47 protein-coding genes and 2 pseudogenes are annotated in these 46,639 nt (G+C 65.4%); 24 read left to right on the top strand and 25 right to left on the bottom strand.

Annotated elements, in window-relative coordinates:
• Window positions 1-113: 113 nt before the first annotated feature.
• The 13 genes from GPT34_RS14860 to phnG all read right to left on the bottom strand — a co-directional run bounded on the left by GPT34_RS14860 (window position 114) and on the right by phnG (window position 11,081).
• On the bottom strand, window positions 114-1,370 hold the full coding sequence (locus tag GPT34_RS14860; protein WP_291014037.1) for an MFS transporter: 1,257 nt from the start codon (window positions 1,368-1,370) through the stop codon (window positions 114-116).
• Window position 1,371: 1 nt separating this feature from the next.
• Window positions 1,372-1,956 (bottom strand): HD domain-containing protein, encoded by a 585-nt coding sequence (locus GPT34_RS14855; protein WP_291014034.1) that lies wholly within the window; start codon window positions 1,954-1,956, stop codon window positions 1,372-1,374.
• A 7-nt stretch (window positions 1,957-1,963) separates the two neighbouring features.
• Entirely contained in the window at window positions 1,964-2,734 is a 771-nt protein-coding gene (phnE, locus tag GPT34_RS14850) for a phosphonate ABC transporter, permease protein PhnE (RefSeq protein WP_291014043.1), read from the bottom strand.
• Between the two features lie 93 nt (window positions 2,735-2,827).
• Window positions 2,828-3,772: a phosphonate ABC transporter substrate-binding protein gene (gene phnD, locus GPT34_RS14845; protein ID WP_291014031.1), complete on the bottom strand. Its 945-nt coding sequence runs from the start codon at window positions 3,770-3,772 to the stop codon at window positions 2,828-2,830.
• A 46-nt stretch (window positions 3,773-3,818) separates the two neighbouring features.
• A complete protein-coding gene (phnC, locus tag GPT34_RS14840) occupies window positions 3,819-4,676 on the bottom strand; it encodes a phosphonate ABC transporter ATP-binding protein (RefSeq protein WP_291014028.1) in 858 nt (285 codons plus the stop codon).
• Between the two features lie 122 nt (window positions 4,677-4,798).
• Complete coding sequence (locus GPT34_RS14835) at window positions 4,799-5,953, bottom strand: alpha-D-ribose 1-methylphosphonate 5-triphosphate diphosphatase (RefSeq protein WP_291014025.1); 1,155 nt, start codon at window positions 5,951-5,953, stop codon at window positions 4,799-4,801.
• Between the two features lie 61 nt (window positions 5,954-6,014).
• Window positions 6,015-6,731, bottom strand: a complete 717-nt coding sequence (gene phnL, locus GPT34_RS14830) for a phosphonate C-P lyase system protein PhnL (protein WP_291014023.1) — start codon at window positions 6,729-6,731, stop codon at window positions 6,015-6,017.
• Window positions 6,728-7,510, bottom strand: coding sequence for a phosphonate C-P lyase system protein PhnK (phnK, locus tag GPT34_RS14825; protein WP_291014021.1), 783 nt, complete (start codon window positions 7,508-7,510; stop codon window positions 6,728-6,730). The genes phnL and phnK overlap by 4 nt, the downstream gene beginning before the upstream one ends.
• Window positions 7,507-7,959 (bottom strand): GNAT family N-acetyltransferase, encoded by a 453-nt coding sequence (locus GPT34_RS14820; protein WP_291014018.1) that lies wholly within the window; start codon window positions 7,957-7,959, stop codon window positions 7,507-7,509. The genes phnK and GPT34_RS14820 overlap by 4 nt, the downstream gene beginning before the upstream one ends.
• Window positions 7,956-8,855: an alpha-D-ribose 1-methylphosphonate 5-phosphate C-P-lyase PhnJ gene (locus GPT34_RS14815; RefSeq protein ID WP_291014015.1), complete on the bottom strand. Its 900-nt coding sequence runs from the start codon at window positions 8,853-8,855 to the stop codon at window positions 7,956-7,958. The genes GPT34_RS14820 and GPT34_RS14815 overlap by 4 nt, the downstream gene beginning before the upstream one ends.
• A complete protein-coding gene (locus GPT34_RS14810) occupies window positions 8,852-9,952 on the bottom strand; it encodes a carbon-phosphorus lyase complex subunit PhnI (RefSeq protein WP_291014013.1) in 1,101 nt (366 codons plus the stop codon). Before GPT34_RS14810 ends, GPT34_RS14815 begins: the two co-directional genes overlap by 4 nt.
• A 2-nt stretch (window positions 9,953-9,954) precedes the next feature.
• Window positions 9,955-10,584 carry a phosphonate C-P lyase system protein PhnH gene (phnH, locus tag GPT34_RS14805; protein ID WP_291014011.1) on the bottom strand — a complete coding sequence of 210 codons (630 nt, stop codon included), beginning with the start codon at window positions 10,582-10,584 and terminating at the stop codon, window positions 9,955-9,957.
• Window positions 10,581-11,081 (bottom strand): phosphonate C-P lyase system protein PhnG, encoded by a 501-nt coding sequence (phnG, locus tag GPT34_RS14800; RefSeq protein ID WP_291014009.1) that lies wholly within the window; start codon window positions 11,079-11,081, stop codon window positions 10,581-10,583. Before phnG ends, phnH begins: the two co-directional genes overlap by 4 nt.
• A 74-nt stretch (window positions 11,082-11,155) precedes the next feature.
• Here phnG and phnF point away from each other — a divergent pair, with 74 nt between their 5' ends.
• From phnF to GPT34_RS14780, 4 genes are read left to right on the top strand one after another with little or no spacing between them, the layout of a single operon-like run.
• Complete coding sequence (phnF, locus tag GPT34_RS14795; RefSeq protein WP_291014007.1) at window positions 11,156-11,914, top strand: phosphonate metabolism transcriptional regulator PhnF; 759 nt, start codon at window positions 11,156-11,158, stop codon at window positions 11,912-11,914.
• Window positions 11,904-12,617 (top strand): DUF1045 domain-containing protein, encoded by a 714-nt coding sequence (locus GPT34_RS14790; protein WP_291014005.1) that lies wholly within the window; start codon window positions 11,904-11,906, stop codon window positions 12,615-12,617. The genes phnF and GPT34_RS14790 overlap by 11 nt, the downstream gene beginning before the upstream one ends.
• Window positions 12,614-13,183, top strand: coding sequence for a phosphonate metabolism protein/1,5-bisphosphokinase (PRPP-forming) PhnN (phnN, locus tag GPT34_RS14785; RefSeq protein ID WP_291014002.1), 570 nt, complete (start codon window positions 12,614-12,616; stop codon window positions 13,181-13,183). Before GPT34_RS14790 ends, phnN begins: the two co-directional genes overlap by 4 nt.
• A complete protein-coding gene (locus tag GPT34_RS14780; RefSeq protein WP_291013999.1) occupies window positions 13,180-13,935 on the top strand; it encodes an endonuclease/exonuclease/phosphatase family protein in 756 nt (251 codons plus the stop codon). The genes phnN and GPT34_RS14780 overlap by 4 nt, the downstream gene beginning before the upstream one ends.
• Before the next feature lie 23 nt (window positions 13,936-13,958).
• Here the strand turns inward: GPT34_RS14780 and GPT34_RS14775 are convergent.
• Window positions 13,959-14,232, bottom strand: a pseudogene (locus tag GPT34_RS14775) (NAD(P)H-dependent oxidoreductase); the annotation flags it as partial.
• A 711-nt stretch (window positions 14,233-14,943) separates the two neighbouring features.
• Entirely contained in the window at window positions 14,944-15,423 is a 480-nt protein-coding gene (locus tag GPT34_RS17755) for a phosphatase PAP2 family protein (protein ID WP_363356995.1), read from the bottom strand.
• Between the two features lie 540 nt (window positions 15,424-15,963).
• Here GPT34_RS17755 and GPT34_RS14770 point away from each other — a divergent pair.
• From GPT34_RS14770 to GPT34_RS14745, 6 genes and pseudogenes are all read left to right on the top strand, one after another.
• Complete coding sequence (locus tag GPT34_RS14770) at window positions 15,964-16,146, top strand: LuxR C-terminal-related transcriptional regulator (RefSeq protein ID WP_291013997.1); 183 nt, start codon at window positions 15,964-15,966, stop codon at window positions 16,144-16,146.
• A 198-nt stretch (window positions 16,147-16,344) separates the two neighbouring features.
• Entirely contained in the window at window positions 16,345-17,172 is an 828-nt protein-coding gene (locus tag GPT34_RS14765) for a GNAT family N-acyltransferase (protein WP_291013995.1), read from the top strand.
• Between the two features lie 221 nt (window positions 17,173-17,393).
• Window positions 17,394-18,440, top strand: a complete 1,047-nt coding sequence (locus GPT34_RS14760) for a M14 family zinc carboxypeptidase (RefSeq protein ID WP_291013991.1) — start codon at window positions 17,394-17,396, stop codon at window positions 18,438-18,440.
• Complete coding sequence (locus tag GPT34_RS14755; RefSeq protein ID WP_291013989.1) at window positions 18,437-19,222, top strand: alpha/beta hydrolase; 786 nt, start codon at window positions 18,437-18,439, stop codon at window positions 19,220-19,222. Before GPT34_RS14760 ends, GPT34_RS14755 begins: the two co-directional genes overlap by 4 nt.
• A complete protein-coding gene (locus GPT34_RS14750) occupies window positions 19,219-19,866 on the top strand; it encodes a hemolysin III family protein (protein WP_291013987.1) in 648 nt (215 codons plus the stop codon). Before GPT34_RS14755 ends, GPT34_RS14750 begins: the two co-directional genes overlap by 4 nt.
• 131 nt (window positions 19,867-19,997) lie before the next feature.
• Window positions 19,998-20,553 (top strand): annotated as a pseudogene (locus GPT34_RS14745) (IS66 family transposase); the annotation flags it as partial.
• A 433-nt stretch (window positions 20,554-20,986) separates the two neighbouring features.
• On the opposite strand, the gene glmS reads toward GPT34_RS14745, so the two are convergent.
• Window positions 20,987-22,843, bottom strand: a complete 1,857-nt coding sequence (gene glmS / locus GPT34_RS14740; RefSeq protein ID WP_291013985.1) for a glutamine--fructose-6-phosphate transaminase (isomerizing) — start codon at window positions 22,841-22,843, stop codon at window positions 20,987-20,989.
• A 135-nt stretch (window positions 22,844-22,978) separates the two neighbouring features.
• On the opposite strand from glmS, the gene GPT34_RS14735 reads away from it, so the two are divergent.
• Both GPT34_RS14735 and GPT34_RS14730 read left to right on the top strand, forming a co-directional pair.
• Entirely contained in the window at window positions 22,979-23,503 is a 525-nt protein-coding gene (locus GPT34_RS14735) for an Lrp/AsnC family transcriptional regulator (RefSeq protein ID WP_291013983.1), read from the top strand.
• 123 nt (window positions 23,504-23,626) lie between these two features.
• Window positions 23,627-24,388 carry a DUF2726 domain-containing protein gene (locus GPT34_RS14730; RefSeq protein ID WP_291013980.1) on the top strand — a complete coding sequence of 254 codons (762 nt, stop codon included), beginning with the start codon at window positions 23,627-23,629 and terminating at the stop codon, window positions 24,386-24,388.
• 33 nt (window positions 24,389-24,421) lie between these two features.
• Here GPT34_RS14730 and glmU read toward each other — a convergent pair whose 3' ends face one another.
• Window positions 24,422-25,825 carry a bifunctional UDP-N-acetylglucosamine diphosphorylase/glucosamine-1-phosphate N-acetyltransferase GlmU gene (glmU, locus tag GPT34_RS14725; RefSeq protein WP_291013977.1) on the bottom strand — a complete coding sequence of 468 codons (1,404 nt, stop codon included), beginning with the start codon at window positions 25,823-25,825 and terminating at the stop codon, window positions 24,422-24,424.
• A 40-nt stretch (window positions 25,826-25,865) separates the two neighbouring features.
• Between glmU and GPT34_RS14720 the strand changes: the two genes are divergently transcribed.
• A complete protein-coding gene (locus tag GPT34_RS14720) occupies window positions 25,866-26,768 on the top strand; it encodes a DUF6279 family lipoprotein (RefSeq protein ID WP_291013974.1) in 903 nt (300 codons plus the stop codon).
• 18 nt (window positions 26,769-26,786) lie between these two features.
• Here the strand turns inward: GPT34_RS14720 and GPT34_RS14715 are convergent, their stop codons facing one another.
• The 3 genes from GPT34_RS14715 to GPT34_RS14705 all read right to left on the bottom strand — a co-directional run bounded on the left by GPT34_RS14715 (window position 26,787) and on the right by GPT34_RS14705 (window position 29,844).
• Window positions 26,787-27,995 carry an AAA family ATPase gene (locus GPT34_RS14715; protein WP_291013971.1) on the bottom strand — a complete coding sequence of 403 codons (1,209 nt, stop codon included), beginning with the start codon at window positions 27,993-27,995 and terminating at the stop codon, window positions 26,787-26,789.
• A gap of 156 nt (window positions 27,996-28,151) precedes the next feature.
• Window positions 28,152-29,141 carry an MBL fold metallo-hydrolase gene (locus GPT34_RS14710; RefSeq protein ID WP_291013969.1) on the bottom strand — a complete coding sequence of 330 codons (990 nt, stop codon included), beginning with the start codon at window positions 29,139-29,141 and terminating at the stop codon, window positions 28,152-28,154.
• Between the two features lie 103 nt (window positions 29,142-29,244).
• Window positions 29,245-29,844, bottom strand: a complete 600-nt coding sequence (locus tag GPT34_RS14705) for a TetR/AcrR family transcriptional regulator (RefSeq protein ID WP_291013965.1) — start codon at window positions 29,842-29,844, stop codon at window positions 29,245-29,247.
• A 157-nt stretch (window positions 29,845-30,001) separates the two neighbouring features.
• Between GPT34_RS14705 and GPT34_RS14700 the strand changes: the two genes are divergently transcribed.
• The 3 genes from GPT34_RS14700 (at window position 30,002) to GPT34_RS14690 (ending at window position 32,571) form a co-directional block, all read left to right on the top strand.
• Complete coding sequence (locus GPT34_RS14700) at window positions 30,002-30,379, top strand: TfoX/Sxy family protein (protein ID WP_291013963.1); 378 nt, start codon at window positions 30,002-30,004, stop codon at window positions 30,377-30,379.
• A 97-nt stretch (window positions 30,380-30,476) separates the two neighbouring features.
• Window positions 30,477-31,502 (top strand): LysR substrate-binding domain-containing protein, encoded by a 1,026-nt coding sequence (locus GPT34_RS14695; protein WP_291014040.1) that lies wholly within the window; start codon window positions 30,477-30,479, stop codon window positions 31,500-31,502.
• 151 nt (window positions 31,503-31,653) lie between these two features.
• Window positions 31,654-32,571, top strand: a complete 918-nt coding sequence (locus tag GPT34_RS14690; RefSeq protein WP_291013961.1) for a DMT family transporter — start codon at window positions 31,654-31,656, stop codon at window positions 32,569-32,571.
• A 10-nt stretch (window positions 32,572-32,581) separates the two neighbouring features.
• On the opposite strand, the gene GPT34_RS14685 is transcribed toward GPT34_RS14690, so the two are convergent.
• A complete protein-coding gene (locus GPT34_RS14685) occupies window positions 32,582-33,769 on the bottom strand; it encodes a serine hydrolase (protein ID WP_291013957.1) in 1,188 nt (395 codons plus the stop codon).
• Window positions 33,766-34,389 (bottom strand): 5-formyltetrahydrofolate cyclo-ligase, encoded by a 624-nt coding sequence (locus GPT34_RS14680; protein ID WP_291013954.1) that lies wholly within the window; start codon window positions 34,387-34,389, stop codon window positions 33,766-33,768. Before GPT34_RS14680 ends, GPT34_RS14685 begins: the two co-directional genes overlap by 4 nt.
• A 63-nt stretch (window positions 34,390-34,452) precedes the next feature.
• Here GPT34_RS14680 and GPT34_RS14675 point away from each other — a divergent pair, with 63 nt between their 5' ends.
• Window positions 34,453-36,402, top strand: coding sequence for a lytic transglycosylase domain-containing protein (locus GPT34_RS14675; protein ID WP_291013952.1), 1,950 nt, complete (start codon window positions 34,453-34,455; stop codon window positions 36,400-36,402).
• A gap of 19 nt (window positions 36,403-36,421) precedes the next feature.
• Window positions 36,422-37,378, top strand: a complete 957-nt coding sequence (locus tag GPT34_RS14670; RefSeq protein WP_291013949.1) for a complex I NDUFA9 subunit family protein — start codon at window positions 36,422-36,424, stop codon at window positions 37,376-37,378.
• 72 nt (window positions 37,379-37,450) lie between these two features.
• Here GPT34_RS14670 and GPT34_RS14665 read toward each other — a convergent pair whose 3' ends face one another.
• Both GPT34_RS14665 and GPT34_RS14660 read right to left on the bottom strand, forming a co-directional pair.
• Entirely contained in the window at window positions 37,451-38,710 is a 1,260-nt protein-coding gene (locus GPT34_RS14665; RefSeq protein ID WP_291013946.1) for an outer membrane protein transport protein, read from the bottom strand.
• Window positions 38,711-38,750: 40 nt separating this feature from the next.
• Window positions 38,751-39,329 carry a DUF302 domain-containing protein gene (locus tag GPT34_RS14660; protein WP_291013943.1) on the bottom strand — a complete coding sequence of 193 codons (579 nt, stop codon included), beginning with the start codon at window positions 39,327-39,329 and terminating at the stop codon, window positions 38,751-38,753.
• A gap of 207 nt (window positions 39,330-39,536) precedes the next feature.
• On the opposite strand from GPT34_RS14660, the gene GPT34_RS14655 reads away from it, so the two are divergent.
• The 6 genes from GPT34_RS14655 to otsA all read left to right on the top strand — a co-directional run bounded on the left by GPT34_RS14655 (window position 39,537) and on the right by otsA (window position 46,142).
• Window positions 39,537-39,854 (top strand): metal-sensitive transcriptional regulator, encoded by a 318-nt coding sequence (locus tag GPT34_RS14655; protein ID WP_291013940.1) that lies wholly within the window; start codon window positions 39,537-39,539, stop codon window positions 39,852-39,854.
• 219 nt (window positions 39,855-40,073) lie between these two features.
• Window positions 40,074-40,781: a glutathione S-transferase family protein gene (locus GPT34_RS14650; protein WP_291013937.1), complete on the top strand. Its 708-nt coding sequence runs from the start codon at window positions 40,074-40,076 to the stop codon at window positions 40,779-40,781.
• A gap of 55 nt (window positions 40,782-40,836) precedes the next feature.
• The gene (locus GPT34_RS14645; RefSeq protein WP_291013934.1) at window positions 40,837-42,129 is read left to right on the top strand and encodes a multifunctional CCA addition/repair protein; all 1,293 of its coding nucleotides are present in this window, start codon (window positions 40,837-40,839) and stop codon (window positions 42,127-42,129) included.
• A gap of 47 nt (window positions 42,130-42,176) precedes the next feature.
• Window positions 42,177-42,911, top strand: a complete 735-nt coding sequence (gene otsB, locus GPT34_RS14640; RefSeq protein ID WP_291013931.1) for a trehalose-phosphatase — start codon at window positions 42,177-42,179, stop codon at window positions 42,909-42,911.
• 4 nt (window positions 42,912-42,915) lie between these two features.
• Window positions 42,916-44,763, top strand: a complete 1,848-nt coding sequence (locus tag GPT34_RS14635; protein WP_291013928.1) for a glycoside hydrolase family 15 protein — start codon at window positions 42,916-42,918, stop codon at window positions 44,761-44,763.
• Window positions 44,763-46,142, top strand: a complete 1,380-nt coding sequence (gene otsA, locus GPT34_RS14630) for an alpha,alpha-trehalose-phosphate synthase (UDP-forming) (protein WP_291013926.1) — start codon at window positions 44,763-44,765, stop codon at window positions 46,140-46,142. The genes GPT34_RS14635 and otsA overlap by 1 nt, the downstream gene beginning before the upstream one ends.
• A gap of 29 nt (window positions 46,143-46,171) precedes the next feature.
• On the opposite strand, the gene GPT34_RS14625 is transcribed toward otsA, so the two are convergent.
• A partial coding sequence (locus GPT34_RS14625) for a glucokinase (protein WP_291013924.1) occupies window positions 46,172-46,639 on the bottom strand: 468 nt, incomplete at its 5' end.

Below are 46,639 nucleotides of genomic sequence, written 5' to 3'. Positions count from 1 at the left end.
TTGTGCGGGTGTGATCTCCATGCCCGAGATTATCCAAAGCAATCACCATGATTGCTATTAGTGTTAACACGCCCTAGGGCCAGGGCTTGATGGATCGAGCCCCAAGTCCCCAATCAAGCCCCCTGCCCGTCCCGCCCCATGCGCAGCGCCATCCATTGCAGCAGCGCCAGCGCCACCACACCGAGACCGGCGGTAAGCCACAGGGCGCCGCTGCCCCATCGGGTGATGGCGAGTCCGAACAGCAGGGGCGCCACCGCTTGCGACAGGCGGGCGGGCGCCATGAGCCAGCCCTGGCGTTCGCCGTAGCCAGCCGCGCCAAACACCACCAGCGGCAGCGTGCCTTTGGCGATGGTGAGGATGCCGTTGCCCGCGCCGTGCAGCCCGGCAAACAGCCAGGCGGCGGCGGGTCCGAAGATCAACAACGCGCCCACGCCCAGCGGGTGCCCTGCAGCGGCCAGCCGGGTGGAGAGCAGGGGGTGCACCCGGCGCAAGAAGCCGAATTCGAGCAGCCGCCCTGCGACCTGTGCTGGCCCGACCAGCATGGCCACGCCCAGCGCCGCTGCGGTGCCCAGGCCCATGCCTTGCAGCAGCGCGGGCAGGTGCGCGGCCATGGCGGTGCTGGTGAACCAGGTGATGGCAAATACCGCCGCGATGGCCGCGCCCATGCCCCGGCCGGGTGGGCCGGTGCGGCGGTCTGATAAGCGGGCTAAGAGTGGTTCGTCGGTATCGGCCATGGCAGCAGTGGCGGCACCAGTCTCGGCATCGGTCACCACAGGCAGCGGCTGCGGTGCGGGCGGGTCTTCCACGCGGTCGCGGGGCAACAGGCTGTGCAGCGGCAGCCCGAGCACGATGTGCAAACCGGCCCACACAAAACAGGCGCCGCGCCAGCCCAGGGTGTCGATCCACCAGGCGGTGAGCGGCCAGCCCACGGTGCTGGCAAACCCGGCAATGAGGGTGATGCCGGTGATGGCGTTGCGCGCGCTCAGCGGATAGAGCCGCACCAGGGCGGAGAAGGCGGCGTCATACAAACCGCTGCCCATGGCGACGCCGATCACGCACCACGCGGCCCAAACCTGCCATTCGGCCTGCGCCAGGCCCAGCGCGGCCAGCCCGGCGGCAAACAGCAGGTTGGTCAGCAGCAGCACCACGCGGCCACCGTGCTGGTCGATCACGCGGCCGGCCCGGGGGCCGACCAGGGCAGAGACCACCAGCGCCAGGGTGAAAGCGCCGAACACATGCGTGACCGGCATGCCCAGCTCTGCGGCCAGCGGCGCGGCGAGCAGGGCGGGCAGGTAGTACGACGATGCCCAGGCGAGCGTCTGGGTGGTGCCCAGCCTCAGCACCACGCCGGTTTGCCCGGGGTGGCTCACCTTATGCGGCCTGGAGCATCAGCTGTTCCAGACGGGGCAGATAGTGCGCCAGCGGCGGCACCGCGCAGTGGGGCACCTTGGCCAGGTCGTCGTAGCGGCGCAGACGCACCGCCTCGCGCGCATGCGACTGGTGCAGGAAGGCGCGGGCTTCCACCTCAGTGAAGGTGCCGCCTTGCAGCGCCAAGCTGTGCACCGAGGCGGGTGACAGCGATTCGAAGTAACCCTCCTCGGCCTGGCAGAGGTAGCGCTTGGCTTCCACATGCAGGCGGATGGGTTCGAGCACATCGTCGGGCAGCACGCCGCGCAAGAACGGCAGCAGCTTGTACTGGTGCAAATCGTCGTGATCCTTGTCGTGGTCCATGCAGGGCTCGGTGTCGGGCTCCATGCTACCGGGACTTTCGCTGGCCAGCAGATGGCCCAGGTCGTGCAGCAGGCAGGCCACCACCAGCGCGTCCGACTCGCCCGCCACCTCGGCCAGGTGTGCGCATTGCAGCGCGTGTTCGAGCTGGCTGACGGCTTCGCGCCCGTATTGCTGCGCGCCGCGTTTCACCAGCAGCTGCTGGATGTCGTTCAGGTTGAGCGCCATGGGAACCTCAGACCATTTGTTTGCGGATGCGGGCGGAGATCAGGTCGATCACGCTCACGGTGACGATGATGATGATCATCACCGCAGCGGTTTCAGCGTAACGGAAGCCGCGGATGATTTCCCACAGCACCACGCCGATGCCACCCGCGCCGACCATGCCGACCACCGAGGCCGAGCGCACATTGGCCTCAAACCGGTAGAGCGTGTACGAGATCCACAGCGGCATCACCTGCGGAATGACGCCGTACACGATCTCGTGCAGCGCGGAGGCGCCGGTGGAACGGATGCCCTCCACCGGCTGCGGGTCGATGGACTCGACCGCTTCTGAGAACAGCTTGGCCAGCGTGCCGGTGGTGTGCACCCACAGCGCGAGCACGCCCGCAAACGGCCCTAGGCCCACCGCCACCACGAACAACATCGCGAACACCATCTCGTTGATGGCTCGAAACGCGTCCAGCACCCGCCGCACCGGCTGGTGGATCCACCAGGGCGTGATGTTCGCCGAGGCCAGCAAGCCCAGTGGCACAGCCGAAACCACCGCCAGCGCGGTGCCCCACACGGCGATCTGCAGCGTGATCACCATTTCTTCCACATACATCTTCCAGTCGGCGAAGTTGGGCGGGAAGAACTCGCTGGCGTACTGCGCCATGTTGCCTGAGTCGCGCACCAGTTCCATGGGCCGCATGTCGGCGCCGTTCCACGAACCGGCCAGCACGAGCAACAGGGCGGCCCAGCCCAGGTACCAGACGAGGCTACGTTTCTGCGCGGCCACCACCATGGCGGGTTGGGCGGGCAATGAGGAAGAAGGGTTCATGCGGGTCTCCGGTCGCAAAAAAGCCCGCGTGAAAGCGGGCCTTGGGGCGGGTTGTACTTACTGCAGGGCGGCCAGCTGTTTGTCGATGTCGGCCAGTCGGGAGGCCTTGTCGTTGGCAGCCAGGGTCTCGTCGGCTTCAATCTTGTTGCGCTTGCTGAACAGGTCGAGTTCACGGATGGGCGTGAGCTGAGCGTTGGTCGACGGCTTGAAGCCCGACAACTTGGAGATCTTCATGACGATCTCTTTCTCGCGGGCATCCGTCTTGGCGTAGTTGTAGAAGAAGTTCTTCAGTTTTTCTTTGGTCGCGGCCGGCAGGTCTTTGTGCATCACCATGGGATCGAGCGGGATCAGCGGCGAGGTCCACACCACGCGGATGTCCTTGGCCTTCTCGGGCTGGCGCTCCTTGAACTTTTCCAGGTTCTCGCTGTTGTTGGTGGCCACGTCGACCTGCTTGTTCACCACGGCCAGCGCGTTGGTTTCGTGGTTGGCGCTGCGCACGACCCTGAAGTGGGTCTTGGGGTCGATTTTGTTCTTGGCGAAGACGTAGAAACCGGGCACCAGGAAGCCCGAAGTGGAGTTGGGGTCGCCGTTGCCGAAGGCCAGCGACTTGCCGTTCTTGAGCACGTCGTCCAGCGATTTGATGGGGCTGTCCTTGTGCACGATCAGATGCGAGTAGTAGCCCTGGGTGCCGTCGGCGTTGACCATCTGGGCGAACACTTCGGCATCGGCGCGGTCCACCGCTTCCATGGCCGACTTGTTGCCCAGCCAGGCCACTTGCACTTTGTTGAAGCGCATGCCTTCGATGATGCCGGCGTAGTCGGGTGCGAAGAAGGCGGTGACCTTCAGGCCGGTCTGCTTGGCCATGTCGTCGATCAGCGGTTGCCAGTCGGCCTTGAGGTTTTGGGTCGCTTCGGTCGAGATGATGCCGAAGTTGATGTTTTGCGCCCAGGAGGCGGTGAGGGTCAGGCCGAGCGCGACGGCGGTGAGGGTCTTCTTGATCATGTGAGTTTCCTAGGGTGTAACGCGAGGGGTGGGTGAAAGGCGGAGTTCAGGCGGCCTGGGCCATGGGCGTGGGCCAGGGCAACACGTTGGGCGCAGCGGAGGGCGTTTCGTGCAGCGACGAGCTGCCGTTGAGGATTTCGTCGGCCTGCATGCCGTACAGGCCGCGCAGCAGCGTGGGTGTGAGTTCGCGCGAAGGACCGTCGTAGACCACGCGGCCCTGATGCAGCGCGATCACGCGCGGGCAGTAGCGCATGGCCATGTCCACCTGGTGCAGCGACACCACCACAGTGCTGCCGTCTTCGCGGTTGATGCGCGTCAAGATTTCCATGACCTTGCGCGAGGCTTCAGGGTCGAGCGAAGCGATCGGCTCATCGGCCAGCACCACCTTGGCGCCTTGCACCAGCGTGCGCGCAATGGCGGCGCGCTGCTGCTGACCACCCGACAGCGTGGAGGCGCGCTGTGCGTGGCATTCGGCAATGCCCACACGGCCCAGCGCTTGTATGGCGAGCGCGCGTTCCTGCGCGGTGAACCAGCGCGTCCAGGCGCGCCACCGGGGCATGCTGTGCAAACGGCCCACCAACACGTTGACCATCACCGGCAGGCGGTCGACCAGGTTGAACTGCTGGAACACAAAACCGATTTGCGAGCGGATCTGGCGCACGTTGCTCTGGATGCGGCCGTCGCGCTGCACGCACTGGCCGGAGACCTCGATCACCGAGCCGGGCGTGCCGTCGGCCGCCATGAGGCCGGCCACGTGTCGCAGCAGGGTGGACTTACCGGAGCCGGAGGCGCCGATCAGCGCGACCATCTCGCCGGTTCGGATGTCGAGGTTCACGTTGTCGAGCGCCAGCTTGCCGCCGGCGAAACGCTTGCTGAGGTTCTGGATGCGAAGGGCTGATGACATGGAGGTGCTCCTGTGTCCAAGTTATCTAGACAAGTGGCAGTGTCGGCCAGGTGTGTGACGGTTGCGTGAAGGCTGCGGGAAGTTTTGGTGGCGTCTGCCGACCGGCTTTGCAAGCCATGGCTTCAGAGCACGCGCTCGCCTTCGCGCCAGACCCCGCGCACCACCGCCTGGTGCTGGCCGCTGGGCAGGCTCACCAGCTTCACGCGCACCAGGTCGGCGCGCAGGCCGGGCGCGATCTCGCCACGGTCGTGCATGCCGCAGGCGCGCGCCGGGTTGCGGGTGACCGTGGCCACTGCGGCGGGCAAGTCCAGAATGCCGTCGTCTACCAGCCGCACCACGGCGCTGAGCAGACTGCCCGGCACGTAGTCCGACGACAAGATGTCCAGCAGACCCAGACGGGCCAGCTCGCTGGCGGCCACGTTGCCCGAGTGCGAGCCACCGCGCACCACGTTGGGCCCGCCCATCACCGTGAGCAGGCCGCGATCGTGCGCCGCGCGGGCGGCCAGCTCGGTGGTCGGAAACTCCGACACGCTGGCGCCCTCGGCGTGCGCCTGTTCCACATGGGCTTCGGTGGTGTCGTCGTGGCTGGCCAGCGCAATGCCGTGCTGGCGGCAGTAGTCCACAAAGTATTGGCGGTGTGGCTCGGCGTAGCGGGCCTGCAGCTCGGCGGCGTGCTCCACCTGGCGCAGAAACTTCTCCAGGCTCCAGCCCTTTTTGCCGGTGTAGTAGATGCGGGCGACGTCGATGTTTTCCCACTGGCGCTGGCCGGGCGTGTGGTCCATCAGCGAAATCAGCGACAAGCGCTCGTGCCCGTGGAAAGGTTCGAACAGATCGATGGTGTTGGGCGCGGGCAGCTCGCAGCGAACGTGCAGATGGTGGTCGGCGCGCAGCAGGTTTTGCTGGGAGCAGGTGTCGATGGCTTCCAGCACACCGTGCCAGGTGCTGCCACGTAGGCTGTCGGGGTCGGCGTCGCCCACGCCCAGCGCGTCGAACACGGTGGTGATGCCGGCGGCGGCCACCTCGGCGTCGTGCGCCAGCAGCGCGGGCATCTCGGCCCACTGCACCTTGGGCCGCGGCATCAGGTGGCGCTCGAAATTGTCGGTGTGGATCTCGACCAGGCCCGGCAGCAGGTAGTCGCCTTCCAGGTCCAGGCCGACCGATCCCTGGCGGTGGCCAGGATCGATGGAGGCGATGGTGCCGTTGGCCGCCGCGAGGCTGCCCTCAACCACTTCGTTGGCCAGCACGAAGCGGGCGTTGCGGAACACGGTGGGGGTCATTTGAATGTCCTTCGTGCAATGCACTGCGGGGCTGAGCCCCTTTGGAACGGCCGGGCGGTGCTCATGAAGCACTCCGAAACTGGGCGATGTCGATGCGGCGGGTGGCCACTGCAGCCCCCACCTCGGGGTCGTGGAAGATGCCCATCAGCGCCGCGCCACGCGCCACCGCTTCGTGGATCAGTTCGATCACGGCGCGGGTGTTGGCCTTGTCCAGCGATGCGGTGGGCTCGTCCAGCAGCAGCAGCGGGCGCGGCTTGATCAGGCTGCGCGCGATGTTGATGCGCTGCTGCTCGCCCCCCGAGAAGGTGGCCGGTGGCAGCGGCCACAGCCGTTCAGGGATGCGCAGGCGCGTGAGCCAGGCGCCGGCTTCTTGCCGCGCGGCGTCCACCTGTTCGGGCGATGGCGTGCCGTCGCCCAGCAGCGGCTCGGCCACCACGTCCAGCGCCGGCACGCGCGGGATCACGCGCAGGAACTGGCTCACATAGCCCACGCTGTCGCGCCGCATGGCCACCAGCTCGCGCGGTGTGGCCTGGGTGATGTTGAGCGTGTCGCCGTCGTTGTGGCTCAGGATGATGCGGCCGCTGCTGGCGCGGTAGTTGGCGTACACCAGCTTGAGCAGCGTGCTCTTGCCCATGCCCGAGGGGCCGTCGAGCACCAGGCATTCGCCCGCGTTCAGGTCCAGGTCGACCTGGTCGAGCACGCGCAGCTGCGCGGCGTGCTGGTGGTGCAGCGTAAAGCGTTTGGAGACGCCTTGCAGCGTGAGGACGGGTGTGTTCATGGCTGGAGCACCGAAGAAACGAGCAACTGGGTGTAGGGGTGCTGCGGGTCGTCGAGCACCTGGTCGGTCAGGCCCGACTCGACGATGCGGCCGCGCTGCATCACCACCATGCGGTGCGCCAGCAGCCGGGCCACGGCGAGGTCGTGCGTGACGATCACCACCGCCAGCTGCATCTGCCGCGTGAGCTGGCGCAGCAGGTCCAGCAGGCGGGCCTGCACCGACACGTCCAGACCCGAGGTGGGCTCGTCCATGTACACCAGGCGCGGCTGCGTGACCAGGTTGCGCGCGATCTGCAGGCGCTGGCGCATGCCGCCCGAAAACTGGCGCGGCGGGTCGTCGATGCGGATCGGGTCGATCTCCACCCGCTGCAGCCATTCTTCGGCCTGGGTGCGCAGCGCGCCGTAGTGGCGCTGGCCCAGGCCCATCAGGCGTTCGCACACGTTGGCACCGGCGGACACATCCATGCGCAGGCCGTCGGACGCCTGCTGGTGCACAAAGCCCCAGTCGGTGCGCGCCAGCAGGCGCTGCTGGGCCTGGCTCATGGTGTGCACGTCGTCGAGCGTTCCGTCGTGGCCTTGGAAGAATATCTGCCCGGCATCGGGCCGCAGGCGCGCGGCCAGCGTGTTGAGCAAGGTGGTCTTGCCCGAGCCCGATTCGCCCACGATGGCCAGCACCTCGCCGGGCCAGAGTTCGAACGAAGCCTCGTGCAGGGCGACCTGCTGGCCGTAGCGTTTGCTGACGCCTTGCACGCGCAGCAGGGGAGTGGATGAAGCGGTCATGGATTGATCACAAAACTGATGCCGTGGCGCTCGAAGCCCAGCGATTCGTAGAATGCGTGCGCGCGCGTGCGCTGTTGGTTGGAAGACAGCGTCAGCTTGTAGCAACCCGCTTCGCGCGCGAGCGTCCGGGCGTGTTCCATCATCTGGCGGCCGATGCCCTGGCTGCGGTGCTGCGCGTGAACCACCACGTCTTCCACCACCGCGGCGGGCGTGCCCATGTGGGCCAGGTTGTGCATGACCAGCAGCGCGTAGCTGCCGATCACCTCGCCCTGCGCACCGCAAGCCACCCACAGGCGGTAGCTCGAGTAACGCGCGAACTGCGCAAAGATCGCGCGGGCCTGGTCGAGGTCGATCACGCCACTACCGTTCATGCCCGGTTGCGCGTACAGCGCCAGCACCTGCGGCAGGTCGTCGGCCGTGGCTTCGCGCAGGGTCAGCGCTGCGCTCATAAAGAAGCTCCAGCGCTGTCTGCCTGCGCCGCCTGCCGCTCCTGGCAGTGGTCGGAGTCGGAACACACATGCATGCGACCGCCCTGGTCGTTGGTGATGATCTCGTCCAGAAAGCTGTCGGTCGCGCCGCACAGGGCGCAGGCCGCGTCCCACTTCTGCACCTCGAACGGGTGGTCCTCAAAGCCCAGGCTCTCCACCTTCGTGTAGGGCGGTACGGCGTAGATGCGCTTTTCGCGCCCGGCGCCGAACAACTGCAGGGCCGGGTTCATGTGCATCTTCGGGTTGTCGAACTTCGGGATCGGCGAGGGCGCCATCAGGTAGCGGTCGTTCACCATGACGGGGTAGTCGTAGGTGGTGGCGATGTGGCCGTGGCGCGATATGTCTTCGTACAGCTTCACATGCATCAGCCCGTACTCGGCCAGCGCGTGCAGGGTGCGCGTTTCAGTTTCGCGCGGCTCCAGCCGTTGCATGGGCTCGGGTACCGGCACCTGGTAGACGATCACCTGGCCTTCGCGCAGCGGCGTCTCCGGGATGCGGTGGCGCGTCTGGATGATGTCGGCCTCGGTGGTTCGGGTGGTCACCTCGACACCGGTGGTGCGCTGGAAGAAGCGGCGAATGTTGACCGCGTTGACGGTGTCGTCCGAGCCCTGGTCGATCACCTTGAGCGTGTCGTCCGGGCCGATGATTGAGGCCGTGACCTGGATGCCGCCGGTGCCCCAGCCGTAGGGCAGCGGCATCTCGCGCGAGCCGAACGGCACCTGGTAACCGGGAATGGCCACCGCCTTGAGGATGGCGCGGCGGATCATGCGCTTGGTGCGCTCGTCCAGGTACGCGAAGTTCACGCCCGGTTCGGTGGCGGCGGCTTGCAGCAGATTGGCGTGCAGGGGTGCGTTCATTCGGGGGCCTGTTCGGTGTCGTTGTGGCGGGCGGCCTCGGCGCGCATGCGGCGCACCAGCTCCAGTTCGGACTGGAAGTCCACGTAGTGCGGCAGCTTCAGGTGCTGCACGAAACCCGAGGCCTCCAGGCTGTCGCTGTGCGAGAGCACAAACTCCTGCTCTTGCGCCGGTGCTTCAACCGCTTCGCCCAGCTCGGGTGCGCGCAGCGCGCGGTCGACCAGGCTCATCGCCATGGCCTTGCGCTCGCTGTGACCAAAGGCTAGGCCGTAGCCGCGCGTGAACTGGGGCGGCTCGGTCTTGCTGCCCGCGAACTGGTTGACCATTTCGCATTCGGTGATCTCGATGTCGCCGATGGAGATCGCAAAGTCCAGCTCTTCGGGCGTGAGTTCCACCGCCACCTGGCCCAGGCGAATCTCGCCCACAAATGGGTGGGTGTGCGAATAGCCGCGCTGGGTCGAATACGCCATGGCGAGCAGGAAGCCTTCGTCGCCACGCGCCAGGTTCTGCAGCCGCGTGGCGCGGTCGGCCGGAAAACGCAGCGGCTCGCGCGTCAGGTCCACCGGGTCGGGGTCGCCCTCGGGCACCGGGTGGGCCTCGATCAGGCCTTCCTGGTTGAGCAGGTCCACCACGCGCGGCGCGGCGGCGGGCACGGCGCTGCTGCCCGACGTGTCACCCCCCGGTGCCGCAGCGTTGGCCAGCAGCGTGAAGTCGAGCAGGCGCTGGGTGTAGTCGTAGGTGGGCCCCAGGATCTGCCCGCCGGGCAAATCTTTGAAGGTGGCCGAGATGCGGCGGTCCGGGCGCATCTGCGCGGTGTCCAGCGCGCGCGTGTTGCCCAGGCGCGGCAGCGTGGCGCGGTAGGCACGCAACAAGAAGATGGCTTCGACCAGATCGCCCGCCGCCTGCTTGATGGCGAGCGCGGCGAGTTCGGGGTCGTACACCGAGCCCTCGGTCATCACCCGGTCCACCGCCAGCTTCATTTGCTGGCGGATCTGGTCCACGCTCAGCTCGGGCTCTTGCAGATCACCCCGGCGCTGCTCCGCCAGCAGGCGGTAGCTTTGCAGGATGGCGGACTCGCCGCCCTTGACAGCCACGTACATGATCAGGCCTCTTGGAGGTTGGAAACCACGCGGGCGCGCGTGGTGCGGGGCAGACCCGCGATGTGGGTGGGCGTGGCGAGGAACAGGTCCACACCGCGCGGGAAGCGGCGGTGGTTGGCGTCCCACTGCGCCACAAAGTCGTCGGGCAAGCCCTGCACACACAGAGGCTGTTCGGTGGCCACGCCGGGGCCAGTGAGCGCGAGGGCATTCGCGTCGCTGGTGTCCAGGGAATTCACCTCGACCACACAGGTGGCCGACTGGTCCGGGTATTCGTCGGTGCCCGCGTCCAGCGATGCCAGCGCGGGCATGGCGTCGCCTTCGGCCACCCACAAAAAGCGCGCGGCGGCGGGCGATGGGGCCCAGTGGCAGCCGGTGTGGAAACGCAGCCAGGCGGCGGCGTCGGTGCCCGCCAGCGTGGGCGACAGCCAGACCGCGCAATCGCTGTCGACCAGCGCCTGCAGCAGCATCGCCGCGGCGCCGTGGCCGTGGCGCGGCAGCGCCGACACGTCGGGCATCTCGATCACCCGGCCGGGATGCGACAGCGCCGACAGCGCGGTGCGGAACACCGCCTGGCTGCCGAGCGCGGCGTCGTGGAAGCCGGGGCGCACCTGTTGCAGTTCGTCGGTCTTCATGCGTCCTCTCCTTCGTCGGCGCCACCGGCTTCGCGCGCCACGGTGAAAAAGTCCACCCGGGTCGCCTGGGCGCGGGCGGCGCGTTGGGCCTGCTGCAGGGCCAGGTGCTGGCGCACCGGCTGCAACACCGCAGCATCGAAGGCGTCGTGCTGCGCGGGGTCTTGCAGCAGCGCATCGGCCATGGCAGCCAGCTGGGCTTGCCGGTGGTTGCGGCCCATCACATAGGCCACGCCCACCGCGCTGCCCTCGCTGCTCAAGCGCAGCGCGCAGCGAGTGACCGTGATCTCGCCCAGGTTGAAGCGCTCACCGGTGCCACCGGCACGGCCCTGAACCATGTACAGCCCAGTCTCGGGTTTGCGCAGCCATTGCAGCGCAGCCGGGGCTTGCTGGGCCAAGGCTTGCTCCAGCAACGGCAGCGGCGCCCGGGACAGCAGGGCCATCCACTCGGGGCGATGTGTGGGCCGGTTCGGTCCGGTGTTGTCAAACGCGTGAAACATCTGGGTGGTACTCTGAAATTTGTGTAGACAACTTGTTGATCACTGCCAGCTTAGGTTTGACCTGTGTCCCTTTCATGACAAGAACCACTGCCACTTCCGCTCTTCTGCTGCCCGACCCCGCCCACAGCTTCTGGGCTCGCATCGCCCATGAAATGGCCGACGCCATTGGCAGCGGCACCTACGCGCCGGGCGAACGTCTGCCCTCCGAACATGTGCTGGCCGATCAGTTCGGCGTGAACCGCCACACCATCCGGCGCTCGCTGGCCAGCCTGGGCCAGATCGGCCTGGTGCGCGCCACGAAGGGCAGCGGCACCTATGTGGAGGACTTCGCCGTCGAGCTGATGCTGGGTCGCCGTACGCGTCATCGCCAGAACTTGGCGCAGGCCGGTCTGACCGGTGGTTTGCAGGTGCTCGATGCGCGCACCGAGCGCGCAGCTGCCGATGTGGCCAAGGCGCTGGAGATCCGCTCGGGCACCTCCGTGCTGCACCTGCAGATGATTGGCGACGGTGGCGGCCAGCCGCTGCATGTGAGCGACCGCTTTTTCCCGCTCCCGCGTTTTTCGGGGCTCGACGAACAGGTGCGCCAGAGTGGATCCATCACGCAGGCCTTTGCTTCGCTGGGCGTGCCCGACTACACCCGGCGCCAGAGCCGCATTTCGGCGCGTCTGGCCATCCCCGAGATCGCGGCCCACCTGAAACAATCCGCCGTCCACCCGGCGCTGTACGTCAGCAGCGTCAACGTCGACACCGAGGGCGTACCGATCGAATACGCCTGTACCTGGTTCGCGGGCGACCGCGTGTCCCTCACCGTGGACCACGACCATGTCGCATGACACCCTGGCCCCGCACCGCGTGGCCATTTACGCCGCGCCCGCGCCCGGCACCGACTGGTGGGAGCGTGGCAGCGAGTGGCTGGGGCGCTGCGCGAGTCGGCGCTGCACTTTGCCGATGCCTGTGGTCGATGGCGTCGACCCCTCGGTGCTGACCGCCCTAACCGCCGACCCGCGCCGCTATGGCTGGCACGCCACGCTCAAGGCGCCGCTGCGCCTGGCGCCGCATGCCAACCTCTGGGCGTTCCGGGACGCGCTGGCCGCCATCTGCCGTGAGCACCGCGCCATCGACCTGGGCGACATGCAGGTCGCCCGCTTGGGGTCGTTCCTGGCGCTGCGTCCCGAGAAAGCCCCCGCCGCGCTGGGTGCGCTGGCCGACGATTGCGTGCGGCGGCTGCAGCCACTGGCCGCCCCCTTGAACGAGCACGAGCTCGCACGCCGCCGCCGCGCGCCGCTCACACCCGAAGAAGACGCGCTGATGCTGGCCTGGGGCTACCCTTGGGTGCTGCAGAAGTTTCGTTTTCATTTCTCGCTGACTGGCCCGCTGGCGGGCGTGCCAGACGATGTGGTGGGTCGGCTCCTGGAAGCTGCCACGCGGAAGTTTGGCGCCCTGCCGCCGCTGCGGCTGGACCGGCTCTCCGTCTTCATTGAACCGTCCCCAGGCGCCGATTTTGTGCTGCTCGAACAAATGGAGCTGGGCGCATGACGCAACGTTTAATCTATGTGGTGGGCCCCTCGGGCGCGGGCAAAGACAGTGTGTTGCAGGCCCTTCGCGAACGCTGGCAGGGCGCCCCAGTGGCCCACTGGGCGCGGCGCACTATCACGCGTAGCGTCGACGCGGGCGGTGAACAGCATGAGAGCGTGAGCGAGTCGGTGTTCGAAAATCTGCTGCAGTCGGGTCGTCTGGCGATGAGCTGGCAGGCCAACGGTTTGCACTACGGCATCCGGGACACCGAGCTGGCCCCTTTGTCGCTTGGGCATTGCGTGTTGGTGAACGGGTCACGGACCTATGTCGGTACGGTCTTGCGGCTGTGGCCCGAAGCCACGCTGGTCCACATCACGGCGTCGGCCGATTTGCTGCTGCAGCGGCTGAAGGCGCGGCAGCGCGAAAGCGTGCAGGCGATTTCCGACCGCCTCGCACGGCGGGTGGACGAGGACCTGCCCGCCAGGGCGATCCGCATCGCCAACGATGGCCCGTTGGAATCGGCGGTCGAGATGTTGCACACGGCGCTGCGCTTGCGGCTGAGCATCGACCCCGTGTGCCTGCGATGAGGCTGGTGTCGCTCAACACCTGGAAGTGCGAAGGCGACTACCCGCAACGGGTCCGCGCCATGGCCGAGGGCCTGGTGGCGCTGTCGCCCGACGTGGTGGCCCTGCAGGAAGACCTGCGCACACGAGACGGACTGACCCACACCGCTCGCTCGCTGGCCACAGTCTTGTCGATGCAGATGGTCTGGCTGCCCGCGCGGGCCAAGCCGCGCCTGCTGAACGGGCAGTGTACCGACACCACCTCAGGTCTGGCGGTGCTCAGCCGCCAGCCTGTGCTGGAGCAAGGCTCGGTGGTGTTGCCCGCCGACGCGCGGGATGGCGAACGCGTGGCGCAGTGGGTGCGGCTGGCCGGCGCCCACGCCGACTGGTGGTTGGTCAACCTGCACCTCACCCATCTGCCCGACCGCGCCGATCTGCGCCGCGCCCAACTGGAGACCGTGTTGCAAGCGCTGCAGCGGGTGGCGGGCGAGCAGCCGGTGGTGTTGTGCGGCGACTTCAACGCCGCGCCCGACGATCCCGAGATCGCCAGCGTCATGCATCCGCAGGGGCTGCTGATCGACGCCTTTGCCGCTCAGGCCAAGGTCACGCACCGCAGCGATTCGGGTTCCGAGCACAACCTCGACCACATCTTGTTGCGCACCGTGCGCGGCCAGCCGCCGTTCAGCGTGGCCCATGCGCGGGTTGTGCTCGACCGGCCCGATGCCCACGGCGTGTGGCCCAGCGACCACTGGGCGGTCAGCGCCAATCTAGTCTGACCAAACGGCGCAGACGGTTCAGCTCACTGAACCTCGGTGACGAACTGCTCGCGCGGGCGGCGCACCTTCTTCAGGTTCACCAGCGTCGGCGCGGTAACCCAGCGGCACGATGGCCACAGTGCGAAGGCCGCGCTCGCGCATCCTCAGGATCTCGTCGAGCTTGGCCGGGTCGAAACCCTCCATCGGAGTGGCGTCGACTTCTTCGAATGCGGCGGCGATCAGCGCAGCGTCCAGGTCAATGTAGGCCTGCCGCGCGGCGTGTTCGAAGTTCACCTGTGGATCTCGGCGCGGGGTAGATCTTGAGCCGTGTCCGCGTCGACCGAATTCTGACCCGCGTTCCTGGCTCGGCAAGGGTTTCAGACCCTGACGCTGATTCGCCCCACACAACTGTACTCAGACGTGGCTGCCACTTGAGCCACGGTCTTCGATGTCCCATCGCCTCTCGCTGCTCGCGAAAGAGAGGACTGGCGACCTTTGCTGGACTGGGTGGAGGCTTCGTAACCCCTTGAAAAGAGTTGTGCAGCAAGTGCGCTCAGCCGATTCCTGACCGAGGCAGCGGACCACACAAATCAAACCAGCCTGAAGACTGCGACCCGCCCCTAAAGCTCTTCGGTAAGTTTGCGCGAGCTGCCCATGCCGAGCACGGGTCCAGATGGTCAAGTGGTCGTTCGAGATCCACCCCATTGAACGACCGGTTTCGGTGCCGCGACAAGACGCAGGTGTCAAATTCGGAGTACCGCAACCAGCCTCGAAGCGACCTTCAAGAATCTAGTTGCGGCTTCGCAGCGTTTGCCGTCGGGGAAGATCGCTTAGTGATCAACCTGTGGTTGGCACTCAGCGGTCGTTAGTGCGAACCTTGTTCTGGGCAACGAGCGGCAGGTTTTGGAGCGCGGCAGACTCTACTGCTTTGCCAAGGGTTGTGTCATCAATCCGCCGCCGAGCTCAGCGTCTGCCCCAACGAACGCACGCTCGGCGAGCATATGGATTTACCCGAAGTTGAGATGGACATCAACCCCACGAGAAGGCTTGCGATGCCGCACTTCCCACTGATGCCCCGAGAATAAGTCCCCCCAACACATCCGAGGGGAAATGAGCTCCCGCGTGCACCCGTGCCCATGCAGTGATCACGGCGATGGAGGGCAACAAGACGAATTCGGGCCAGACGACCATCCACGGAGACAGTGCTCCGGCCAGACACGCCATCACGGTGGCGTGGGTGCTGGGCATTCCGCCCCGATCCGAATGATGGAGGTGGTTTGCACAAAGACCGATGGCGAACGGGCGCCGTGAAGAAAGCCCTTTCGCACACCGTTTGACGAGTATTTGCATCAGGGTCGCCACCCCCAGCGCACACAGAACGGGGCCGATGGCATCAGCTCTGAAGAATATGGATGATCCGAGCACAACGACCAGGGGCAGCCAGCTCCAGTGTGCGATGGCGATTGCACAGCTTAGTCGCAAGGGGCGGTCGGTTCGGCCAGCACCCATCCAGCAAAACCACGCAATATCGCGAGATCGGCCCGATGGAAATGCAGGTGTGGCGCTGAGTTCTGTGTGGATCGACATGGCTCAACAATGCCTGCTGAACATGTCACTGGTATTTCTTTGCCGCGGCGACACCGCGTAGACTGGCGCAGTAATCACGGTGTCATATTGGCCGTGCATGCTCCACGCATACCGCTGGTCCTGACGGGTAAAAAGTATCGGGACACCACATTCCAAATGAACACCGCTGGCCGATTTCGAGTGTTCATGTCAGGCCGGGAACCAGCGGTCAGCCGCCGGCCAGCTCCGACGCTTGAAGCGACTTGTCCTGCAGGTGACGGCCCTTGCTGCTGCAATGGCGGTCCAACCGCCATTCGCCCGGTATTTCAAGCGTCAACTCGAATTGGGAATAGCTCTCTGAGCACAGCTGACTCAACGGAAACGCCTGGGCGGACTCCAGTGCGTTGACCAGCGCCGCGAGTGAACCGCCCCGGCGGTTCAGACATGGTGCCGGTGATGCTGCTGTCCAAGCGCGAGATCTAGGTGCTGCACTGGGTGAAGAACGGCAAGACAAGCATGGAGGTCGGCCAGATCCTGGGCATAAGCCCGCCCACGGTGAAGAACCACCTGCAAAAGGTGATGCGCAAGCTCAATGTGAACAACCGCGCCCAGGCGGTTGGTAAGTCCGCCACGTTGCGGTTGATGGCGCACAGCGATCTGAACTGAGTGGATTGCTGCCGACGCACATAGTCATTCTTCGAATAGGTCGTCATCGTCGTCAGCTTCACGGTGCTGGCGGTCTGGTCTGCATTCAGGAGACGCGACTGAAATGGCACTGCCGCCATCCGCGTACCAGTACGCGATGTCACAACACTGCCGCGATGCCGTCACGACGCTGTCAATTGACAGGAACAGCATCCGGGCATGGACCGAAACAATCTTTTCGCCACGCCCACTGCCGAAAGAAACGGACATTTCGCAGCACCTGCGGGGGCTCCTGCGCCGGTGGCACGGCCTACTGCGCTCGACGTCGTTTGGGCCCGGCATGCCGACGAGGTGGCGCAGGCACAGCGACTGCGCTTCCAGGTGTTTGCCCAGGAGATGGGCGCGCGCCTGTCGCCACCGGAGGGGACGCCCGCAGGTCTCGATGTCGACCGCTTCGACGCCGCATGTGAACATCTGATCGTTCGCACGGTAGGAACTGCGGACGCTGCCTCTCAGGTGGTCGGCACCTACAGGGTGCTGACGCCGGCCGCTTCGCGTCTGACTGGCGGTCTCTACAGCGAGTCTGAGTTCGATCTTCAGCGCCTTGATTCTCTGCGCCCACGGATGGCCGAACTCGGTCGATCATGCACCGCGCCTGCCTGGCGACAGGGTGGCGTGATTCTGCTGCTGTGGGCTTCACTGGCTGAGTTCATGCAGCGCAGTCGACTCGACCTGATGATCGGCTGCGCCAGTGTGCCGATGCTTGACGGCGGCCATTTCGCTGCAAGTCTTTGGAACCAGTTGCGCCAGAAGCACCTGGCCGTACCTGAGCGCACGGTACAGCCACGGCTGGCCCTGCCGGTCGATGACCTGGACGGCGGGCTCGATATTGAGCCGCCGCCGCTGATCAAGGGCTATCTCAAGTGCGGTGCGAAGGTTCTCGGCGCGCCGGCCTGGGACCCCGATTTCGGAGTCGCCGACCTGCCGATGATGATGGATCTGAGCGATCTGCCTGCTGCCTATCGCAGGCGCTTCATGGGCGGCTGATCGTGCGCCGCCAAGCCGCCAGACGATCCAGCGCGCGTGACCGTGAAAGTGCCATCCATTCGATCACGCCATACGCTGCTGCAGCTGCGATGAAGAGCAAGGCAGTCAAGGTGATTGGCTTAGACGTCATGATCGCTCCCAATGGTGACCGTTGTCGACTGCCGGAAGTTTGCGATGGAGATATGACGTGTTGATGGCAGATCGCGGCTGCGCCGCAAGCGATGAACGATGACCCAGGCCCTGGGTCGGCTGGCCTGCCCGAGCTCGACGAACTGCTGCAACTCGTCGACGAAGGCGGCAAGTACCTGTGCTGCCGCACGCTGTGCCAGGTGACCACTGGTGAACGCAGCTTCGACGTCCATGCGATCACGCTTGGAAATCCTGACCCCTCGCTGCCTGCTGTCGGCTTCTTCGGGGGCGTTCACGGTCTCGAGCGCATCGGCGCCGAGGTCGTGCTGGCCTGCCTGCGCAGCTTGGTGCGCCGTCTGCGCTGGGACACCAGCTTGCACCAGATGCTCGAAGGCCTTCGCGTCGTGCTGGTTCCGCTCGTCAACCCCGGCGGCCTTTGGCGCGGCACGCGTGCCAATCCTCAGGGTGTCGATCTGATGCGCAACGCGCCTGTTGAGTGCACAGAAGGTGCTGCATTCCTGCTCGGTGGGCAGCGGATGAGCGCGGGCCTGCCCTGGTACCGGGGGGGGGTCGGAAATCCCATGCAGTCAGAAGCCCAGGCGCTGTGCGACTTCGTCGCCGCCGAGTTGCTGGTGCGCGATTTCTCAGTGAGTATTGACTGCCATTCGGGCTTCGGCCTTGCCGATCGCTTGTGGTTCCCGCATGCACACACGACGAGCCCAATCGAACACCTGCCCGAACTGCATGCGCTGAGCCGCTTGCTGGACGACAGCCTTCTGCACCACCGCTACCTGTTCGAACCGCAGAGTCGACAATACCTTGCCCATGGCGACCTTTGGGATCACCTCTACCTTCGCGCGGCAGCGCAGCCGCAGCGCACATTCCTGCCGCTGACGCTGGAGATGGGATCCTGGCTTTGGGTCAAGAAGAATCCGCGCCAGCTCTTCTCGCGGCTCGGCATCTTTAACCCGTTGATCGGCCACCGCCAGCAACGTGTGCTGCGCCGCCACGTCGCTCTTCTGGACTTCGCGATGCGCGCAGCGTACAGCTACCGACGCTGGCTGCCTGGCGGTATCTCACGTGACGAGCAGCGCGCATGCGCCCTTGCCCACTGGTACTCACCGCAGGCAAGCCGATGACAACCTGGGTTCTGTTGCGCGGTCTGACGCGTGAAGCAGCGCATTGGGGCGAATTCCCGGCGCTGCTGGCGCAGGCCATACCAGGCTCACACACAGTCGCCATCGACCTGCCTGGTGCGGGCAGCTTGTGGCGCGAGCCCTGTCCCCCGCGGGTCGAGGCGATGGTCGAATCTTGTCGCCGTCAGTTGCATGGAAAAGCGCTGATGCCGCCATACGCACTGCTCGGGCTTTCGCTTGGCGGCATGGTCGCTGCCGCCTGGGCATCGGCCTGGCCTGGCGAGCTGTCAGCATGCGTTCTGGTCAACACCAGCATGCGACCGTTCAGCCCGGCGCGCCGCCGGCTGCGGCCATCCCGGCTACCGACCTTGCTCCGGCTACTGGCCCCTGGGGACGCACGGGCTGCCGAGCAGACTGTGCTGCACCTGACCAGCAATTTCCCACAGCAGCATGCAGCTGTCATCGAGTCCTGGACTGCGATCCGCCAGCTGCGGCCGGTGTCCGCAGCGAACGCCTTGCGTCAGCTGCTGGCGGCGGTGCGCTACCGCCACCCGGGGCCGCGGCCGTCGCTACCCTTGCTGGTGGTCAGCAGCTCGCGCGATGCGCTGGTCGACGCCAGCTGTTCAAGCGAACTGGCCCTGCGCTGGAGCGTCGCGCACATCAGCCATCCGTTAGCAGGTCACGATCTGCCGCTGGACGCCGGACCTTGGCTCGCTGCACGGATTGCCGAGTGGAGCGCGCGCATTCTGGCAGCCGACACGCAAGCCCGACCACCAGCCCCGTGAACGCTCAACAAGCCCGCCAACAAAGTCCCGCCGAGGAAGTCGCCAACAGCGTCAGTCACGGCATCGCATTTCTGCTGGCCGTCGCGGCAATGCCGATCCTCGTGCACAACTCCATGCAGCAATCCAGCGGCGCGCTGCACACCCTATCGGTCGCCGTTTACGCTGCGACGATGATGCTGCTCTACCTCTCATCGACACTGTTTCATGGTCTGCCGCCGGGGCGCAGCAAGCTGTTGTTCGAAAGAGTCGATCACGCCGCCATCTACCTTTTCATCGCTGGCAGCTACACGCCGTTTGCAGCGTCAGCGTTGCAGGGCTTGCATGCCTGGCTGATGTTCGCCCTGGTCTGGACCCTGGCCGTCCTAGGCGTGGTGTACAGCCTGTCAAAGCGGGTTGAGCGACCGCTGCTGTCGACCGGTTTGTATGTCACCATGGGATGGATGGTGCTGCTGGCAGCACTGCCGTGGATTGGACAGGTCTCAAAAACAGGCGTCACGCTGCTGCTGGCAGGCGGCGTTGCCTACACGCTTGGCGCTGCGCTGTTCCTTCTCAGCTCACGGCTGCGCTTCGCGCATCTGGTGTGGCATCTGTTTGTCATGGCAGGCAGTGGGCTGCATTTCTTTGCGACGTTGTCGCATGCCTGATTGACCAAGCAAAGGTCGAGCTTGGCGTCCCACCCCGTCCTGAGTTGAGCCTCAAAACTGCCACGAAACAGGTGTTGCTAAGCCTCGCGCGGACCGTTGGCGAGGTCCTGGCATGCAGCCAGTGCGCGGACTGCCAGACCCTCACACAGGCACCGGTGACCGACCACGTCATAGACAAAGGCGTCCCGACGGCCGGCCTGCTGGGCACACGTGCTGGTGGCCAAGTACGCCGATCATCAGCCGCTGTATCGCAAGGAGGCCATCTTCGGTCGAGCCGGCCTGGCCATTCCAAGATCCACCCTGGCGCAATGGGTGGGCACCTGCGGGGCACGCTTGCAACCGCTGGTCGATGCAATCAGGGCCGAGCTGCTCAAGCATCGTGTGTTGCACGGCGACGAGACCCCGATGGCCATGCTCAAGCCGGGCAACGGCAAGACGCACCGAGCCTACCTGTGGGCCTATGCCCCGGGAGCGTTTGAATCCACGAGCGCCGTGGTCTACGACTTCTGCGAATCCCGCGCCGGAGAACATGCGCGCGACTTCCTGGGCGACTGGCGCGGCAGCCTGATTTGCGACGACTACGCCGGGTGCAAAGCCAGCTTCGCTCAAGGCGTCACAGAAGCGGGTTGCCTGGCTCACGCGAGACGCAAGTTCTTCGACCTGCATGTGGCCAAAAAGAGCCAGATCCAAGCACGCCTATGTCTAGCGGTTGTGGCTTCTTATTGTCTCGCGGGTTGAACAGCCGCTTTGCGAAATTGGGACGACTGTCAGCAACGGGTCGAAACCGCCAGTCCAGGTGATAGGGAAGCGGTCGGTGGCGCGGTGCCAGTGGGGTAGCGGAAGCTCAAGGACCGCAGTACCCCCTAAAGCCGGCACTCAGGCCAGCGCCGGTGGCTGTGCCCAACAGCCGCTTCGTGCCAGTCAGCGTGCGTACGCTTGGCAATACCCACCGGCCGCAAACGCTGCACTTCAGCCATTCCCGTCAGCTGTCTCTCGGACTAGCCTTGTTCCGTCTAGTCAGCCGGCCGCAAAACCGTTTGCGACTTTAATGACGAGTTTTCGACTTTAATGACCCGTTTTCGACTCTATTTGTCAAAAACAACAACCGCCGCGAAAGGCCTCACTCCACCGTGACACTTTTCGCCAGGTTGCGCGGCTTGTCCACATCGGTTCCCTTGGCCAGTGCCGTGTGGTACGCCAGCAATTGCAGCGGCACCACATGCAGCAGCGGGCTCAACGCGCCGTAGTGCTCGGGCATGCGGATGACGTGAATGCCTTCGGCGTTCTGAATGCGGGTGTCGGCATCGGCCAGCACATACAGCACGCCGCCGCGCGCGCGCACTTCCTGCATGTTGCTCTTGAGCTTTTCCAGCAGGGTGTCGTTGGGCGCGACGGTGACCACCGGCATGGCGCTGGTCACCAGGGCCAGCGGGCCGTGCTTGAGCTCGCCAGCCGGGTAGGCTTCGGCGTGGATGTAGCTGATTTCCTTGAGCTTGAGCGCGCCTTCGAGCGCGATCGGGTAATGCAGACCGCGACCCAGGAACAAGGCGTTGTCCATGCGGGCGAAGTCTTCGGCCCAGCTGATCACCTGCGGCTCCAGCGCGAGCACGGCCTGCAGCGCCACGGGCAGGTGGCGCATGGCCTGCAGGTAGTTGGCCTCGGCTTCCTCGCTCAGGTGACCGCGGGTCTGAGCCAGCGCCAGCGTGAGCAGGAACAGGCCGGCGAGCTGCGTGGTGAAGGCCTTGGTGGAAGCCACGCCAATTTCGACACCGGCGCGGGTGATGTAAGCCAGTGAACATTCGCGCACCATGGCGCTGGTGGCCACGTTGCAGATGGTCAGCGTGTGCTTCATGCCCAGGCTTTGCGCGTGGCGCAGGGCGGCCAGGGTGTCGGCGGTCTCGCCGCTTTGCGTGATGGTGACGACCAGGGTGCGCGGGTTGGGCACGCTGGTGCGGTATCGGTATTCGCTGGCCACTTCCACCTGGGTCGGGATGCGGGCGATGGACTCCAGCCAGTACTTGGCGGCGCAGCCGCTGTAGTAGCTGGTGCCGCAGGCCAGGATGAGCACGTTGTCCACGTCTTTGAACACACTGTAGGCGCCGTCTCCGAACAGCTCGGGCGTGATGCCGACCACGCCTTCGAGCGTGTCGGCGATGGCGCGCGGCTGCTCGAAGATTTCCTTTTGCATGTAGTGCCGGTAGGGGCCAAGCTCGGCCGCACCACTATGGGCCAGCACAGTCTTGACCGGTCGCTCCTCGGCGGTGAACGGGCGCCCGCTGCGGTCTGCCACCCAGTAGCGGCCCAGCTGCAGGTCCACCAGGTCGCCTTCTTCCAGGTAGACGATCTGGTCGGTCACGCCGGCCAGCGCCATGGCGTCGCTGGCCAGGAAATGTTCGGCGCCGTCCTGGCCCACGCCCAGGATCAGCGGCGAGCCGGCGCGCGCGCCCACCACGCGGTGCGGCTCGTCTTTGTGGAACACGGCCAGTGCAAACGCACCTTGCAGCTGCTCCACCGCGGCCTGCAGGGCGGTGAACACGTCGCCTTCGTACAGCGAGTCGATCAGGTGGGCAATGACTTCGGTGTCGGTCTGGCTGTCGAACACATAACCCTTGGCTTGCAGGGTGGCGCGCAGCTCGTCGTGGTTTTCGATAATGCCGTTGTGTACCAGCGCCACGCGCCCCGGGGTCTCTGGCGTGCTCGAAGGACCAAGGCTGAAATGCGGATGGGCGTTGTGCACGGCGGGCGCGCCGTGGGTGGCCCAGCGGGTGTGGGCGATACCGGTGCCGCTGGCGATCTGCTCGGTTTTGACCTGCTGCATCAGCTCGGCCACCCGGGCGGTGCTGCGCGCACGCTTCAGACCACCGGCATGGATGGCCACCCCGCACGAGTCATAACCGCGGTACTCCAGCCTTTGCAGGCCTTGCACCAGCACCGGCACGATGTCGCGCCCCGAAACCCCCGCCACAATGCCACACATACCGCACCCCGCTGAAATGGAATGGGATCATGCTACCGAGGCCAACGAAGAATTAACGGTCACAATTAGACGTTTTTCGACCAATAATTCCATTCGAAGAATTCGATTGCGAAAATGCTCACAGAACGAACTTGTATGGAACAAATCACCATCGATGAAGCCGATCTGCGGCTGCTGGAGCTGCTGCAAACCGACGCCTCGCGCAGCAACCAGGCGCTGGCCGAGCTGGCCCACCTCTCACCGCCCACCAGCTTGCGGCGGGTGAAGCGCCTGCGGGCGCTGGGACTGATCGAGCGCGAAGTGGCCATCTTGCAGCCGGATCGGCTGGCGCCGCTGATCGGCCATGGCCTGACGGCGCTGGTGGAGATCACCCTGGAGCGCCAGGGTGCCGAGCAGCTTGACGCCTTCGAATCCCGGGTGGTGCCGGATGCAGCCGTTCAACAGTGCTACCGGGTGAGCCCCGGGCCGGATTTCATTCTGGTGGTGCTTGTCGCCGACATGCCGGCCTACCTGGCGCTGGCGCAGCGCCTGTTCACCAGCGATGCCAATGTGCGCAACGTCAAGGCGTTTTTCAGCCTCAAGCGGGCCAAGTTCGATCCCCGGTTGCCGCTGGGTGCAACCGCCGGCGAACGTGGTGTCACCAGACATCTGCTTGACTGATGCAAACCGCACAGTTTTCATGGACACTTGCCATCCAAGACTTGACCGGACCGGCCACATATAAGACTCTTGGCCTATTTTTTGACACAACAAGAGGTTCTCAGCATGCCTGAAGGGGGTTTCATGTCACCACTGTGGATCGCGATCCTCATCGGCTTGCTGTTGGTGGCCGCGGGCGTGTTCGCCTGGCTGTACACGCGACAGCAGGGCTCGGGTCGCAACGACCGCTACACGCCTGAGAAGCTGGTCGAGAAGGATCAAGCCAAGATGCTCGACTACCTGCGCGACACCTTTCCAGGCCAGGTCGTGATTCCCAACGTGCCACTCAAGGTCATGCTGTCGATCCGCCAGGCGGCCGACCGCAAGCGCGCCGAGCAGCGGCTGCAGCAGCACAAGGTGGACTATGTGGTCTGCGCCGAAGATGGTCGCCCGGCCTTCGCCTTCGACGTGGAGCAATACCACCTGAGCAACGCCAAGGCCAAGGCCTTCCAGGCCAAGATCAAGAACCGCATCCTCAAGACCGCCGGGGTGCGCCTGGTCTACCTCAAAGATGGCCTGCACCGCATGCCCACGCCAGCGGACTTCCGCGCGCAGCTCAACCTGGCCGCGCTGCCTCAGCCCGAGCTCAAGCGCCGGGCTTCGGACCGGGACAGCGTGAAGCAGCAGCTGGAATCGCGCATCTCCGAGTTCGACACCTTGCACGGCCACAGCGAGTTCAAGGAGTCCGAGGTGATGGGCCTAAGTGGTCTGATGGAGCTCGACGAAATGCTGGGTCGCCCCGGCAATCGGCGCATCCAGAAAGAACGCGACCGCGAAGGACCGGATTCGCTGCAATCGGGCCACAGCGGCTTCGACGGCGGCACCATGGACGTGCGAGGCGGTTAAGGCTTCCCGCCACCGACTGCGAAGTCGGCCTCTTCAGGTCGGCTTTTTCTTGTCCGGTCGCTGCCAGTTGCCCAGGCTGACCTGCTTGGCGCGCGCCACCGACAGCGTGCCCGCGGCTGTGCTCTTGCTGATGGTGGAACCCGCGCCCACCGTGCCACCCTCACCAATGGTCACCGGCGCCACCAACACGCAGTTGCTGCCCACATGCACATCGGCCTCGATCACGGTGCGGTATTTGTTGGCGCCGTCGTAGTTGGCGGTGATGCTGCCCGCCCCGTAATTGACCCGCTCGCCCACATCGGCATCGCCCAGGTAGGCCAGGTGGTTGGCTTTGGCGCCAGCGGCCAGCGTTGAGTTCTTGACCTCGACGAAGTTGCCGATGTGCACCTCGGCGCCCAGCCGCGCGCCTGGACGCAGCCTCGCAAAGGGGCCGATCACGGCACGCGGCCCCACCGTCACGCCGGCCTGCTCGCCCTGGATGTGGGTGAAGGCCTGCAGCGACGCGCCCGCTTCGATGGTGGCGTTGGCGATCAAGCAGTTCGGTCCGATGCGTACGCCGTCGCCCAACGCCACCCGGCCTTCAAACACGCAGTTGACGTCGATCTCCACATCCGTGCCACACACCAGCTCGCCGCGCACGTCAAGCCGCGCCGGATCGGCAAGACGCACGCCCTGCTCCATCAGCGCGTGGGCCAGACGCCGCTGGTAATCCCGCTCCAGCTCGGCCAGCTGCACAGGGCTGTTGACGCCCGCCACCTGCACCGGGTCGCGGGTCGTGATGGCCCGCACGGACTGCCCCTGGCTCACCGCGTGTTTGACCACATCGGTCAGGTAATACTCCTTCTGGCTGTTGTCGTCTTTCAGCATGCCGAGCAGCTGTTTGAGCAATCGGGCCGGCGCGGCCATCACGCCGCTGTACCACTCGGTGATAGCCTTTTGCGCGTCGCTGGCGTCTTTGTGCTCCACGATCGCGAGCACTGAATCGGCTCGGTCCTGGTCGCGCAACACGCGCCCGTAGCCGCTGGCGTCGCCCGTGTCCACCGTGAGCAGGGTCAGATGCTTCTCGTCACAAGCCGCCAGCAAGGCCGATAAGGTCGCGGGCTCGATCAGCGGCACATCGCCATTGAGCACCAGCACCACGCCGTCGTCCGCCAGCACCGGCACGGCCTGCTGCACCGCATGGCCAGTGCCCAGCTGCGGCTCCTGGCGCACGTATTTCAGCGCCACACCCGCTGGCGCGCACAGCCCCGCCTCCACTGCTTCGGCACCGTGTCCCGTGATCACCACCACCGAGCGGGCCGATACCCCGGCGGCGGTGTCGATCACATGCTGAGCCAGAGCGCGGCCGCCCAAACGGTGCAACACTTTGGGCTTCGCGCTTTTCATGCGCGTGCCCTTGCCCGCTGCCATCACCACCACATCCACCGGGAACGCCATGCAAACCTCTCCTGGAGCCGTTGGAGGCCCTCGATTGATCGTGGGTCGGATTATCGCCCGCACCCTGCTGCTGCTCGGTGTGGCGCTGGTGCTGGTCGCCTGCAGCGCCACCCGAGTGGCTTACAACCAGGCGCCCAATTTCGCCTACTGGCGGATCGATGGCTTTGTGGATTTCACCGACACGCAGTCACCTCAGGCGCGTCAGGAACTCGACCGTTTTTTTGCCTGGCACCGCCGCGCCGAGCTGCCGCTGTACGCCGAGCGCCTGGCGCAATGGCAGGCGCTTGCGCTCAAAGACATCACTCCAGAGCAGGCTTGCACCGAGTTCGAAGCGGTGCGTGACAGCTTGCGGCGCATGACCGAGCAGGGCCTGGAGCCGCTCACGGCGCTCGCGCTGCAACTCGGCCCGCAGCAACTTGAACACCTGAAACGCCATCAGGCCAAGGGCGACGAGACCTTCGAAAAAGACTTTGTGCGCGGCTCACCGGCGCAGCGGCTGGACAGGCGCATGGACCGCGCCATCGACCGTTACGAAACCCTCTATGGCGCGCTCAACGCCGGGCAGCGCGACCTGCTTCAGGCTGGCCTGCAGCGCTCGCCCTGGGACCCCCAGCGCTCTTTTGCTGAGCGCCAGCGCCGCCAGGCCGCGCTGCTGCAGACAATCCGCGACATCCAGGCCAGCCATGGTGCTGCGTTCAGCTCAACGGCCAACGGGGCGCGCAAACCGCCACCGCAAGCGGTGGCCGCGGTGCGCACCTGGTCACAACGCCTGCTCGACTCGCCCACGCCCGGGTACGCCGCCTACAGCGCCAGCCTGGTGCGCGAAGGCTGCGCGCAATTTGCCCAGCTGCACAACAGCACCAGCCCCGAACAGCGGGCCCACGCGGTGGGCGTGCTCAAGGGCTATGAGGCCGACATGCGCGCGCTGGTGGCGCAAGACTGATCTGCATCAGCGCGGCGCTCACGGCGCAGGGCGGCGGTCTGCTGCTCGCTTGGCTTCGCCCTTGCCCTTAGCACCCAGCAAGCCCTGGGATTCCTGGCGGGCACGCCAGGCTTTCTCCACCAGCGGATCGGTCACGCCATAGTGGCCGTGTTTGATGCGCATCACCAGATTGGCGCCCATCAGCGCGCCAAGCGCGCCCTGTACCTCCGGCGCGGCCACCTCGCGACCGAGTTGCACACCATAGGCCTTGAGTGCCTCGGCGGTGAACAGGCCACGCGCGTCACCGTCTTCGCCGCAGATGCGCGCAAACACCGCCTCGGTCAGCGCACCCAGGGTCTCCACCTTTTGCAGTTCGATGTCGGCCGCGGTGGCGCTGAGCGACTGCGCGATGGTGGGCAGGTGCTCGTCGGGGCTCGTACCCGGCGGCAGGCTGCGCAACACGTTGAGCGCCTTCATCAGTTCTTCGGGCCGGTGGCCCATGGCCTGGAAGGCGGCCTCGGTCACCGCCGCCGAGGGCGTCTTGTCGCCCAGCTGCGGGCGCACCTGCGTCAGCACATGCTCGACAAACTCACGGCCCAGCACCGGAAACTCGTGTGTCACCGCGCCGTTGAACGCCTGGTTGCCCTTCACCGCCAGCTCCTGCACCCGGGCGCGGTGGGAACCCGTGCCCACAAACAGGAAGTGGCCGGGCGTGTCCGGCCGGGTGTTGATCGCATCGCGCGCGGCCTTCAGCGCGTGCAGCATGGCGTCGCCCTCGGCATGACCCAGGGCGTGCTGCACCTCGTCCACGATCAGCACCACGTCGGTCTGGGCGCGATCCACCAGCTCGGTGAAGGCCTGCGCCAGACTCACGCCGCCGGGCTTGCCCAGCTCGGCCAGCTTGAAACCAAAGCTGAAGCCAGCCGCGCCCAGGTCCAGCCCCGTCACCCGCTTCAGGCGTTTGAGCACGCTCGAGCCTGGCGTCTGGAGCTCGGCCAGTGCCTGGCGAATGGCGCCGTGCACCAGTTCGGCCGGGTTGGCCTGCGGCTGGCTCCAGAGATCGACGTAGATCACCACCGCGCCCAGCGCCTCCAGCGCCGGGATCAGGTCAGCCGCGAGGAAGGTGGTTTTGCCTACCCGGCGCTGCCCGGAGAGGAACAGGCCGGACCGCAGACTGGTATCCAGAAACCCAGGGCGCAGCAACTGCTGCGCCATCTGCTCGGCGAGGCCGGTGCGGTGGTAGGGCATGGTGGTGGTTTATGGAGTTTTATGTGAACGACATAATTATGAGGTTTGCATAAAAGGCTGAAAACCCACCAGAACCAGCTCACCGCCCACCCACTCGGGTTCCTAGGCAGCCCGCCAAACGAAGCGCGAAAGCGCCAGAGTGACGACGAAGTAGCCTCAATCCTGCAAGGCGGCCCACATCTCTTTGTCGCGCTCGGCCGTCCAGATGCGGGGGTTCTTGATGCCGCTGGCTTCGTCAAACGCTCGGCTGACATCAAACGGCAGGCAGTGTTCGTAGATGAACACATGGCCAAACACCGGATCCATCTTTTTGCGGGCGTGGGCCATTGCGGCCTTGAGATCCATGCCGGCGGCGGCGGCTTCCTTGCCGGCCTGGAACAGGGTGGTGACCCAGCGCTTGGTGTAGTCGAGCGCCTTGTTGACCTCAGTATTGCCTTTCATGGCTTCGCCACGCCCGGGCACGAGGAACTCGGCCTTGAGCATGCGCAGGGCTTCTAGGGTCGCGGGCCACTCTTCGAGCTGGGCGTCACCGGTGTAGACACCAGCCTCGTATTCGACCAGATCACCGCTGAACAGCACTTTCTCTGCTTCCACCCAGGCAATGGTGTCGCCACGCGTGTGGCCGGGGCCCGGGTGCCAGATCTGCACCACCACGCCGCCGAGGTTGATGGAGAGCTTGCCCGGCACAGCGCCCAGGGTCGGGTCACCGCCGCCCACCACCATGCTCGGCCAGGTAAGGCCGGGGATGGAGCTGGCGCCACGGAACAGGCGTGGGAAACGCTCCATCTCGCTCTTCATGTCTTGCGCGCCGCGCTCGCGAATGAGTTCGAGCGTGCCCTGGCTGGCGATGATCTCGGTGGCGCCTTCGGCCACGTAGGCGCTGGCACCGAGCACTCGCACGGCATGGTAGTGGGTGAGCAGCACGTACTTGATAGGCTTCTTGCTTACCTTGCGGATCTGCTTGATCAGGTCCCTGGCCATGGCCGGGGTGGCGGTGGCGTCGCTGACCAGGATGCAGTCGTCTCCGATGACCACGCCTGAATTCGGATCGCCCTCGGCGGTGTAGGCCCAGCAATGTTGGCTGAGTTGTTCGAAGGTGATTGTTTTGTCGGCCAGATCGGCCTGGGAGGCGAAGGCTTTGCTCATGGGGGGTCTCCTGGGGTGGGCGCAACTGCTCGGCAAGCGCAAACCGAAATTTTACCTAATCGAAATGCATTACGCATGATTAAACAATCAAGAGGTGGTGGATTCAGCCTGCCAGGCCATTCTCCAGCAAGCTCACCACCTCGTCGGCAAACGCGTCGTAGCTCATGGCGCCGCCCGGTCGCAGCCAGGTGAAGGTCCAGTTGATCATGCCAAACAGCATCATGGTGAGCGCGGTCTGGTTAGCCGGCGTGACGCGCTCCGGGTAAGCACGCCGCAGGAAGCGGGTGAAGGCCGCGACCACGTCGCGCTGACGGTTCAGAATCAGCTCGCGCTGGACTTCGCCGAGAAACTTGGTGTCGGAAACCAGGGCAGCGTGGCGCGTGGCGGAGTGTTCGTACTCGGCCAGAAAGGCATGCACCAGCTCGGCCAGCGCATCACGCTCGCTCAGGTTCTTGCGCTGAGCCCGCGCCTCGGATTCGCCAATCAGGGCCAACAGGCGCTGGGTGTAGCGGTCCAGCAGATCGAACAGGATGGATTCCTTGCTCTCGTAGTAGTGATACAGCCGCGCCTTGCTGGTGCCGCAGGCGGTGGCAATGTCGTTCACGCTGGTGGCGGGAAAGCTCTGGCGGGCGAAGCAGCTCGCCGCCTCGTCGAGGATCTGCTCGCGCTTGAGGTCGTGGGAGGCGGATTTGGGGCGGGCCATACTGGATATTGTCTCCCCCCGCGCCGCGCTGCGCGCGTTACCCCCCAGGGAGCAACACCTGCGGCCCGGCAAAGCCGGTTCCGCAGTGTTTGCTAGAAATGGGCATTTCGCACCACCTGCGCTGGTCTTGTCTCGCCACCCTGTTTACGATGCACGCATGGCGACCAAGCCCATCACCGACCCGTTCGTGCTGCACGCATGCGAGTTACTGTCCAGCGTCGGGCCGTGCATGGTCAAGCGCATGTTTGGCGGCTACGGACTTTCCGTGGACGGCATGAATCTGGGCCTGATCGCCTGGGACACGCTGTACCTGAAGACAAATGCCGATACCGAGCCGCAGTGGCTGGCGGCGGGTGGTGAGCCCTTTGTCTACGAGGCCAAGGGCAAGCCGATGAAGCTGAACTACCACAAGCCCCCTGCCGAGGCGCTGGAATCGCCGGCACTCATGCTGCCCTGGGCGCGGCTGGCGATGGTGGCAGCGCTCGCGGCGCGCGGGCCCAAATCGGCGGGGAAAAAGCGTTCGCCTGCAGCTTGACAAGCGGGGGAGGGGTGGACCCGCATCGAGCCGCCTGCCCACCGCCTCGAGTCATCCTATGATTGATGCCCTCCTCGCATCAGTTTCGCGCCCTGCCATGTCGCTCACGCCGCACCACCCCCGCACCCGCCCGATAGGCGTCGGCCACCTGCGCACCTTTGATGTGGTGGCGCGCCAGCTCAACTTTCGCGCCGCGGCCGAAGATCTGTCGCTCACCCAGAGCGCGGTGAGCCGCCAGATCCAGGCGCTGGAAGACGAGGTGGGCGCGGCCTTGTTCCTGCGCCACACGCGGGCCGTGGAGCTCACCAGCGCGGGGCTGCAGCTGCTGCGTGCCAGCGGTCTGGCGCTGGAACGCATTGATGCGGCGGTGCGGCAGATTCGCCAGAGCGTGGGGCGCCGCCAAGTGGCCGTGACCACTTCGGTGTCGTTTGCCTCCATGTGGCTGATTCCGCGCCTGGAGGCGTTCCAGCGCCTGCACCCAGACATCGACATCCGCATCGACGCCTCGGACACCGCGTTGGACCTCTCCACCGCCGACGTCGACCTGGCGCTGCGCTACGCCGTGCCCGAGGCGGTGCCGACGGGCGCGATGCGCCTGTTTGGCGAGCAGCTCACGCCGGTGGCCAGCCCCTGGCTGCTGCGCGAGCGGCCAGTGCGAGCGGTGGACGATCTCGCGCAGATGACGCTCATCGAGGCGGGCGACGCCCACCGCAACCGCCACCTGGAAGCCCTGAGCTGGCAACGCTGGCTCGACACCCACACCAGCCCAGCACCGCTGCCCGGGCGCACCCCACGCGCCAAGATGGCTTCTCGCCTGAGCCCCAAGCGCTGGCTGTACTTCAACTTCGCGCACCAGATCGTGCAGGCCGCCCTCACCGGCCAGGGTGTGGCGCTGGCGCGCGTGGCGATGGTGGCGCACAGCCTGGCCAGTGGTGATCTGGTGGAGCCGCTGCCGCAGACCCGACTCGACTCACCCCTGGTCTACTGGCTGCTGCGAGCGCCGCGCGCCATCGAGCGCAGCGAGGTCAGCGCCTTCTGCGACTGGCTGCTGGCGCAGGCGGCCGAAACGCGCGAAGCGATCGGCGACGTGCCGGACCCGGATACGCTGGATCACATGGATTGACCCCACTGGTGCGCCGCTTCGCGTATTCCCCCTCTCCTGCAGGAGGGGGGACGCACCCTGTGGCCCGGCGAAGCTGGTTCTACGGGAGCACTGGGTGGACCTCCCCTCCCCGCTTAACCCACGCTTTTGATCCGACCTCCTTGTTTTCTGCATGACTTCTTCTGACCTGCTCGCGCGCGGCAACCTGAAAAGCATCACCGCGATGGTGATTGCGGTGGGCTGCTTTGCGTTGATGGACACGGTGCTCAAGCTGCTCTCCGCGCGCTACCCAGCGCTGCAGATCGCGGCGCTGCGCGGCTTGAGTGGCCTGCCGCTGATCCTGGGATTCATCACCCTGCGCCGCGCCTGGGGCACGGTCTGGCGCGTGCGCTGGCCGCTGCATGTGTTGCGCGGCCTGCTGGGGATCGCCATGCTGACGCTGTTCACCACGGGTGTGCGTGAACTGCCGCTGGCCGCGACCTACACGCTGTTTTTCATCGCGCCGCTGCTCATCACCATGCTGTCAGTGCCGGTGCTGGGAGAGCGGGTACCAGCGGCGCACTGGTGGGTGATCGGTATCGGCTTTGTTGGCGTGCTGATCGCGCTGCAGCCGCGCAGCGAGGATTTGCAGGCGGGCTTCGTCACCGCGGGCGGCCTGGCGGTGCTGGGGGCAGCGACCTGTTACGCGGTGGCCGCCGTGGTCGGCCGGCTCTCCAGCCGCACCGACAGCACCGAAAGCATGGTGCTGTGGATGATGGTGATCGTGTCGGTGGGGGCGAGCGCGCTGTCCTGGTCGCGCTGGGTGCCGGTGCAGATGAGCGACTGGCCCCTGCTGCTGGCGCTGGGCGTCACCGGCTTTTGCGGCCAGCTCGCGATCACGGTGGCGTTTCGCCACGGCCAGGCGTCTGCGGTGGCGCCGTTTGAATACACCGCGCTGGCCTGGGGCGTGGGCCTGGACTGGCTGATCTGGCAGACGCTGCCTGTGTCTCACACCTGGCTGGGCGCGGCGATCATCGTGGGCAGCGGCATCTACCTGGTGCGGCGGGAGAAGCGCATCACCCTGGCACACGCCACCGCCGAACACCCCTGAACGCCGCGGATCACTGCGCCATGCGCAGGCCTCCTTCCACGTAGCGGTAAACCTCGTCAGGGATCAACTTGTGCTGGTTGTAGGTGCGATGCCGCACCTGTCCCAGGCGCACCACGACCAGCTGGGCCGAGGGCACGACGATCACGTATTGCCCAAGGTGACCTTGCAAAAAGTAGAACGGTGTACGGTAGCCCGGGTCCATCCACAGGCTGTGACCGTAGTGGCTCACAAAGCCATTGGGCCGAACCATCTGCTGAACAAACTCGGCCGGCAGCAATTGCTGGTCGCCCCACCGCCCACCTTGCAACAGCAGCTGCCCCAGGCGCGCAAAATTGCGAGCCGCACTGTGGATGCAGCAGTAGCCCATCTCCATGCCACCCTCGGCGCGCGGGCGGTCGAGGCTCCAGCTGGCGTCACCTTCCATGCCCATGGGCTGCCAGAAACGGGAGGCCAGGTAGCTGGAGAGCGTGAGATCGGGCTGGCGCGCCTGCAAAGCCCGCTGCAGCGCCAGCGCCAGCACCTGGGTGGAGGCGCTGCTGTATTCGAACGCGGTTCCCGGATCGCGCTCGAAGCCTTGCGCCAACACGGTGCCGGTGACATCTCCGCCGAAGTACAGCTTCGTGGTCGGGTTGAGCGGCAGGTAGTAATGCTCGGTCCACTCGTGCCCAGAGGTCATAGCCGAGAGCTGGGCCAGCGTGGCCTTCGAGCCTCGCGGGTCGTTTGCGTATTCGGGCAGGTAGTTGGAGAGCGGTGTCTCAAAGCTCGGGATGAGGCCGTCGGCTATGGCCGCGCCAGTCAGCATCGTGACCACCGTCTTGGCCATGGAAAACGAATTGGTCTGGCTGGTCGCGGTGTAAGGCGCGAAATAGGTTTCGTGCAGCAACTTGCCTTGGTGAATCACCAGGAATGCCGCCGATCGTTCGGCTTGCAGGTGCCGCAGCAAGTCAGGCGCGATGCGGGTCTGCGCAGCGCGCTCGTCTTGCAGCCATGGCTTGGCGATGGTCGAGGGCACCGCCGCCTGCTCGAAGTTGGCCGCGTCGTCGATGTGCGCAGTGTTGTGGCCATCGAGATAGGTGTAGCGCAGCGCAGTCCAGAAATAGCTGTGGCCGCCAAACTGGATATAGGCCGCCAGCGCCAGGATCAGCAGCAGGAAGGCGCCAGCCACGCGCCCGATCCAGCGCATCACCGGGGCTTTCATCGGCGCTGCTCGGGCCACATCACACCGGTGTCGGTGATGATCGCGTCAAGCGGCACATCGTGGATCTCGGGCTGCAGCTCGGGCAACCAGCCAAAGTCGTAGCCCAGCCCCACAGTGAAGGGTTTGGGCTGCAGGCTGGCCAGGGTGCGGTCATAAAAGCCGCCGCCGTAACCGAGCCGGAAACCATCCGGCCCATAGCCCACACACGGCACAAAGATCAGCGTGGGCACCACGATTTCGGTGTCCTTGGGCTTGGGAATGCCGAAAGCATCCTCCTCCATCGGGCAACCCGGAAACCAGGTGTAAAAGGTCAACGTTTTGTCCACCTTGTTGACCACCGGCAGACCGATGCGGCGATGCCGCTGCGCGCTCTTGGCGTCTTCCTCCAGACCGGCTTCCTGCCAGCGAAACAACGCCGGCAGCGGATCAAACTCGCCCTTGATGGGCCAGTAGGCGCCGATCACCGCATCGGGCCGCTCGATCAGCCACACGCGCATCACCCGCTGCAGCATGTCGTTGCGCCAGGCACGGTCGGCCAGCGCCTGGCGTTTGTCAATCAATGACTTGCGCCAGGCGGCTTTCTGACTCTGCAAGGAACTCTGGCCGTCTTTGTTGTCCATAATCGTTCTATGACTTTGCGAAGCGTTCGACACTTGAAAACCCTGCGGGTCCTCGCAGCCATTATGGCTTCGCTGTGCCTCACAGGACCGGGTTGGGCGCAGACCAGTGGGGATACCACCCTTCTGGAGATGCGCGAGGCCTACCGCCGGAGCAACACCACCACGCTGGCCATCCTGCTGCCGCAGATGCGCGGCCATGTGCTGGAGCCACTCGCCACCTACTGGGAAGCCCGCAGCCGGCTGGACACTGCCACGCCCGAGCAGATGCGTGCTGCGCTGGCCCGCCATCCCGGCAGCTACTGGGAAGACCGCCTGCGCAACGACTGGCTGCTGCACCTGGGCAAACAGCGCGACTGGGCGAACTTCTCGGCCGAACTGCCACGCTTTCGCATGAACGATGACCGCCAGGTGCAGTGTTACGCGCTGCTGCTGGACGCGGTCGACCAGCGCGCGCCGGCCGCCGAGGTGGCACCGCAGGTACAGCAACGCTGGCTGGAGCAACGCGATGCGGACGATGGCTGCTCCACCGCCGCCCAGGCCTTGCTCGACAGCGGCCACCTCAAACCCGCTGCCGCCTGGGAACGCGCCCGCCTGGCAATCGAGTTCGGACGCACTGGCGTTGCGACCCAGGCCGTGGGTCTGCTAGATCCCGACTGGACGAGCACAGTGGAGTCGATTGCCAAAGATCCGGCCAAATACCTGGACGAAAAGATCACCGCTATCCGCCCGCGCACCAAGGAGCTGGTGACCCTGGCCATGATCCGTATGGCCAGTCAGGATCCGGAGGCCGCCGCGCGCGAGATGGACCGCAAGCGCTGGAAAGCCCAGCTCACGCAGGAAGAGCGCAGCTGGGTCTGGGGCGTGATTGGCAAGCGCGCTGCGCAGCGCCTGCAAGACAACGCACTGACTTACTTCGCCAACGGACAGCCCAGGTTCATGACGGACGACCACCTGGCGTGGAAAGCGCGTGCCGCGCTTCGGGCTGGCGCCTGGAGCCATGTGCAAGAAGCCGTAGCGGCAATGAGCCCCGAGCAGCAGCTCGAGCCTGTCTGGGTATATTGGCGCGCCCGATCCATCGAATCGCTGAAAGCGTCGGATGCAGTGCAGGCGGGGGCACAGGCGCGCGAGCTGTACGCCTCCATCGCTTCTGTGCAGGGCTTCTACGAGCAGCTGGCGCTGGAGCAACTGGGGCGCAGTATCACCGTGCCGCAGCCTCCGGCACCGCTCACACCGCAGGAAATCGCCGAAGCCAGCAACGATGTGGCGCTTCAGCGGGCGCTGGCGGCGATCCGCCTGGGCCTTCGCAGCGAGGGCGTACGCGAATGGAACTACGAAGTGGCCTTGCACACGCCGGGCGGCATGACCGAGCGCGAGCTGCTCGCCGCGGCACAACTGGCCTGCCAGAACCAGATCTGGGACCGCTGCATCAACACCAGCGAACGCACGCTGCAGGCACGTGACCATACCCAACGCTTCCCGATGCCGCACCAGGCCGCGGTGGTCAAGCAGGCCAATGCGATCGGTCTGGACCCAGCCTATGTCTACGGCCTGATCCGTCAGGAAAGCCGCTTCGTCATGGATGCCCGCTCGGGCGTGGGCGCCTCGGGCCTGATGCAGGTGATGCCCGCCACCGCCCGCTGGACCGCGCGCAAGATTGGCATGAGCGATTTCCGCCCGCACCAGATCACCGAACTGGACACCAACATCGCCATCGGCACCTCCTACCTCAAGCTCGCGCTCGACGACTTCGAAGGCTCGCTACCCATGGCCGCTGCGGCCTATAACGCCGGCCCCAACCGGCCCCGAGCCTGGCGCAACGGTCCGGTGCTGGCGGCCGAGATCTGGGCTGAGAACATCCCGTTCGACGAGACGCGCGACTACGTGCAGCGCGTGCTGTCCAACACCGTCAATTACGCCGCCCTCATCTCCGGCCAACCGCAGTCCCTGCGCACCCGACTGGGCCAGGTGGGTCCGCTGCCGGTCAACGCCGCCGTCAACCGCGACCTGCCTTGAAGATCGCTCGCAAGGTCCTATGAAAAACATCCTGGTTCTGGGTGGTACCGGCTTTGTCGGTCGCCACGTGTGCGAAAAACTACAGCGTCAAGGCTGGTCCATCACCGTGCCGACGCGGCGCGCCATCAACGCCAAGGCTGTGCAGCACCTGCCCCGCCTGACGGTGCTCGAGGCCGACGTGCACGACGAAGCGACGCTGACGAGCTTGCTGGCCGGGCACGATGCTGTGGTGAACCTGATCGCCATCCTGCACGGCAGCGAAGCCGCGTTCGAGCGTACCCATGTGACCCTGCCACAGACGTTGGCCCGGGCCTGCAAGGCCAGCGGCGTGACGCGGCTGGTCCACGTGAGTGCGCTCGGTGTCGGGCTGGACAGCCCGTCGCGCTACCAGCGCAGCAAGGCCCGCGGAGAAGAGGTGCTGCGCCAGGCCGGTCTGGCACTCACGGTGCTTCGCCCCAGCGTCATCTTCGGCGCCGGCGACCGCTTTCTCAACCTATTTGCGCAGTTGCAGGCGGTGTTCCCAGTGGTCCCGCTGGCAGCGGCCAGTGCGCGGTTTCAACCAGTTTGGGTGGAGGATGTGGCGAAAGCCGTGGTGAGCGCCTTGCTAGACCGCAACCTGCCCATGAGCTCAGTTGGCCAGACCTTTGAATGTGCTGGCCCCGAGGTGCTCACCCTGGCCGACCTGGTGCGCATCGCCGGCCGCCACGGCAGCAAACAGCGTCCGGTGCTGCCGCTGCCGATGGCGGTTGGGCGCCTGCAGGCGATGATGATGGAGCTCGCTCCCGGCGAGCCCTTGATGAGCCGCGACAACCTGGCTGCGATGTCGGTCGACAACTTGGCCAGCGGCCAGTGGCCCGGCCTGACTTCGCTGGGCATCACCCCCTCTTCGGTACACACCATCGCCCCCACCTACCTGGGCACACGCGGTGGCCGCAGCAGCCTGCTCAAGGCGCGCGCCGGCGGGACCTCACGCTGAATCGAAACGAAAAAAATCCACCCGGCCCTTCAGCGCGGGTGGACCAAGAGACTTCGTCTCAGATGAAACTGGTCAGAATTTGCGACTGTATTGAAGGCCAATCGAGTTTTGCTTCATGCGAATCGTTTCCTGAATCGCAGTGCCGCCGCCCCCACCGAACATCGGGTTGTTGAACAACGAAGCTCCGGTCACTTCGTTGTTGCGGGCGTGCATATAGGTGAACGTGAGTTCCGATTGTTTGTCCATCTGCATGGTCGCACCCAAGGTGATGTGATCGGTGACCACACCAGGCGCCAGAATGTTAAAGCTCACATCAGCTGGTGTAATTGGGTTCTGCCCCTTGCTGTACCCTGCGCGCAGCGTCCAAGTGGGGTTGAATTGCCATTGCGCACCGATCTTCCACACATTGATGTCGCGCCACCCGAAACCCGGTCCATTGTCGGCGCCCAAGGGGGCCATGTTGCTGCTGGGGTTGCCAATGGAAGACACGCCGCTGTAATTGATGCGCTGGTAGTCCATCGCGAACAGCAGCGCAGGCGTTGCCTGAAATGCCAAACCGAGCGTGTAGTTTTCCGGAATGTCGAAATCACCACCCGCTGCGAACAAGCCTGCGTAGTCTTTGAAGCGGCTCATGCCGATCTTGGGGGAATACGACGCTCCGATGCTCAACGTATCGGACAGTCGGCCCATGTAGCCCAAGCGCACGCCTAGGCCTGTGCTGCTGTCGGCACCGTTGTTCGTGAGCTTGGTCGAATCACTCGAGATACTGCCAAAGCCGTCCAGTCCAAAGGCCTTGAAACGCTGGTACACGAGCAAAGGAGAGACTCCCAAGGAATGACGGTCGTTAACCTTGTAGGCCACGGTCGGCGCTACAACCAGCTGCATCAGGTCAACACCCAACTGCCCGGTACCGTTCAACACGTTGCTGGTAGCCGGATAGGTGGTGTTCATGCCGCCGTTACCGTACACCGTCACACCCCAGCTCAGACGGTCGGAGATCGTTTGGTTGTACCCGAATTCGGGGATCAGAAAGACTTTGCGATCACTTTCGGCGCTGGCGATGGGCGAACCGTTGAAAGTGCGGTTCATGCTGCGATCAGGCATGAAGATATCGGCGCCGATATCCCATCGGTTGCCGGCAAATGCAGAAGCTGCCGGGTTGTTGACGCCGGCAAAGGCGTCCTGGGCCAATGCGGTGGCCGCACCCCCCATGCCCTTGGCCTTGAGGCCAAAGCCGTGAGGAAAGTAGCCGTTGGTGGCGTGGGCGGGCAGCAAGGCGGTGCCCAGGGCGAGTGCGGCTGCCGCGCGCAGGGCGGTGCGTTGAAATGTCATGGTGTCTCCTCGGGTGTTATTGGTTATTGGCTGAGCCGGATCAGAACTGGCCCTTGGAGCCGCGCTCCATCATTTCCCAGATGGTGTCGCGCACCTTCGTGGCCTCTTCCTTGAGCGGAGAGGGCAGCTTGCGCCCCATCTTCACCATCATGTCCATGTTGAGCGTGTACATCCACAGGCTGCCGTCGTCGTGCTCGATCAGCGTCACCCGGCATGGCAGATAGGCTGACATGTGGGGGCTGAAGTCCACCATCTTGCGGGCGGTGTCTGGGCTGCAGAACGAATAGACGGTCAGCAGTTTTTCCTTTTTGCCCGAGCGCGCTTCCAGCTCCTTGGACAGCGGCAGGGTGCCCACGTCACGCATGTTGCGTTCGACCGCCACGAACTTCAGGATCTCTTCGACCTCCTTGGCGCTCACGCCTTCCTTGACTTTGCGCTCCCAGGTGGTCGCGACCGCAATGTCGCCGTCGGCCTCAATCCAGCGGTCCCACATGCGGGAGGCCTCGGCACCCGCACCGTCCTCCAGCTTGCCGATGGTGGAAATCGTGCCGCAACCGGTGGTGGCGAGCAGGGTGGCGGTGAGCGCAAGGCCGGTGGCGAAGCGTTTGAAAATGTGCATGAGGGCTCCTCGTTGGAATGGTTGCTTGGTCGCCGGCACACCGGTCGACTCCTCCCCAAGGTAACGAATTCACACCAAAAGAGCATTGGTGACTACCCTAGGGGGTAAGGTATATATTGAGTTGTTTTTGAATGAAAAAGGCAACAGGTGGTTGCCTGGCACGGTTTTTTGGCAAACTCCATCCACCAACCCAGCACAGGAAACACCATGGCAGTCTCCCCCGCAAAAACCGCCCCAGTTGATGGCAGCACCGCCGCGACCTATCGATCCGAGCACCAGCGCGACGTAATCAACCGACTCAAGCGCATAGAAGGACAAGTCCGTGGCCTGATCGACATGGTGGAAACAGGTCGCCCGTGCGAAGACGTGGCGCAGCAGATGTCGGCCGCGCGCAAGGCGATGGACAAGGCCTTCTACCGGATGATGGCGTGCTCGGTGATGGAAGCGGTGTCTGGCGGCGAGTCCGAGGCCGAAACCTTCCGCGAGGTGGAGCGCTCGGCGCGAATTCTCGAAAAATACGCCTGAACACGGAGGTCCCCGCGCTCCAACGCTGCGCGGATAGCTGCCCCACGAGGGGGCCAGGCCAGCCTTGAGGCGAACTGGCGTCTGACCGGCTGAAGCGCCCTCGCTTTGCCATTTTTTGAGCCGGTGCTTCATCGGCCACCGAATCAATCGGCGCTCACCTTGACATCAATGCCTTCTGCCGATCGGGCTAGCATGCAGGCCATCACCCACGGAGGCCTCATGGCATTGCAGCTCTACATTGGCAACAAGAACTATTCGTCCTGGTCCATGCGCCCTTGGGTGCTGATGAAGCAGGCTGGCATCGCCTTTGACGAGTTCATGGTGCGGTTTGACTCCTTCGCGGCAGACTCGGTTTTCAAGAAAACCTTGCGCGGCATCAGTCCCGTGGGCAAGGTACCGGTGCTGGTGCACGATGGCCTCGTGGTGTGGGACACGCTGGCCATCACCGAATACCTCGCCGAGCGTTTTCCCGAACAACAGCTCTGGCCACTTGATCCCCAGGCCAGGGCGCGCGCGCGCAGCGTGTGCGCCGAAATGCACAGTGGCTTTGGCTCGCTGCGCAGCCATTGCCCGATGAACATCGAAGCGAGCCTGCCTGACATCGGCCGCCTGATCTGGCGCGACCAGCCCGGTGTGCGCGCTGACCTGGCGCGCCTGTGTGGCCTGTGGGGCGAACTGCTCGCCGCCCAGCCCGACAAGATGCCTGACGGCAGTGGTCCCCTGCTCTTCGGCCGCTTCAGCATCGCCGACGCCTTCTTCGCCCCGGTCTGCATGCGGCTCAAGACCTATGCCCTGCCCCTGCCGGCCGACATGGCAGCGTATGTGGAGCGCGTGGCCGCGCTGCCTGGCGTGCAAGCCTGGATTCAGGACGCGCTCGCCGAGCACGATTTCCTCAACTTCGAGGAGCCTTACCGGCTGGGTCGCTGAGGCTTTCCAAGCACTGCCCGCCATAGCCCTGCGGCCAGCACCTAAACTGAAGTCCATGGACATTTACTTGGTCGGCGGCGCGGTGCGCGATGCGTTGATGGCACCAGCTTCGGTGTCATCAGCCTCAGCGCATGTGGACCGCGACTGGGTGGTGGTGGGCGCCACGCCCCAGGCCATGCAGGATCTGGGCTATCTGCCCGTGGGGCGGGATTTCCCGGTCTTCCTGCACCCGGAGACAAAAGAGGAGTACGCACTTGCGCGCACGGAGCGCAAGACCGCGCCGGGCTACCACGGCTTCGCCTTCCACGCCGCACCGGGCGTGACTCTGGAAGAAGACCTGGCGCGCCGCGACCTCACCATCAACGCCATGGCGATCGCCGCGGAAGCCGCTGAGCACCCGACGCGCGCCACGCTCATCGACCCTTTTGGTGGCCAGCGCGACCTGCAGGCACGCGTGCTGCGCCATGTCACCGGCGCCTTTGCCGAAGACCCGGTTCGCATCCTGCGTTTGGCGCGCTTCGCTGCGCGCTTTCCCGAATTCAGCATCGCTGCGGAAACCGAGACGCTGATGCGCGACATGGTAGCCGCTGGCGAGGTCGACCACCTGGTGCCCGAGCGCGTGTGGCAAGAGCTGTCGCGCGGCCTGATGGAGCAGCGTCCCAGCCGCATGTTCGACGTGCTGCGGGCCTGTGGCGCGCTCCAGCGCCTGCTGCCCGAGGTTGATCGGCTCTGGGGCGTGCCGCAACGCGCCGAGTACCACCCCGAAGTCGACACCGGTGTGCACCTGATGATGGTGCTGGACATGAGCGCGCGGCTGCAGACTTCGCTGCCGGTGCGCTTCGCCTGCCTGTGCCACGACCTCGGCAAGGGCACCACGCCGGCAGACCTGTTACCGCGCCATATCGGTCACGAACAACGCAGCGCGAACCTGCTGAAAGGCGTCTGCGATCGCTGGCGGGTACCACGCGAGAGCCGCGAGCTGGCCGACGTGGTGGCGCGCGAACACGGCAACATCCACCGCAGCGCCACACTGGGTCCCGCCGGTCTGGTGCGGCTGCTGGAGCGTTGCGATGCGCTGCGCCGCCCCGAGCGCTTTGAAGAGGTGCTGCTGGCCTGCGAATGCGATGCCCGTGGCCGGCTCGGACACGGCGACAGCGCGTATCCGCAACGTCCACACCTCCTGCAGGCGCTGGCGGCTGCGCGATCGGTGAACACACAGGCTGTGGTCGACGGTATCGCCATACACCCTGATGGCAGCCCGCAGGCAGGGCCCAAGATCGCGCAGGCCATCCATGCGACACGCGTCGAGGCAGTGAAACAGGCGATGGCGCCAGGTACACCGAGCTGAGGGCGCGCCATGTCCCTGGTCGCCAGAGTCTGATACGGTAGGCACCGATGAGCTCAACTCCGCGCCTGCTGACACCACACTCGGCCCTCTTTCTCGATTTCGACGGCACGCTGGTCGACATCGCACCGCGCCCTGACGCCGTCGACATCCACCACGGACTGCCAGACCTGCTGGTGCGGCTGCACCAGCGCCTGGGTGGCGCGCTCGCACTGATCACCGGACGTGCCCAGGACGACATCGAGCCTATGCTCGCGCCAGTGCTCACCTACCTGCCCGCCGCCTACGAACACGGCGCGGTGCGCCGCCGCGCAGACCAGACGCTGACGGTTGCACCCCCGCCCGCACTGGACCGTGCACTCGCCGCCGCCCGATCGCTGGCCGACCGCCACCCCGATCTGCTGGTCGAGCGCAAGCGCTCATCGGTCGCGTTGCATTTCCGCCTGGCACCCGCGCTGGCGCCGGCGTGCGTCGCTGCCATGACCGAAGCCGCGCAGCAAGACCCCGGCCTACAGTTGCTGCATGGCAAGGCCGTGGTCGAGGTGAAATCCGCGCAGGTAGGCAAGGGCCTGGCCATTGAAGCCTTCATGGCGGAGGTGCCTTTTGCTGGCCGGCTTCCCGTGTTCGTGGGCGACGATGTCACCGATGAACCCGGCTTCGTGGTCGTGCAGCGGCTGGGCGGCGACGCCATCAAGGTGGGCAGCGGAGAGACCGCGGCTGCCCACCACATCCCGGACCCCACCCGCCTGCGCCAATGGCTGCAAGATTCCCTGCAACAACTTTGACCACATGACCCCAGCTTCCGACGCCCCCACACCAGGCAACGCCACCGATACCAGAGGCTTCGGCCCACCCGCAGTACCCTCCCTGTCCCTCGGTGTCGTGGGCAACTGCGCCTTCAGCGCACTGATCGACCCGCTGGGCCGCGTGGTCTGGAGCTGCCTGCCCCGCTTCGACGCCGATCCCGTGTTTCACGCCCTCCTCGGCAGCGACGATGGCGCCGGTTCGTTTGCGGTCGAAATCGAAAACTTCGCCAGCAGCAGCCAACACTACGAGCCCAACACCGCCGTGCTGCGCACCGAGCTCTGGGACAGCCACGGTCATGGCCTGCTGATCACCGATTTCGCACCCCGCTTTCCTTCGCGTGGACGTATCTTCCGACCTACCATGCTGGTGCGCCGGGTTCGACCCCTCAAAGGCACGCCGCGTATTCGCGTGTGTCTGAAACCGCGTTTCGACTGGGGCGCGTCCGAGCCCGCCATTACGTCGGGCAGCAACCACATCCGCTATGTTGGCGACCAGCAAACGTTGAGACTGCAGACCGACGCCTCGGTCTCAAACGTGCTTCATCAGCAGCCCTTCCTGCTGACGCGTGAACTCAATTTCCTGCTGGGCCCGGATGAAACCCTGGAGGGCGGCATCGGCGATACTGCACGCCATTTTGAGCAGGAAACGGTGGCCTACTGGCGCGCTTGGACACAGCGCCTGGCCTTGCCCCTGGAGTGGCAGGACGCGGTGATTCGCGCCGCCATCACGCTCAAGCTGTCGGTGTTCGAGGACACCGGTGCCATCGTCGCCGCCATGACCACCAGCATCCCCGAAGCGCCCGATACCCAGCGCAACTGGGACTACCGCTACTGCTGGCTGCGCGATGCCTTTTTCGTGGTCCGCGCGCTCAACAGCCTGGCGGAGGTCGGCACCATGGAGGACTATCTGGACTGGCTCACCAACGCGGTGGCGGGTGCCAACGGGGACCATGTGCAGCCGCTATTCGGCATCGGACTGGAGCGCGACCTGCCCGAGCGCATCTGCGAAGGCCTGCCCGGCTACCGCGGCATGGGTCCGGTGCGTGTCGGCAACCAGGCGTACGAACACTTCCAACACGACGTCTACGGCAACATCGTGCTCGCTGCGGCCCAAGCCTTTCACGACCGGCGCCTGCTGCACCCGGCCGGTATGCCCGAATTCCTCCGGCTGGAGCTGATGGGAGAGAAGGCAGTGCGCGTCTTCGACCAGCCCGACGCCGGCATGTGGGAGCTGCGCACCCGCTCGCGGGTACACACATCGTCCGCCCTCATGTGCTGGGCCGCCTGTGACCGGCTGGCCAAGATCGCGCTCACGCTGCAGCAGTCCGAGCGCGCGGCCTACTGGCAGCAACACGCCAAGGCGATGCGCGAGCGCATCCTGCGCGAATCCTGGAGCGAAGAGCGCCAAGCCTTTGCCGAGAGCTTCGGCGGCCGGGATCTTGATGCCAGTGTGCTGCTGATGGCCGAAGTGGGTTTTATCGAACCACTGGACCCGAGGTTCATCGCCACCCTCGATGCGCTGGAGAAGCACCTGTGCGACGGCCCGTACATGCGCCGCTACGAAGCCGCCGATGACTTCGGCAAACCCGAGACCGCTTTCAATATCTGCACCTTCTGGCGCATCGACGCCCTGGCGCGTATTGGCCGTGTGGACGAAGCGCGCGCCATCTTTGAGACCATGCTCAAGGCGCGCAACCCATTGGGCATGCTGTCCGAAGACACCCATGCCGTCACTGGCGAAATGTGGGGCAACTACCCGCAGACCTACTCCATGGTCGGCATCATCAACGCGGCCGTTCGGCTCTCGACGGCCTGGGACACGGTGATCTGATGGGACGCCTCGTTGTTGTTTCCAATCGGGTGGCCGATCCACGCAAGCCCGCTTCAGGCGGCCTGGCGGTGGCCGTGGGGCAGGCGCTGGAAGCCTCGGGCGGACTCTGGTTCGGCTGGAGCGGCAAGGTGGTGGACAACGGTACGCCCGGCGAAGGCGACCTGCACCTGCACCAGGCTGGCAAAGTGCAACTGGCCACCGTGGATCTCAGCCGAGACGATCACGACAGCTATTACCTGGGCTACAGCAACGGCGTGCTTTGGCCGGTGTTTCACTACCGCATCGACTTAGCGGACTTTGACGCGGGCTACATCGGCGGCTACCGGCGCGTGAACCAGATGATGGCGCAAAAGCTGGCGTCGCTGCTACGCCCGGACGACATCATCTGGGTGCATGACTACCATCTGATCCCACTGGCAGCGGCCCTGCGTGCCATGGGCTGCCAGCAGCGCATGGGCTTTTTCCTGCACATTCCACTTCCGCCGCCGTTGATCCTGGCCGCCATTCCGCAGCACGAATGGCTGATGCGATCGCTGTTCGCCTACGACTTGGTCGGCTTTCAAACCGAGGCCGACGTAGCGCATTTTTCGAGCTACGTAGGCACCGAGATCTCGGCCGATGTGCTCGGCGAGCACGAATTCCGAGCCTACGGGAAGACGCTTCAGGTGCAGGCGTTCCCCATCGGCATCGATGTGGATGAGTTCACTGCCTTGGCCGCGGGTCCAGAATCACAAGCTATGTACGCTCAGATGCTGGCCGAGTATTCACGCCGCCGCGTATTGCTGGGCGTGGAGCGCATGGACTACTCCAAAGGTCTGCCGCAGCGCTTCAAGGCATTTCGCCTGCTCCTTCAGAACTATCCGGAAAACCTGGGCCGCGCCACACTGATCCAGATCGCCGCGCCGAGCCGCGAGGCGGTGGATGCCTATGCCACGCTGCGCCTGGAGCTGGAGAGCCTGAGTGGCGCCATCAACAGCGAGTTTGGCCAGCTTGACTGGATGCCCATGCGCTCGATTCACCGAAACGTGGCACGCAAGCGCCTGCCCGGCCTGTACCGCGCCGCGGCCGTGGCGCTGGTGACCCCGCTGCGCGATGGCATGAACCTCGTGGCCAAGGAGTTTGTCGCCGCCCAGGACCCGGCCGACCCGGGCGTGCTCGTGCTGTCCCGTTTTGCGGGTGCGGCCGAACAGATGCATGAGGCCCTGCTCGTGAATCCCTATGACACGGCGCATACGGCAGAGACGATCCAGCTGGCGCTGCAGATGCCGCTGGCCGAGCGCCAGCGCCGGCACCAGGCGCTACTGGCGGGCATCCGGGCACACGATGTGCACTGGTGGCGTAAGCAGTTTCTTCATGCTTTGGCCGCCACACAATCCTGAGCTCGGGTGCTAGACCGGGGGCGCTCAGCTCAGCTCAGCGCATCCAGCGAACGGGCTGCCCCCAGCAGGGCCGGAGACTGCGCCGAGGTGATCACCCAGACTGGGATGTTGGCCAGATAGGACTTGAACCGCCCTTTGGCCTCGAAGCGCTCGCGAAACGGCGAGCTGTCAAACCAGGCACCTAGCCGCGGTACGATGCCGCCCCCGACGTACACGCCCCCGTGTGCACCTAGCGTGAGCGCGAGGTTACCGGCCACCGTGCCCAGCACGGCACAAAACATGGTGAGCGCTTCCACCGCTTGCGGGTGGTGGGCTTTCAGCGCCGCCTCGGTCACGGCGGCGGCACTGCGGATCGCCCCCGGCCCAACGCCATCGGCCTGGCACAACAGACCGAATGCATCCAGCAAACCTTGACCACACACCAGCCGCTCGGCTGAAGCATGCCCGTAGCGCTGTGCCAGACCGTCCATCACCACGCGCTCACGCGCCGTGATCGC

The sequence above is a fragment of the Hydrogenophaga sp. genome, assembly GCF_011390835.1.
Lineage (GTDB): Bacteria > Pseudomonadota > Gammaproteobacteria > Burkholderiales > Burkholderiaceae_C > Hydrogenophaga.
The sequence above is the reverse complement of the archived record's forward strand: the minus strand, read 5'-3'. Positions and strand labels throughout refer to the sequence as shown.

What these genes read in the sequence shown, in the direction of transcription:
- GPT34_RS14855 (WP_291014034.1), bottom strand. Translation starts at nt 1,956, where the DNA reads ATGGCGCTCAACCTGAACGACATCCAGCAGCTGCTGGTGAAACGCGGC.
- phnE (WP_291014043.1), bottom strand. Translation starts at nt 2,734, where the DNA reads ATGGTGGTGGCCGCGCAGAAACGTAGCCTCGTCTGGTACCTGGGCTGG.
- phnD (WP_291014031.1), bottom strand. Translation starts at nt 3,772, where the DNA reads ATGATCAAGAAGACCCTCACCGCCGTCGCGCTCGGCCTGACCCTCACC.
- phnC (WP_291014028.1), bottom strand. Translation starts at nt 4,676, where the DNA reads ATGTCATCAGCCCTTCGCATCCAGAACCTCAGCAAGCGTTTCGCCGGC.
- GPT34_RS14835 (WP_291014025.1), bottom strand. Translation starts at nt 5,953, where the DNA reads ATGACCCCCACCGTGTTCCGCAACGCCCGCTTCGTGCTGGCCAACGAA.
- phnL (WP_291014023.1), bottom strand. Translation starts at nt 6,731, where the DNA reads ATGAACACACCCGTCCTCACGCTGCAAGGCGTCTCCAAACGCTTTACG.
- phnK (WP_291014021.1), bottom strand. Translation starts at nt 7,510, where the DNA reads ATGACCGCTTCATCCACTCCCCTGCTGCGCGTGCAAGGCGTCAGCAAA.
- GPT34_RS14820 (WP_291014018.1), bottom strand. Translation starts at nt 7,959, where the DNA reads ATGAGCGCAGCGCTGACCCTGCGCGAAGCCACGGCCGACGACCTGCCG.
- GPT34_RS14815 (WP_291014015.1), bottom strand. Translation starts at nt 8,855, where the DNA reads ATGAACGCACCCCTGCACGCCAATCTGCTGCAAGCCGCCGCCACCGAA.
- GPT34_RS14810 (WP_291014013.1), bottom strand. Translation starts at nt 9,952, where the DNA reads ATGTACGTGGCTGTCAAGGGCGGCGAGTCCGCCATCCTGCAAAGCTAC.
- phnH (WP_291014011.1), bottom strand. Translation starts at nt 10,584, where the DNA reads ATGAAGACCGACGAACTGCAACAGGTGCGCCCCGGCTTCCACGACGCC.
- phnG (WP_291014009.1), bottom strand. Translation starts at nt 11,081, where the DNA reads ATGTTTCACGCGTTTGACAACACCGGACCGAACCGGCCCACACATCGC.
- phnF (WP_291014007.1), top strand. Translation starts at nt 11,156, where the DNA reads ATGACAAGAACCACTGCCACTTCCGCTCTTCTGCTGCCCGACCCCGCC.
- GPT34_RS14790 (WP_291014005.1), top strand. Translation starts at nt 11,904, where the DNA reads ATGTCGCATGACACCCTGGCCCCGCACCGCGTGGCCATTTACGCCGCG.
- phnN (WP_291014002.1), top strand. Translation starts at nt 12,614, where the DNA reads ATGACGCAACGTTTAATCTATGTGGTGGGCCCCTCGGGCGCGGGCAAA.
- GPT34_RS14780 (WP_291013999.1), top strand. Translation starts at nt 13,180, where the DNA reads ATGAGGCTGGTGTCGCTCAACACCTGGAAGTGCGAAGGCGACTACCCG.
- GPT34_RS17755 (WP_363356995.1), bottom strand. Translation starts at nt 15,423, where the DNA reads ATGGGTGCTGGCCGAACCGACCGCCCCTTGCGACTAAGCTGTGCAATC.
- GPT34_RS14765 (WP_291013995.1), top strand. Translation starts at nt 16,345, where the DNA reads ATGGACCGAAACAATCTTTTCGCCACGCCCACTGCCGAAAGAAACGGA.
- GPT34_RS14760 (WP_291013991.1), top strand. Translation starts at nt 17,394, where the DNA reads ATGAACGATGACCCAGGCCCTGGGTCGGCTGGCCTGCCCGAGCTCGAC.
- GPT34_RS14755 (WP_291013989.1), top strand. Translation starts at nt 18,437, where the DNA reads ATGACAACCTGGGTTCTGTTGCGCGGTCTGACGCGTGAAGCAGCGCAT.
- glmS (WP_291013985.1), bottom strand. Translation starts at nt 22,843, where the DNA reads ATGTGTGGCATTGTGGCGGGGGTTTCGGGGCGCGACATCGTGCCGGTG.
- GPT34_RS14735 (WP_291013983.1), top strand. Translation starts at nt 22,979, where the DNA reads ATGGAACAAATCACCATCGATGAAGCCGATCTGCGGCTGCTGGAGCTG.
- GPT34_RS14730 (WP_291013980.1), top strand. Translation starts at nt 23,627, where the DNA reads ATGTCACCACTGTGGATCGCGATCCTCATCGGCTTGCTGTTGGTGGCC.
- glmU (WP_291013977.1), bottom strand. Translation starts at nt 25,825, where the DNA reads ATGGCGTTCCCGGTGGATGTGGTGGTGATGGCAGCGGGCAAGGGCACG.
- GPT34_RS14715 (WP_291013971.1), bottom strand. Translation starts at nt 27,995, where the DNA reads ATGCCCTACCACCGCACCGGCCTCGCCGAGCAGATGGCGCAGCAGTTG.
- GPT34_RS14710 (WP_291013969.1), bottom strand. Translation starts at nt 29,141, where the DNA reads ATGAGCAAAGCCTTCGCCTCCCAGGCCGATCTGGCCGACAAAACAATC.
- GPT34_RS14705 (WP_291013965.1), bottom strand. Translation starts at nt 29,844, where the DNA reads ATGGCCCGCCCCAAATCCGCCTCCCACGACCTCAAGCGCGAGCAGATC.
- GPT34_RS14700 (WP_291013963.1), top strand. Translation starts at nt 30,002, where the DNA reads ATGGCGACCAAGCCCATCACCGACCCGTTCGTGCTGCACGCATGCGAG.
- GPT34_RS14695 (WP_291014040.1), top strand. Translation starts at nt 30,477, where the DNA reads ATGTCGCTCACGCCGCACCACCCCCGCACCCGCCCGATAGGCGTCGGC.
- GPT34_RS14690 (WP_291013961.1), top strand. Translation starts at nt 31,654, where the DNA reads ATGACTTCTTCTGACCTGCTCGCGCGCGGCAACCTGAAAAGCATCACC.
- GPT34_RS14685 (WP_291013957.1), bottom strand. Translation starts at nt 33,769, where the DNA reads ATGAAAGCCCCGGTGATGCGCTGGATCGGGCGCGTGGCTGGCGCCTTC.
- GPT34_RS14680 (WP_291013954.1), bottom strand. Translation starts at nt 34,389, where the DNA reads ATGGACAACAAAGACGGCCAGAGTTCCTTGCAGAGTCAGAAAGCCGCC.
- GPT34_RS14675 (WP_291013952.1), top strand. Translation starts at nt 34,453, where the DNA reads ATGGCTTCGCTGTGCCTCACAGGACCGGGTTGGGCGCAGACCAGTGGG.
- GPT34_RS14670 (WP_291013949.1), top strand. Translation starts at nt 36,422, where the DNA reads ATGAAAAACATCCTGGTTCTGGGTGGTACCGGCTTTGTCGGTCGCCAC.
- GPT34_RS14665 (WP_291013946.1), bottom strand. Translation starts at nt 38,710, where the DNA reads ATGACATTTCAACGCACCGCCCTGCGCGCGGCAGCCGCACTCGCCCTG.
- GPT34_RS14660 (WP_291013943.1), bottom strand. Translation starts at nt 39,329, where the DNA reads ATGCACATTTTCAAACGCTTCGCCACCGGCCTTGCGCTCACCGCCACC.
- GPT34_RS14655 (WP_291013940.1), top strand. Translation starts at nt 39,537, where the DNA reads ATGGCAGTCTCCCCCGCAAAAACCGCCCCAGTTGATGGCAGCACCGCC.
- GPT34_RS14650 (WP_291013937.1), top strand. Translation starts at nt 40,074, where the DNA reads ATGGCATTGCAGCTCTACATTGGCAACAAGAACTATTCGTCCTGGTCC.
- GPT34_RS14645 (WP_291013934.1), top strand. Translation starts at nt 40,837, where the DNA reads ATGGACATTTACTTGGTCGGCGGCGCGGTGCGCGATGCGTTGATGGCA.
- otsB (WP_291013931.1), top strand. Translation starts at nt 42,177, where the DNA reads ATGAGCTCAACTCCGCGCCTGCTGACACCACACTCGGCCCTCTTTCTC.
- GPT34_RS14635 (WP_291013928.1), top strand. Translation starts at nt 42,916, where the DNA reads ATGACCCCAGCTTCCGACGCCCCCACACCAGGCAACGCCACCGATACC.
- otsA (WP_291013926.1), top strand. Translation starts at nt 44,763, where the DNA reads ATGGGACGCCTCGTTGTTGTTTCCAATCGGGTGGCCGATCCACGCAAG.